General features: G+C 37.3%; 61 protein-coding genes (1 of these 61 running past the window's edge). 27 read left to right on the top strand and 34 right to left on the bottom strand.

Going from position 1 to position 57,107, the window contains the following annotated elements; all coding sequences use genetic code 11:
• On the top strand, positions 1–260 hold the 3' portion of the coding sequence (locus FTT84_RS18225) for a cold shock domain-containing protein (protein WP_087554211.1). It extends 238 nt beyond the left edge of the window; only the last 260 of its 498 coding nucleotides appear in the window; the start codon falls outside the window, past its left edge; the stop codon is at positions 258–260.
• Between the two features lie 69 nt (positions 261–329).
• On the opposite strand, the gene FTT84_RS05035 is transcribed toward FTT84_RS18225, so the two are convergent.
• The 9 genes from FTT84_RS05035 to FTT84_RS04995 all read right to left on the bottom strand — a co-directional run bounded on the left by FTT84_RS05035 (position 330) and on the right by FTT84_RS04995 (position 6,390).
• Complete coding sequence (locus tag FTT84_RS05035; RefSeq protein WP_005006049.1) at positions 330–668, bottom strand: hypothetical protein; 339 nt, start codon at positions 666–668, stop codon at positions 330–332.
• 157 nt (positions 669–825) lie between these two features.
• Positions 826–1,923, bottom strand: a complete 1,098-nt coding sequence (locus FTT84_RS05030) for a phosphohydrolase (RefSeq protein WP_005028536.1) — start codon at positions 1,921–1,923, stop codon at positions 826–828.
• A gap of 175 nt (positions 1,924–2,098) precedes the next feature.
• The gene (locus FTT84_RS05025; RefSeq protein WP_005006052.1) at positions 2,099–2,575 is read right to left on the bottom strand and encodes a hypothetical protein; all 477 of its coding nucleotides are present in this window, start codon (positions 2,573–2,575) and stop codon (positions 2,099–2,101) included.
• A gap of 72 nt (positions 2,576–2,647) precedes the next feature.
• Complete coding sequence (locus tag FTT84_RS05020; protein ID WP_024160757.1) at positions 2,648–2,962, bottom strand: hypothetical protein; 315 nt, start codon at positions 2,960–2,962, stop codon at positions 2,648–2,650.
• Between the two features lie 12 nt (positions 2,963–2,974).
• Complete coding sequence (locus FTT84_RS05015) at positions 2,975–3,817, bottom strand: hypothetical protein (RefSeq protein WP_033917490.1); 843 nt, start codon at positions 3,815–3,817, stop codon at positions 2,975–2,977.
• Positions 3,818–4,067: 250 nt separating this feature from the next.
• Entirely contained in the window at positions 4,068–4,598 is a 531-nt protein-coding gene (locus tag FTT84_RS05010; protein ID WP_005006061.1) for a hypothetical protein, read from the bottom strand.
• Positions 4,599–4,641: 43 nt separating this feature from the next.
• Positions 4,642–5,205: a hypothetical protein gene (locus FTT84_RS05005; RefSeq protein ID WP_057694171.1), complete on the bottom strand. Its 564-nt coding sequence runs from the start codon at positions 5,203–5,205 to the stop codon at positions 4,642–4,644.
• 144 nt (positions 5,206–5,349) lie between these two features.
• Positions 5,350–6,108 (bottom strand): Fic family protein, encoded by a 759-nt coding sequence (locus FTT84_RS05000; protein ID WP_005006069.1) that lies wholly within the window; start codon positions 6,106–6,108, stop codon positions 5,350–5,352.
• Between the two features lie 69 nt (positions 6,109–6,177).
• Positions 6,178–6,390 carry a hypothetical protein gene (locus tag FTT84_RS04995; RefSeq protein WP_005006071.1) on the bottom strand — a complete coding sequence of 71 codons (213 nt, stop codon included), beginning with the start codon at positions 6,388–6,390 and terminating at the stop codon, positions 6,178–6,180.
• 197 nt (positions 6,391–6,587) lie between these two features.
• Here FTT84_RS04995 and FTT84_RS04990 point away from each other — a divergent pair, with 197 nt between their 5' ends.
• Positions 6,588–7,043, top strand: a complete 456-nt coding sequence (locus FTT84_RS04990; protein WP_005028529.1) for a hypothetical protein — start codon at positions 6,588–6,590, stop codon at positions 7,041–7,043.
• Positions 7,044–7,147: 104 nt separating this feature from the next.
• On the opposite strand, the gene FTT84_RS04985 is transcribed toward FTT84_RS04990, so the two are convergent.
• On the bottom strand, positions 7,148–7,684 hold the full coding sequence (locus FTT84_RS04985; protein WP_038350032.1) for a hypothetical protein: 537 nt from the start codon (positions 7,682–7,684) through the stop codon (positions 7,148–7,150).
• Positions 7,685–8,042: 358 nt separating this feature from the next.
• Between FTT84_RS04985 and FTT84_RS04980 the strand changes: the two genes are divergently transcribed.
• A complete protein-coding gene (locus tag FTT84_RS04980; RefSeq protein ID WP_024160750.1) occupies positions 8,043–8,303 on the top strand; it encodes a hypothetical protein in 261 nt (86 codons plus the stop codon).
• Here FTT84_RS04980 and FTT84_RS04975 read toward each other — a convergent pair.
• The 5 genes from FTT84_RS04975 to FTT84_RS04955 form a co-directional block, all read right to left on the bottom strand.
• Entirely contained in the window at positions 8,295–8,789 is a 495-nt protein-coding gene (locus FTT84_RS04975; RefSeq protein WP_024160749.1) for a hypothetical protein, read from the bottom strand. The genes FTT84_RS04980 and FTT84_RS04975 overlap by 9 nt on opposite strands.
• Before the next feature lie 93 nt (positions 8,790–8,882).
• Positions 8,883–9,308, bottom strand: coding sequence for a hypothetical protein (locus FTT84_RS04970; protein WP_038350033.1), 426 nt, complete (start codon positions 9,306–9,308; stop codon positions 8,883–8,885).
• 41 nt (positions 9,309–9,349) lie between these two features.
• On the bottom strand, positions 9,350–10,243 hold the full coding sequence (locus FTT84_RS04965; RefSeq protein WP_038350034.1) for a hypothetical protein: 894 nt from the start codon (positions 10,241–10,243) through the stop codon (positions 9,350–9,352).
• Positions 10,243–10,671, bottom strand: a complete 429-nt coding sequence (locus tag FTT84_RS04960; RefSeq protein WP_024160746.1) for a hypothetical protein — start codon at positions 10,669–10,671, stop codon at positions 10,243–10,245. The genes FTT84_RS04965 and FTT84_RS04960 overlap by 1 nt, the downstream gene beginning before the upstream one ends.
• 227 nt (positions 10,672–10,898) lie before the next feature.
• Positions 10,899–11,723, bottom strand: coding sequence for a hypothetical protein (locus FTT84_RS04955; RefSeq protein WP_038350035.1), 825 nt, complete (start codon positions 11,721–11,723; stop codon positions 10,899–10,901).
• Positions 11,724–11,909: 186 nt separating this feature from the next.
• Here FTT84_RS04955 and FTT84_RS04950 point away from each other — a divergent pair, with 186 nt between their 5' ends.
• A complete protein-coding gene (locus tag FTT84_RS04950) occupies positions 11,910–12,236 on the top strand; it encodes an H-NS family nucleoid-associated regulatory protein (protein ID WP_024160744.1) in 327 nt (108 codons plus the stop codon).
• Positions 12,237–12,315: 79 nt separating this feature from the next.
• Here the strand turns inward: FTT84_RS04950 and FTT84_RS04945 are convergent, their stop codons facing one another.
• Together FTT84_RS04945 and FTT84_RS04940 are read right to left on the bottom strand one after the other, a co-directional pair.
• A complete protein-coding gene (locus FTT84_RS04945; RefSeq protein ID WP_038350036.1) occupies positions 12,316–12,585 on the bottom strand; it encodes a hypothetical protein in 270 nt (89 codons plus the stop codon).
• A complete protein-coding gene (locus FTT84_RS04940) occupies positions 12,585–12,929 on the bottom strand; it encodes a hypothetical protein (protein WP_038350037.1) in 345 nt (114 codons plus the stop codon). The genes FTT84_RS04945 and FTT84_RS04940 overlap by 1 nt, the downstream gene beginning before the upstream one ends.
• Positions 12,930–13,089: 160 nt before the next feature.
• Here FTT84_RS04940 and FTT84_RS04935 point away from each other — a divergent pair, with 160 nt between their 5' ends.
• Positions 13,090–13,278: a hypothetical protein gene (locus FTT84_RS04935; RefSeq protein WP_024160741.1), complete on the top strand. Its 189-nt coding sequence runs from the start codon at positions 13,090–13,092 to the stop codon at positions 13,276–13,278.
• 142 nt (positions 13,279–13,420) lie between these two features.
• Here the strand turns inward: FTT84_RS04935 and FTT84_RS04930 are convergent, their stop codons facing one another.
• Together FTT84_RS04930 and FTT84_RS04925 are read right to left on the bottom strand one after the other, a co-directional pair.
• Positions 13,421–14,503: a hypothetical protein gene (locus tag FTT84_RS04930; RefSeq protein ID WP_098733232.1), complete on the bottom strand. Its 1,083-nt coding sequence runs from the start codon at positions 14,501–14,503 to the stop codon at positions 13,421–13,423.
• 77 nt (positions 14,504–14,580) lie between these two features.
• Positions 14,581–15,225 carry a type I-E CRISPR-associated protein Cas6/Cse3/CasE gene (locus FTT84_RS04925; protein ID WP_227504916.1) on the bottom strand — a complete coding sequence of 215 codons (645 nt, stop codon included), beginning with the start codon at positions 15,223–15,225 and terminating at the stop codon, positions 14,581–14,583.
• 403 nt (positions 15,226–15,628) lie between these two features.
• Here FTT84_RS04925 and FTT84_RS04920 point away from each other — a divergent pair, with 403 nt between their 5' ends.
• From FTT84_RS04920 to FTT84_RS04910, 3 genes are read left to right on the top strand one after another with little or no spacing between them, the layout of a single operon-like run.
• Complete coding sequence (locus FTT84_RS04920) at positions 15,629–16,813, top strand: SprT-like domain-containing protein (RefSeq protein ID WP_134253125.1); 1,185 nt, start codon at positions 15,629–15,631, stop codon at positions 16,811–16,813.
• Positions 16,810–17,178 carry a hypothetical protein gene (locus FTT84_RS04915; protein WP_005006108.1) on the top strand — a complete coding sequence of 123 codons (369 nt, stop codon included), beginning with the start codon at positions 16,810–16,812 and terminating at the stop codon, positions 17,176–17,178. Before FTT84_RS04920 ends, FTT84_RS04915 begins: the two co-directional genes overlap by 4 nt.
• Complete coding sequence (locus tag FTT84_RS04910) at positions 17,178–18,845, top strand: DEAD/DEAH box helicase (protein WP_024160737.1); 1,668 nt, start codon at positions 17,178–17,180, stop codon at positions 18,843–18,845. Before FTT84_RS04915 ends, FTT84_RS04910 begins: the two co-directional genes overlap by 1 nt.
• Before the next feature lie 145 nt (positions 18,846–18,990).
• Here the strand turns inward: FTT84_RS04910 and FTT84_RS04905 are convergent, their stop codons facing one another.
• A complete protein-coding gene (locus FTT84_RS04905) occupies positions 18,991–19,830 on the bottom strand; it encodes a hypothetical protein (RefSeq protein ID WP_227553478.1) in 840 nt (279 codons plus the stop codon).
• Positions 19,831–20,031: 201 nt separating this feature from the next.
• On the opposite strand from FTT84_RS04905, the gene FTT84_RS04900 reads away from it, so the two are divergent.
• Both FTT84_RS04900 and FTT84_RS04895 read left to right on the top strand, forming a co-directional pair.
• Positions 20,032–20,682, top strand: a complete 651-nt coding sequence (locus FTT84_RS04900; RefSeq protein WP_024160879.1) for a hypothetical protein — start codon at positions 20,032–20,034, stop codon at positions 20,680–20,682.
• The gene (locus tag FTT84_RS04895; RefSeq protein ID WP_043041422.1) at positions 20,658–21,449 is read left to right on the top strand and encodes a TraX family protein; all 792 of its coding nucleotides are present in this window, start codon (positions 20,658–20,660) and stop codon (positions 21,447–21,449) included. The genes FTT84_RS04900 and FTT84_RS04895 overlap by 25 nt, the downstream gene beginning before the upstream one ends.
• A gap of 68 nt (positions 21,450–21,517) precedes the next feature.
• Here FTT84_RS04895 and FTT84_RS04890 read toward each other — a convergent pair whose 3' ends face one another.
• The 4 genes from FTT84_RS04890 to FTT84_RS04875 all read right to left on the bottom strand — a co-directional run bounded on the left by FTT84_RS04890 (position 21,518) and on the right by FTT84_RS04875 (position 24,199).
• The gene (locus FTT84_RS04890; protein ID WP_024160733.1) at positions 21,518–22,264 is read right to left on the bottom strand and encodes a hypothetical protein; all 747 of its coding nucleotides are present in this window, start codon (positions 22,262–22,264) and stop codon (positions 21,518–21,520) included.
• A 117-nt stretch (positions 22,265–22,381) separates the two neighbouring features.
• Complete coding sequence (locus FTT84_RS04885) at positions 22,382–23,122, bottom strand: hypothetical protein (RefSeq protein WP_044111932.1); 741 nt, start codon at positions 23,120–23,122, stop codon at positions 22,382–22,384.
• A gap of 34 nt (positions 23,123–23,156) precedes the next feature.
• Positions 23,157–23,696 (bottom strand): hypothetical protein, encoded by a 540-nt coding sequence (locus FTT84_RS04880; RefSeq protein ID WP_024160732.1) that lies wholly within the window; start codon positions 23,694–23,696, stop codon positions 23,157–23,159.
• Positions 23,697–23,776: 80 nt separating this feature from the next.
• Complete coding sequence (locus tag FTT84_RS04875) at positions 23,777–24,199, bottom strand: hypothetical protein (protein ID WP_024160731.1); 423 nt, start codon at positions 24,197–24,199, stop codon at positions 23,777–23,779.
• A gap of 59 nt (positions 24,200–24,258) precedes the next feature.
• Here FTT84_RS04875 and FTT84_RS04870 point away from each other — a divergent pair, with 59 nt between their 5' ends.
• The 6 genes from FTT84_RS04870 (at position 24,259) to FTT84_RS04845 (ending at position 31,238) form a co-directional block, all read left to right on the top strand.
• On the top strand, positions 24,259–25,065 hold the full coding sequence (locus FTT84_RS04870) for a hypothetical protein (RefSeq protein ID WP_024160730.1): 807 nt from the start codon (positions 24,259–24,261) through the stop codon (positions 25,063–25,065).
• A gap of 1 nt (position 25,066) precedes the next feature.
• On the top strand, positions 25,067–25,921 hold the full coding sequence (locus FTT84_RS04865; protein WP_024160883.1) for a transglycosylase SLT domain-containing protein: 855 nt from the start codon (positions 25,067–25,069) through the stop codon (positions 25,919–25,921).
• Between the two features lie 85 nt (positions 25,922–26,006).
• Positions 26,007–26,513, top strand: coding sequence for a thermonuclease family protein (locus FTT84_RS04860; RefSeq protein WP_005006141.1), 507 nt, complete (start codon positions 26,007–26,009; stop codon positions 26,511–26,513).
• Between the two features lie 5 nt (positions 26,514–26,518).
• Positions 26,519–26,827, top strand: coding sequence for a hypothetical protein (locus FTT84_RS04855; RefSeq protein ID WP_024160884.1), 309 nt, complete (start codon positions 26,519–26,521; stop codon positions 26,825–26,827).
• A 172-nt stretch (positions 26,828–26,999) separates the two neighbouring features.
• Positions 27,000–28,535, top strand: coding sequence for a site-specific DNA-methyltransferase (locus tag FTT84_RS04850; protein WP_024160885.1), 1,536 nt, complete (start codon positions 27,000–27,002; stop codon positions 28,533–28,535).
• A 15-nt stretch (positions 28,536–28,550) separates the two neighbouring features.
• On the top strand, positions 28,551–31,238 hold the full coding sequence (locus FTT84_RS04845; RefSeq protein ID WP_024160886.1) for a DEAD/DEAH box helicase: 2,688 nt from the start codon (positions 28,551–28,553) through the stop codon (positions 31,236–31,238).
• A 52-nt stretch (positions 31,239–31,290) separates the two neighbouring features.
• On the opposite strand, the gene FTT84_RS04840 is transcribed toward FTT84_RS04845, so the two are convergent.
• Positions 31,291–34,134: a hypothetical protein gene (locus FTT84_RS04840; protein ID WP_005028493.1), complete on the bottom strand. Its 2,844-nt coding sequence runs from the start codon at positions 34,132–34,134 to the stop codon at positions 31,291–31,293.
• 297 nt (positions 34,135–34,431) lie between these two features.
• Here FTT84_RS04840 and FTT84_RS04835 point away from each other — a divergent pair, with 297 nt between their 5' ends.
• Positions 34,432–35,094 carry a head GIN domain-containing protein gene (locus tag FTT84_RS04835; RefSeq protein ID WP_044112290.1) on the top strand — a complete coding sequence of 221 codons (663 nt, stop codon included), beginning with the start codon at positions 34,432–34,434 and terminating at the stop codon, positions 35,092–35,094.
• A 144-nt stretch (positions 35,095–35,238) separates the two neighbouring features.
• Here FTT84_RS04835 and FTT84_RS04830 read toward each other — a convergent pair whose 3' ends face one another.
• The 4 genes from FTT84_RS04830 to FTT84_RS04815 all read right to left on the bottom strand — a co-directional run bounded on the left by FTT84_RS04830 (position 35,239) and on the right by FTT84_RS04815 (position 40,696).
• Positions 35,239–36,906 (bottom strand): virulence-associated e family protein, encoded by a 1,668-nt coding sequence (locus FTT84_RS04830; protein WP_227518626.1) that lies wholly within the window; start codon positions 36,904–36,906, stop codon positions 35,239–35,241.
• A 28-nt stretch (positions 36,907–36,934) separates the two neighbouring features.
• Complete coding sequence (locus FTT84_RS04825; protein ID WP_077170259.1) at positions 36,935–37,843, bottom strand: hypothetical protein; 909 nt, start codon at positions 37,841–37,843, stop codon at positions 36,935–36,937.
• Between the two features lie 68 nt (positions 37,844–37,911).
• Positions 37,912–39,111 (bottom strand): hypothetical protein, encoded by a 1,200-nt coding sequence (locus FTT84_RS04820; RefSeq protein ID WP_005028487.1) that lies wholly within the window; start codon positions 39,109–39,111, stop codon positions 37,912–37,914.
• 1,096 nt (positions 39,112–40,207) lie between these two features.
• Positions 40,208–40,696, bottom strand: coding sequence for a hypothetical protein (locus FTT84_RS04815; protein ID WP_228719347.1), 489 nt, complete (start codon positions 40,694–40,696; stop codon positions 40,208–40,210).
• Positions 40,697–41,084: 388 nt separating this feature from the next.
• On the opposite strand from FTT84_RS04815, the gene FTT84_RS04810 reads away from it, so the two are divergent.
• The 3 genes from FTT84_RS04810 (at position 41,085) to FTT84_RS04800 (ending at position 45,192) form a co-directional block, all read left to right on the top strand.
• Complete coding sequence (locus tag FTT84_RS04810; RefSeq protein WP_148728177.1) at positions 41,085–43,748, top strand: type IA DNA topoisomerase; 2,664 nt, start codon at positions 41,085–41,087, stop codon at positions 43,746–43,748.
• A 16-nt stretch (positions 43,749–43,764) separates the two neighbouring features.
• Positions 43,765–44,763, top strand: coding sequence for a hypothetical protein (locus FTT84_RS04805; RefSeq protein WP_148728178.1), 999 nt, complete (start codon positions 43,765–43,767; stop codon positions 44,761–44,763).
• A 195-nt stretch (positions 44,764–44,958) separates the two neighbouring features.
• A complete protein-coding gene (locus FTT84_RS04800; RefSeq protein WP_005028471.1) occupies positions 44,959–45,192 on the top strand; it encodes a hypothetical protein in 234 nt (77 codons plus the stop codon).
• A 79-nt stretch (positions 45,193–45,271) separates the two neighbouring features.
• On the opposite strand, the gene FTT84_RS04795 is transcribed toward FTT84_RS04800, so the two are convergent.
• The 4 genes from FTT84_RS04795 to FTT84_RS04780 form a co-directional block, all read right to left on the bottom strand.
• Entirely contained in the window at positions 45,272–47,080 is a 1,809-nt protein-coding gene (locus FTT84_RS04795; RefSeq protein WP_148728179.1) for a zinc ribbon domain-containing protein, read from the bottom strand.
• 201 nt (positions 47,081–47,281) lie between these two features.
• Positions 47,282–47,611 (bottom strand): hypothetical protein, encoded by a 330-nt coding sequence (locus FTT84_RS04790; protein ID WP_005006208.1) that lies wholly within the window; start codon positions 47,609–47,611, stop codon positions 47,282–47,284.
• 242 nt (positions 47,612–47,853) lie between these two features.
• Positions 47,854–48,315, bottom strand: a complete 462-nt coding sequence (locus FTT84_RS04785) for an H-NS histone family protein (RefSeq protein ID WP_038350047.1) — start codon at positions 48,313–48,315, stop codon at positions 47,854–47,856.
• 111 nt (positions 48,316–48,426) lie between these two features.
• On the bottom strand, positions 48,427–48,945 hold the full coding sequence (locus FTT84_RS04780; protein WP_125274761.1) for a DUF2726 domain-containing protein: 519 nt from the start codon (positions 48,943–48,945) through the stop codon (positions 48,427–48,429).
• 218 nt (positions 48,946–49,163) lie between these two features.
• Between FTT84_RS04780 and FTT84_RS04775 the strand changes: the two genes are divergently transcribed.
• Positions 49,164–49,853: a hypothetical protein gene (locus FTT84_RS04775; protein ID WP_148728180.1), complete on the top strand. Its 690-nt coding sequence runs from the start codon at positions 49,164–49,166 to the stop codon at positions 49,851–49,853.
• Positions 49,854–50,116: 263 nt separating this feature from the next.
• On the opposite strand, the gene FTT84_RS04770 is transcribed toward FTT84_RS04775, so the two are convergent.
• On the bottom strand, positions 50,117–51,154 hold the full coding sequence (locus tag FTT84_RS04770) for a hypothetical protein (RefSeq protein ID WP_038350020.1): 1,038 nt from the start codon (positions 51,152–51,154) through the stop codon (positions 50,117–50,119).
• Between the two features lie 111 nt (positions 51,155–51,265).
• On the opposite strand from FTT84_RS04770, the gene FTT84_RS18015 reads away from it, so the two are divergent.
• The 6 genes from FTT84_RS18015 (at position 51,266) to FTT84_RS18010 (ending at position 56,929) form a co-directional block, all read left to right on the top strand.
• Positions 51,266–53,182, top strand: a complete 1,917-nt coding sequence (locus tag FTT84_RS18015; protein WP_257221219.1) for a hypothetical protein — start codon at positions 51,266–51,268, stop codon at positions 53,180–53,182.
• Between the two features lie 119 nt (positions 53,183–53,301).
• On the top strand, positions 53,302–54,147 hold the full coding sequence (locus FTT84_RS04760; protein ID WP_042893442.1) for a hypothetical protein: 846 nt from the start codon (positions 53,302–53,304) through the stop codon (positions 54,145–54,147).
• 183 nt (positions 54,148–54,330) lie between these two features.
• Entirely contained in the window at positions 54,331–54,834 is a 504-nt protein-coding gene (locus tag FTT84_RS04755) for a hypothetical protein (RefSeq protein ID WP_228160833.1), read from the top strand.
• Positions 54,835–54,860: 26 nt separating this feature from the next.
• On the top strand, positions 54,861–55,793 hold the full coding sequence (locus FTT84_RS04750) for a tyrosine-type recombinase/integrase (RefSeq protein WP_114190198.1): 933 nt from the start codon (positions 54,861–54,863) through the stop codon (positions 55,791–55,793).
• A gap of 75 nt (positions 55,794–55,868) precedes the next feature.
• Positions 55,869–56,246 carry a hypothetical protein gene (locus tag FTT84_RS04745; RefSeq protein WP_005006227.1) on the top strand — a complete coding sequence of 126 codons (378 nt, stop codon included), beginning with the start codon at positions 55,869–55,871 and terminating at the stop codon, positions 56,244–56,246.
• A gap of 20 nt (positions 56,247–56,266) precedes the next feature.
• Complete coding sequence (locus FTT84_RS18010) at positions 56,267–56,929, top strand: hypothetical protein (protein WP_227553516.1); 663 nt, start codon at positions 56,267–56,269, stop codon at positions 56,927–56,929.
• The last annotated feature ends 178 nt before the right edge of the window (positions 56,930–57,107 follow it).

The following is a 57,107-nucleotide window of genomic DNA, read 5'->3' as shown; positions in this document are numbered from 1 at the left end:
ATCTATGGATAATTTTTATTAGCATAGCTATTGGGGTGGCATATCCAGGTAGCATTCAATTAAAGAAATATCTATATAAAGATAATCAAACTACAAATGCTATATATCAAAAGCCAGTAGCCTATAAATGCGATGGTCGTAAGCATTGCTCTCAAATGCGATCTAAAGAAGAAGCTGATTGGTTTGTGAAAAACTGCCCAGATACCATGATGGATGGTGACGGCGATGGCGATGCCTGTGAAAATGATTCAAGGTGGTAGTTGTATAGTTTCAGACAATAAAAAATGAGCTATTAATACTTAATTAATAACTCATTCCTTAGGTTGATTTTAGATTTCTGCCAGTGTTTTACCGTCTTGTAATTCATTAATCTGCGCCAGTGTGACAGCTTGAGCGTCATATTCTTCTGTCACATACGATACAATTTCTTCTATTGAGCATTCACCAACTACACCCCAAAGCGTAAAATTGGTATGGGTTTTTTCATTCCAGATCTGCTCAACTTGTTCTAGATCCAGATGTCCAATACTCACCAAAAGGTCATAAGCCAATGCCCAATTTTCGTAACGGCTGACAGATTCATCAATGATAGGATCATCAGACATTAAATAGGTCATCATTGCCTTAGCTTTACAGAACTTTTGCATTGTTTCGTTTAAAGTTGTCATAAACATCATCTCATATTGATTGGTTTAAAATCATTTTATGCTGACAGGTGGTGTCAAAAACTTATTCAAAAACAAAATTATTCCAAACCATTTTTAATCAATTAAAAAACATCGCTTGCGGTTTTCATCCTAAAAAGGTGCCAAATGGCACCCTAATTTACAGCGATCCACAACCCTCCTTGTTGAATGCGCCTGGTGGAACCGTCCAGTTATCCGTGAACACTGGTAGGTAATAACTTTCAATTTTGGACTGTACCAGTGCTTCCATATCCTGAATGTCGAATGGCTCAATGCGATTGCTCAGACTGACGACATCGATCTTTGAGCGACTGATCGTACAGTCAAACTTTTGTTCATAACCAGCGATCAGCTGAGCGCGTTCAGGGTAGTAGGTGCTGATGGTTGACCAGATTTTAGGACTGTTGAAGATACAGGTCATGCATGAGCTACGGCCCCAACCTAAGCGATATGGCACTGGTGGCGTAACCTTGTACTTCTCCAGTAACGCCCATACTTGCTCTTCAGTGAAGTGAAGCACGTTCTTCCACCAGTCAACGCGTCTTGCTTTCTTACCGCTTCTACGGTCGCATGGGTGCGGTTCTAGCTGGTTGTACTTACTGCGGTTTGGTGACTCTTCACGGCGTTCACCAGTGATAAAACAAATGTTCTTGCCGTCAAAACGTTCTTGGTTGTTCAATGCTCTGCGTCCGACATCGATCTTTAACGCTGAAGAACACCAGCGCGTCATGAGGCTGGCTGCTTGTTGTGGGAACTTCAAGCGTGTGCCTGGTTTACTGCGGTTGTTATCGCGTTCAAGCTTAATTAAGCCCTCTGGTGTTTCTACGAAGTGGGGTTTTGAGTAGCTGTTTTCTTTGAGCATTTCGCCAAGGAAACCGCCCTCGAGCCAACTGAAGTACAATGGTGTGTCGAATGCCTGAGCGAATGCTTTGGTATAGTTTTCCATGAACACCCAATCCATGAACGGCTGGTTTTCTTCATCAATTTTGTGGTGCCAAAGCTCAATTTTGCTTTTATCTACTCCAGCATCCAGTAAGCGTAAATACGCTGCAATCGAATCCTTACCGCCACTTAAGCAGACAATAAAAATGTCATAGATACTTAGATCGATGTCTGGTGCTTCATGAAAAACATGCTCAGCCAGTTCTTTGTTTAGATCGGTACCAGACAGCAACTCCAGTTGCCCGGCTATTGTGGGGATGATGACTTGATCATCGTACTTATGCGCTGTATTCATTCGACTTACTCCAGATTTAAGGCTTTGTGCCTTGCTTGCTATGGATTAAGTATAGAGGGGTGTACCAGGGGAAAACTTTTCTCAAAATTTAAAAATATCGAGATATTTTAATCAAATAAAATCCATCGTAAGCGGTTATAACGCCTAGCAAAACGGCATTGCGCCGTTTCGGTGGTTACTTATATTTTTGGATGATGCGTTCAATAAATCGAATCATTGTGTCCTTATCAATTTTGGCCTGGTCGTAATTGTCATAGCTAAACATCACCAAAGCATCTTCCTGAGTGATGCCAAAAAACTCACGTACTGCTTTCCACTGGTAAACGACTGGTACAGTGACAACAGGCGCATCTTTTAGCTCTTCATTGCTGAGTATTTTTTCATACATGAAGATTGGCCCAACAGAACCATGAAAATTGAAACCTAGATTTTGGAAATACTCGACAGACGTAGCCCAACCAATCAGGCATCCTACAATATTTTTATCTAACAATTCTTCAGTGGTGAAACCTGAAAAGAAATCGGTGTGTTGTTCTGTATGGCTTGCGTCATAATCACGCCAAATGTCGAAATCAAAGCTTTCATCAGGAATGACCTCGATCACTAGCTCAATCAGCTTTTCTAAACGCTCAACGGTCGTTGCTTTGTTCATATCTGCTCCAAGTTTTAGGCGGTGTGCCAAAAGGGGTAGCGGTACATACTGGCGCACGTACCGCTGTTGGACTTACAAATCCAGTTGAATTAAGAACAGTGGTAAAGGTGCATCACTGTCTTGTGTAATGAGCATAGGCAAGAAGAAACTAAATCCCTCAAAAAACACGCCCATGTCGTAATCATCTTGAAAAGAAAAGGGCTGTGAAGTGATACTGACATTCTCAATAGCACTAATTAGTGCCTCGATGTTGGTATGTTTTGCTGTATCGATCACATACACACGAAAACCGGCTTCTGTGGTGTTCGGTATCTGTTGTACTTGCTGTGGCAAGTAAAAGCCAAGTTCGTTGATGGCACTGACGAGTTGCGGATTTTCAATTGTCATGGGTAGGTTTCCTTATTGAACTACTTTTGCGCTATTTAAATTTTGCAATGCGATATGCGTTAAACGTTGATTAATGATTTCGTCATACGGCGAAATGAAATCCTCTTGCCAGTTATGCATGAGATGTTCGATCGGGTATGTTTCCAGATATTCTTCTAATGCTTCATTCGGCTTAGGAACGAAAGCTAATGGCTCTTTAATGTTGTAATTGCTGGCGATGTATTCCAGTGGATCACAATCACCTGGTACGTTGACCGTAGCAACAAACTCAAGATAAGCACCATCGGGGAAAAACTTATTGAAGCAATCAACCACAACAGATATTTCACGGACTTCATCATCATTTAAAGTGAACTCACGGACTTCTTTATCCAGTGCAACAATTGAGCTAGATAACAAATGGTCAAGGTCTTGTGGACGGATGTTTACACGATCAATAACATGGTTGATATGATCAATAATCTCGTCTTTGATTGGGTCTTCAAAAGCGTAATTGCTCTCAAAAATAATATGATCGACATCTTCATAATTGAGTCCAAAAAACTCACGTACTGCTTCAGAACCGCGATAAACAACATTTGTTTTGAGTTCTTCATAAGTGAATGGCTCACCAGTATTCGCACGGAATGGTGCATAAAGGGGAACGCCGTCTAACATCATGAAGTTAAGTCTTTTAAATGTTTCATCAGCTGTCGCCCAACCTATAACGCAACAATTAGCATCACTATTTATAAGTTGAGCAAAAGTCATATTGTCGGTACCAGGTATCGTGCGCCATAAATCCAGATCAAAACGTTCATGTGGTACTTGCTTGATGATATTTTTTAAATGATTTAGCTTATCTAGTTGATGCATTAGAGGACTCCAAGTTTTAAGCAATTGCTTTCGATAGAGTCATTTTATTTAAAAAATACTAATGAATAACTTTATTGGAATTAATTAACCGACCTAAAACACGTAAAGGATATTTAAAATATTTTAATCAATTAAAATCATCGTATACGTTTTAAGCCATGCTTAGACAGCGTATATACCGGTCTATTTTTCTAATGCAAAAAAAAGAGTACTTAAGTTCGGACTTAAATACTCTTAATGAGTTGGGGCATTATTCCCGATTGGCTAAGTTGAAAAATAGTGAATACATTGCATTCTTAAATAACCAAAAGGTGAGGGGATTATCCGCTTCATCTTTAGACTGGTGGCGAATGATATTCCAGTTGAAATACTTTTCTGAATAGCCCATGTGAGTGACATAAGCAAAATTACGAACGTCATTTTCTGAAACGTATTGGAATGCTTGTTTAAGCTCATTTTGGGTGTTTTGTTCGCCGTCATGGTCAAAAGCATCAGCTTCTAAGATAAGTTCGCGCATGCCGACCATAGCAAGGTATATGACTGCTTCAAAGTCATAGTTCATCATGCGTAGGAAGTGTTTTTTCAAAAAGGCTTCGTCAATGTGTTCAACTTCTTTGTAATTTTTAAGTGCGCTTAGACCATGCACACCAAAGATATATTTAAGTACACGAAATTGAGCGCATAACGGCAAGTTTTCACCCTCCACATGTGAGCAAAGGGCGGTGTAGCGGTTCATGTCGATGACTGAGCTTAGAGATTGTTTTAAAGCGCCTAATAGCATTGTTATATCCTTTTTCGGGTTTTGTTTATTGTATGGTGTACGTTTAAGCAAGAAATGTGTTAACTAAATGAGTTGTGTCATGGTGTTGAGATAACTTTTCGGCATCCATGTCGTTATGTTCTTCATAGATAGTTTTTAAGGTTTTGATGGTTTCATGCATCAAGGTTTCATGATGCTCAGTATTGAATTTGAACTTGTGGCACTCTTTAGCAAGGGATACACGAACTTTGAATTTTTCTAAAAATTCGATGGTTTTATTGGTGGTGTCACTTTCACATCCAAAGTAACAAACATTATCAATATGCAATGCGGTTGTTTTCAGCATTAATGGATTTTTATCAAACACAAAATAAGCAAAAATGCAGCTTTCTCGACTGTTGTAAGTAATGTAAGACTTCTCAACATTAATTGCGTCCACTGATTTAAACCAAACAACGCCATCGTCATAGGTTTCAGCATGGCTTGAGAAAAGCATATAAATTAAGGTGTCGATAATTTCTGCGGTGCTGTTGCCGATAATTAAATGATTCAGACTTGAATCACTTCCGTTTGTAAATTGGTATTGAGCGACCACTTTATTTGCAAATTGATGTGCTGCGTTATTCATTATTCATCTCCAAGTTTCGGACAATATTTTCCTAAGGTTTTATTTTAATCTGAGTCACTTCATTATAAATTTTTCTCAAAAAAAAGATTCTTTTTTCAAGAATCTTTTAATCAATTAAAAGCTATCGTATACAGATTAATCTAATTATCCGTAACTCGGTGAATCATCATCATTTGATTTATCCTGGTCATTTTCCTGTTCTTGCTCTTGTTCTTCAGTATTTTCAAGCTTCAGGACTAGATCGTATGGTTCAATGATATTGTCCATGACTTTTAAAAGGTAAGAGAGGTCTTGTTCCATCGGTTCTAGGTTTTCATAGTTTTCACCGACATAAAGCTCTTGATCTGTCAGTGAACGTTTAAACGCATAGTTCCAATCTGATACGGCGACCTTGCTATATACCATGGTGTAACCAGCATCATTCGCCAGCTGGTTCATCATCAGTTTAGCAGCGCGACCGTTACCCTCTTCAAAAGGGTGAGCTTCATTTAACTTGGCATAAAGCTGAGTGAACTCTTGCACAAACTGGTCTTTGTCCAAACCTTTCAGGTGGTCTTTTTCTTTAACCGCCTGTGAGAACTTATTCAGTTCATCAGGGATCAGGTTTTTATCTAGGAAATGACCGATTTCATAATTACCGTTCGGGTCGATCGCACGTTTAGAAATGTCGTCCAGACGCACTTCTCCAGCCCAATCGTAAATATGCTCAAAGATTTTTTCATGGATTTTAGAGAGGTGGTCGAGATCGTAATTGCCACGTAACGGCGAAATTTCCATTTTCGCTATTCGATGTTCCGTGATTTCTTTTTCCAGTGCCTTTTTATAGTCGCCTTGCGCTTGGCAACTGGTAGGTTGAGATAAGATGTCTTTCGCATCTAAATAAAACTCAAGTTTATCGTCCATATTGTTCTACTTATGAGTGATTGGGTTTGGTAATCCGCTGTAAGCTAGATTAGGTTGTATTCGCGATCATTAGGCTTTGTTTTTAAGTGCATTCCATTTCTTCATCAATGCAGCTTCTTCCTCGTCAAATGTTGTTTGACCAGTTGCTAAGCGCTCCATACGTGCGTTTGATGATGCTTCACATGCTTTAACAATGTGAGGGGAGAACTCTTGAGCTACATTGCCTTGAGCAGAACGGTATGCAGCACGTACACGGTCTTCGTATTTTACTTCTTCAGACATATCGGTTTCCTGTATCAACAATCTGTAAATTACAATAATTGTAACCCCAAACAAGGGGGCGATTCTTGCTAAATTGCGTATAAACAATCTTATTGGTATATACCGATTAACAAAATCAAATAAGATTAAAATTCCAAAAAAATCAAATATCGTATATTAAGTATATAATTTAAGTATATACAGGAAAGTCGTTAAACATGAACGTATTCAAAACACTAAAACTATTTGCAGTTGCAATAATCTCAGTGTCTATGTCGTGCGCTGTTTTAGCTAATAGTTCTTTAAATAACCTGAATACAAACAGCTTAAAATCTGCTGTTGCGCTTTCTCCTACTGCTGAAAACAAACGTAAAGTTGAGCGTTTACTTAACACTAAAACACCGTACCAGATTGAAACTGGTGCGGTACTTAAAAAAGTGAAGTATTCAAAACACTTTAATATGAACGTTCAGATGTCTAGCAAAACTGCAGATAAATACTCTTCTGATGAAACTGACTCTTTAAACCGCTTTGTGAATGAAAAGATTCATCCGTTTTATTGCTCTGTATTCGCCAATGCTCCAGTTAAACCAGATCTGTATGTAGACATCGTGGACAATCAGGGTAAATCATTCTTTGGAAGTGCTGAGCGTTATTCAGATACTTGCCAATAGTTTTAAGGGCTAAATATTACATAGATCTGTTAACGCCGTTTTAGGCAAAAACAAATAGACCGCTTAATTGCGGTCTATTTGTTTTTATACTGACACCTAAAACCTTATGGAAAGGTCTTAGGTAGCACCGCTGTATAGCCTACGATCTTGCGTATTTTGATCTGCATATCAAGATGCAACGGCTGTACTGTCAAACGATTGAAGTAAGACTTAATCTCGCGCATCCACGCATGGAAACGATCATCGCAATGACGCATAAGCTTCTTAAGGTGATTGCGGTCAGCTTCTTGTAAGAAACTGAGTTCGCTGTCGATTGACCAAAGATCAATATCCTGATCATTTATACATAACAAGTACTGCGTATCAACGACCAATGAAGATACCAACTTGCCTTGGTCTTGCTTGTAGATCAGCTCAAAATCAACTAGTGCATCTAAAGCGCCGTTGATATTTTCGATTTGAATGTCACGGCGTAAACGTACTGGTAGCTCCAGCAGTACAGTATTCTTATTTGACTGGTAATAATCAGCACGGACTTGGCTATCCCATGCAATATTTTCAAACATAAAATTTTGAAAAGAGGTGAGAGAATCTTCTTGTAGACCAACAACTTTTGTTTTAGATAAGATTTTAAAGTTCATATAATTTCTCCAAATGGTGAGCATTGAGCCCATACATTCATTATATTTCACTGTACCTTTTCAAAACTTTTTTCAAAAAATATAGATTGTTTTAATGCTGTCCACGTTTACATTACATAGACAATGGCAAGAAATCTAATTAAACTGACCTTGAATAAGAAATGCGTTCAAGTGATTTGTGTTTTTTTATTCACCTTTCAATTTTAAAGAGCCAGGCGTTTTGCGTCTGGTTCTTTGCTTTCTGGTATATACCAAGCACATTTTTTTAATGTGCATTGACCAATCTCAATAATAAAGTTTCAGTTTTAAAGCTTATTTATCGCTACGATTAAGCTAGTTGCTAGATGGGCTTTAAGATATGAATGCATCAAGTACAATAGCTTTAATGGCGGTATCTATTGGTTTTCCAGTGGTATTAAACTTTGACTTTGCTTTTACTTATTTAATTGTTTTTGCCTTATTCCTCTGCACGATCGCTTTAATGTTTATGATAGTTTTTATTGTTCATAACGGTACTGTGACGGAAAAGATTAGCGCAATAATTAAAAGGATGTTCTTTTTTGCTGGTTATTGCGCTTGTGTATTAGGTGCGGTTTTGTTTACAAGATGCCTAGTCTAGTACGTTAATATTTAATGCATATTTGCTAAATAAGTAATACCCAATCATACAGATCGCTAAAGTAACTACCGTCACTTTACGCGTTGAGTTCACAACTTCAGCACTATCTTTCTTGCTATTAAAAATACCAACTTTGACTAACTTAAACACTGAGTCAAAAAGGGTGATGGCAAACCACGTTCCTAAAAAGTAAATCGCCATGGTCAAATATTCCTGTTTGTGCAACACATACTTATATAAATAGACCAGTGTAGTGACCACAATTAATGAAAATGAAGCGCCATAGTGCAAGGTTTTGACGGCATTGCGATGTTGTTTTTCATTGTTGATGTTAATCGCTGCGTTGATAAAACAAAAAATTGCCAATTGTCCAATGATGACGACAATCCCCATTGCAAATAATTGGATGTTAAGACCATAAGCCTCTTCCACTAAAATTACGGCGCTTGCAAACGCAAGGAACATTAAATATATGAGATATGGCATGATTCTCTTGGTATGAAGCGATGATATTGGATGATTCTAGGCTAAGGTTCAAAAAAAAAGAAGTATGCTGGTCGCAACATACTTCCGATCTGATCAGGCTTCTACGTTCTGATTGATATAGTTTTTGTAGGCTAATTTCACTTCACTTAAAAGGGCTTCTTTCAAAACACCTTTGTCTTTTATCGTTGGATTGTGCAAACCAAGTGACGCACGGCGCTGTTTAGTGGTGTTTTTATTGGCATCTGTTACCCAAACTGAGTCGATATAATCATCAACTAAAGCATGCAATTCGTTTGGTTTTACTGCATTATCTAAATTGGAAAGTATAGCCTTATTGTTTACGATCGCTAAACTTTCATCATATTCTCGATAGCTTGTACGTAAAGTATTCTTAAAATGAAGCAATTGATCTTCAATTTTTAATTTACCGCCATCAAGCTCGATGTCGATTACAAATGTCGTGATTTTAGATGATAGACCTAAAACACCAACTGATTTAACGCGAACAATAGTATCCATAACAACTCCAAGGTTTTGAGCAATTAGCTCAGGTAAAACGGTTAAACTTTTGTGAGATCTGCTTCAATATCTATCAGCAATTCTTTTACTGCTTTCATGTGTGGCAATAAAGTATAGGTGTTTATTTCGCTATTAAATGCACCAGCTTCAAGTTGTACACCAGCAATAAACGGCTCATTGATTAAGTTGTTGCCAATGAGATGACTTAAGCAAGCCTGTACCAGTTCGTTATTTTCTTCAGACTTAACCAGTAGGGGATACAAAACCACGAGTATTGGTAAATCACAAAACTCCATGTTGTTTGCATCAAGTAGCTGTTTAAGTGCATCCTTAATATCTTCGTTGAGAACCAACAGTTCTAAACCTTTTTTCATGTCTTTATAGGCGTTATCAATGGCCACTTCGGAAAAGTAAAACCAATCGCGCTGGTCATCGAGCATGAAGCTATCTAATGCAGCGATTTTCTGTAAGATCTGCAATTGTTCAGGGTTGAACGTGCGAATCGCTGTTCCATTGATTTTATGCTGTAACAACAGCTTTAACGCCTTTTGCGCTTGATCGTTTAACTGCTGTACTTCTTGATTGAAGAAACTGCATAACTGATTCGACAGATCTACAAAGATAGAATTGTCATAGCAATCAGGTACCACGTTTTGAGTGGATAGCAACATAAAGCCATTTTCTGACAGCTCAGGATTCATATAGATACAAAGATTATGATCTTCGGTCAGCTCTGCAAAACCTTTTAAAGTGGTATATGCAATTTCATGATTAGGCAATTCAATGCCAGCATGGATATTAATGTGAAAGCTTGGGCTTTGGTCGCCGTGGTCTTGATCTGCAGTACTGATCATAGATAACAGGGTTTCCAAAAGCGCCGTATTCTTACGAATAGGCGCCATAGCTTCATTAATTAAGATAAAGCTACTATTCATTAAAGTGCCTCCAAGAATAGTGAGCCCACAATATCAGTATTGAGTGGGTTAATTTCAATGAATTCGACTAGCTCCAGCGCTTTATCAAGTGTGAGTTCCTTAGCGCGGAAATCAAAAAGTGTATCCACGCCAACGCCATCAATCACACCATATGAAGACATCAACTCTTCCAATTCAGGGATATTTTGATAATTTTCTTCAGCCAAGTTTTCCAAGGTCAAAAGGGCATTATCTACATGTGATTTGAACATGTGAGCAAGGAAGAAAGCTAAACGGTGCTCATGAGGTGCTCGAATGAAGAAATACTCACTATGCTCGTCATCGTTAGAATCCTGGCGTGACGCTTTAACCAAGAACAAAGGTAAATTGTCAGTACTGCCGTAAACTTCGTTAAAATCGATCGGGCAAAAATTAGGGTTTAAATTCATGAGCTTTCTCCAAGTTTTAAGCTATTTGCTTGATTTGGTTTCATTATATTAAGAATATGAACGGATAAAGTTTTTTTAAAAAATACTTATTTAAGCATCCAGAAAGAATTAATAATGACGAGCGCCATTGCAGCGCTAAAAATTCAAAACCTTTTTTAATCAATTAAAAAAACATCGTTTACGTTTTTAAGCGCAACTTTAAGAGATTTCTCTCTTAAAGGCTTGGTTTATTCAAAAGTGTTGGTGTATAAGTCGGTCTTAATAAGATTAAACACATACTCGCATTCAACAACGAGATTTGCATATTCATCATCAAAACATTGTTCATCTTCAAGCATAATTTCAAGATTTAAAGGCTCAATCACTGAATAAGGGTTTTTGACGCCAGTTTCTTTGTAATTTGAAATAATGACCTGAATAGCTCCAGATGCGAAGTCACCCTCAAGCGTATGGCTAAAGTAGAAACGGTTTCTTGTATCGCTGTGAGTGCTGTCGATAGGTTCTAAAGCTGTACCAAACTTGTAGGTAGTCAGCAACTCTATAACGTCTTGAGCAAATGTCGAGTTTAAAGGGGCATCACTTTTTAGGTTGAATGCAATGTCTTTAAACTGCTTCAAGATTTCTTGCTCTTTAGACTCGTTAAAGTTTTTGAAATATTCGTCAAACTTATGCTCACCATGATTCGACAAAAGTTTATGGTGGTAGTTGTATTCGTCTACCACAGTCAACAGGTCAAGTTTTTGCAATAATTCAAACTCGTCTTTTGTAATTTCTTTAAAACCTAAAACGTAAAAAGAATCACCGCTGATTTCCCAAGAGTCATAGCGAGTTTTAAAATCATGTTCTTCTAATAAGGTTTCAATGTCTTCAAGTTCTTCACTCTCATAGCTTGAATACTTAAACAGGGTGTAATTAACCAATGCCATTAAAGCTGGCACTTCTGAAATTTTCTTAGAGGCATATAAGCCGATATTAAAATCACAAATACGGATACCAATTGGTAGTGCTGATGTTTCGTTAATCGCAAGATTCATCATGAGATACTTGTGCATATTAATTTACCTAACAGGTTGAATGTATTTTTAGATTAATGGATTTAAAGTGGGAATAACTTATGCTTAAAAATTAGAATAGCCATGGAATAAGTCGAATATTTTAATCAATTAAAAGTACCGTATGCGGTTGTAAACAAAACGCACTGGTGTATATTTGATATATCCAAATTTTCGAGATTAGTTATGGAAGTTGAAAACCTAAGTAAAGACCAGTTAGAAGACCTAATTAAAAAGGCACAAAACCAAATTGTTGTAGTAGAGAATAAGAAACTTGATGACGGTTATCTCAAAATGTTTGAGATCGCAAAAGAATTAGGCTTAACTATTCTTGAATTAAATGAGCACGGCGAAAATCGTAAATTAAATAAAAAGCCAGTGGTTAAAGCAGATCCTAAATATCGCAACCCGAATAACCACAAAGAAGTGTGGGCCGGTCGTGGTAAACGTCCATCCTGGTTAAATCGTGAGATTGAATCTGGTAAAACATTAGAAAGTTTTCTTATCGTATAAATATTAAAAGGGCTTAAATGATTTAAGCCCTTTTTTTAAATGCCATTGTCAGTGTTGTTTAGAGCAGGTGCGCGATTACTTAACAAAGTTCAGCTTTGATGTGTTCTAACACATCATCTTCAACACCCTCATTAGAAAATGCTTCAATGAATTCATTCAGGTTTTCATTGCTTAATGGCAAACTTCCGTATTGATCTACTGCAATCATTTGTGAGTTATGCACCAGATATTCAATACTGCAGTCAACAGAACAAAAGGTTTCTTGAATTACATCATTCACCTGATGGCCAGACTTTTTATCGTTAGTATCAATATCACTATTACAGTGAGGGCAAGTAAATAATCCCATTACGCAACTCCTTTCTCAATTAAGCTAATTACACCGTGTTCTAATTGATCATCAAACCAGTGCCAGATAATGAAGCGGTCTGTACCTTTGCCCCATAGATGAAAGTCTTCTTCGATTTCATCATCATTGTTTATCGGGGTGTTGCCAAACTCTTCCCATAATGTTTTATGGGTTTTGCCTTGCAAGCTTAATACGCCATTTTCAGAATTTGCTTCAAACCAATCTAGGATCTGATAGCGATATGTACCTTTATTCCAGATATGGAATTCGCATGGTAAGGAATTAGATTCATCAAATTGAATCTGCTGTAATTCACTCCATAACTGGTCTATTGATTTAGCCATGCTTTATAACTCCTTGCTTAATAATTCAATTTTAATAAATAAAAGCGCTCAAAAACTTTTCTTAAAAAACATATAAAATCTGCTAATAATTCCTTTTGGAAAAATACTATCTAAGCAAAACTATTGTTATTATCGAGTGAGCTTATTAAGAGGTTTAAGCATGAATCTAGATAAATACGTTAAAACAGATATAGACGATGGCAATGGTCACATTTGGCTTAAATTTACGAATGATTCAGGTAATGATACTTTTGCTTGTAGTCAATGTGGCTATTTGAGACGGGTAGATAGTAATAATCGCCCACTAAACAAAAAGTGTGTTGGTAAAGTGAAAATCACGCTGCGTTAAAATTGAGATTTACAAAAACAAAATAAGAGCCAACATAGGGCTCTTTCTTATTTCATGGGGCTTTTACTGGCTTTACGGAATCAGTGTTGGAATCCAATATTTTTTAGACTACCCAACCATTGCGTAATTAATAACTTATTCCTTAGAGCCCTTTTTCTTTAGGCACACCGCCAACAATCTGAAATGGTATCCAATGGTTAACCCATTTTTCTTTGGTACCACGTTTGCCCAACCAGTAAAAGTTCCAGTGAGGAACCCGTGGATGTGGTTTTTTGGTACCTTTGTAGTTGCCAGACTTTAGATCTTCATCGCGCTTTAGGATCGCTTCATTGATCTTTTTATTTGTTTCGGTACCAACAATAGTCGGCTTGTACTTATTGGCCTCAAATAAACGCAATTCACGCTTAATCAGCTCTAATTTAGGCCTGGCTTGTGTTGTTTCTGGTGTTAATGGTCTGAGATCTGGTTCTTTTTGGCTGAACCATAGAATCAAATTGATTAGCTTCTTCTGCAGTTCCATGAACGTGTTAATTTCTTGTTCATCTGGCAAGTTCTTTTCATCAAAAAACGTATCAATGAAATCGGTCATGCAGTCCTCAACAGTTGATTCAAAATCATCATCATCAGGGAAGTGCATGGTAATGGTTTTTGCTAAGCCAGTATCGGTATATACCGTGGTAAATAGCACCTTGCGATCGTTCAACGTGTTTTTCGCAAAAATAACACCGACCACTTGTTCATTTTGCACGTAGAGATTGGCATTGTCGGTTTGAACGTAGATCGCAATATCAGGTAGGTTTAATAGGAAACCGGGGATACTGCGGTTGTACTCGGTCTTTACAAGCATTTGAATGACTTGATCTTCAAACCGATAAATATTTTTGGTTAGGCTCCATGAGCCAAGAGTAATGATTTCACCAATGTTGCAAGGTAGCTGATTGATAAATGAGAGTGGAATTTCTTGGCCAGTGGCTTGAACACCCATAATGGTACTGGTGCGTTTCATTCGTTCACGCCAGATAGGATCTCGACAATCTAGTGCAGCATATGTCCATTCATCACCACTGATTAGGCATTCGTGCGGATCTTTACTGTTTTGTCGTGCGATCGCATAAGCTTCTACACATTTCATTAAGCCATTGAGGTTAAACTTCACATGTTCTAATCGCGCTGTGATGACTTTAAGTGGTATTCCTATCTTTGGATCTAAATCTTTATTTCTCATGTTGAGCAACCAGGATCTATATCAGATCAATATCTGAAAAAATTTCGTTTAAAAAAGGACTTTAAAAGTCCTTTCGATTAGGCGTGAGCACTATTATTACAAGGCGGTGTAAACAAAGTACCATCTAAGCGGATCATTCCAAAGCCGTAGGTTTTATCACGACCAATACCATTGAGCCATGCTGTTTTAAATAGCTCTAAATCACCAACAGTCGCACTAAATGAAATATCTATGGTCTGGACTGGAATATTCAAAATGCTGAGCTGTGGTCCACATTGTTGCTCAATTATAGTGACATCCAATAGACCTTTGCTACTAAGAGCGTTTTTGGTGAATTCGGCTGCTTCATCTCCAGTTAGATTTTTACGCTTCTTACCTGAATTGCCTTTGGGTTTTTCGCCGTGGACCGAAATGTATTCTTCAATTTCTTGGCGGTTAAAGCTACATTCACGGTTAAGAGGAACCATGATTTTTCCAGTGATTTGCTGACCGTGCGAAATTTCAATGTATTCTTTGGCCATTGGGATTTTGACGTCCGATACGCACGTTCTTAAATAGATGTGCTTGCCATCTGTAAAAAATATGACTTTTGCGGAACAGAATGTCTCGACCTTATTTCGTTTAAACATTTCTCTAAAAATGTACTTGAACAAGTTCTTTTCATTTTCAGGATGTGTAAGGGCAAAACAATTGGCTGTTAGTTTTATGTTATTCAGACTCATTTCGATATCCAGTTTTCTATAAACAGCATTATTAAGAACCATTGCCTTTAAATAGCGCCTTATTGACAATAAGGGTATTATTCAGCATTTATAAACGCTAAAAGTAACTTCTATGTGCATTTAACAAAAGTGGCTTATAATATACTTAAAACCCTCAAAATTGATATAGGAACACCAGTTTTGTGTGGAAGTAAAGCGTAACACTCATATTATGAAAACCAACCACAATTTATTAAACCTACACTTTAATGATACTTATTTTTTGTGTTGTAATTTTTTTTTAAAAAAATATATGCTTTGCTGATTATTTTAAACTATTGACTGTATTTTAAGCTGTGCGTAAACTTTAAACGTTGTTTTGTACAATCCACACCTAGTTTGATCCTGTTTGGACGACTGAAAAATGAACATAAAGAATAGAACTACGTTGCAGTTTTATGAAGAACTGCAGTTGGTGTATGACCGTTTCAATGAAAGGCTATTCAAAAATGAATTACCAGATTGTTTGATTACGCTTCAACGTATCAACAAAAATACCGGTTATTGGTCTGAGAATAGATTTGCTTCGACAGAAGATGATACGGCGTATACGCACGAACTGGCCCTTAACCCTGATTACTTTGGCACCCAACCATTGCTTAACATTTTTAAATGCTATGCACATGAGATGTGTCATATGAAACAAAGCATTTTTGGTGAGCCATCTAAACGCTCATATCACAATGCTGAGTTTGCGGCATTTATGCTTGAGATCGGTTTGATTATGACTGATGACGGCACAAAAGAAGGTCGCACGACAGGCGAGAAGATGACCGAAATCGTTGCACCTGATGGCTTGTTTATTCAAGTGTGCAATGAGCTTGTCGATGAAGGGCGTATCATCAAATGGTATGACAAGTACGCACCCAAAACGATTTCAAGTCTTGAAATGATTCAAGAGCAAGTGCAGTTGTTGGAGTCCATTCCGACTGCTTCTCCAAAGCTATTTCATATTGCCTTACTTGGCAATGAAATCAATTCAGCTTTGAAATCACCTAAAAAAGAGAAGCCAGTTGCCGAACCGGCAAAAGCACCAGATTCCCTCACTGGATATGCCATCCCAACAAGTGATGAAGAAGAGGAACCGACTCCCACTACAATGAATCCCTTTGATGTAGCGATCGGACTAATCGACATATCAAATACCGGTGCAAACCTTGGCGGTTATTATCCAACGGCTTTTGATGAAGATCCGTTAGATGATGACGACAAACCAATACCAGAACCTAAGGTTGTTAAACTTTATAAGGGTGAACAACCAAACGGCGATGATAACGAGCTTATTGTACTCAAAGAAACTATGATCGGTGGAACACTCTATCAAGAGCTTGGTTTAGCCAATTTTGAAGAGCCTGAGCCTGAGCCTAAGAAACAGACTAGGGCATCTTTTGCGTGTCCTGAGTGTGGCCGTGGTGCAACGTGTAGTCCTACTTTTAGATTATCGTGTACTGAATGTGAAGTTGAACTGGTACCATCAAAATCCATTGATAAAAGCCAGGTGAAGAAAAACAAAAAGGCTGCTAAAGCTGACCAAGGGGATGCAGAATGAAAACGATTGAAGAGCTTGGAATTCTGTTTTCTTCACACAAATACCGTTTTTATAACGAAAAAGACTTACAACTCGCGATTGAGCAAATGTTTATTGCCAATGAGATTCCGTATGAACGTGAGGTTCGTCTATCAAATAAAGACATCATTGATTTTACTGTTGAGCTTGATGTCGGCAAGGTGGGTGTTGAATTAAAAATAGATGGTGCACGTAACGCATTATTGCGTCAGATCAATCGCTATTTAAGCCATGACAGCATAAAAGCGCTCTATGTGGTTGGTACACCGTATTGGGTGAATAACATTCCAATCCAACTGAACAATAAATTTATTTACCGCCATCGTATTTTAGTGGGGGTCTTCTAATGTCTAAATCTTACGGCACCATTTCTCGTCAAGAAAAAAACTGGCACATTGAATGTGAACCACATGTTAAAACACGACTTAAGCGTGTATTCCCACAAGTCAGCCAACATGCATCAAAATTTATTGAGTTAAGCGATACGCCGTCTAATTGTCACGACCTACTTTGGTTTATTGAACGTTATCCAATGCATGTTGATGATCTTAAATACATGAAAGCGCAATCTAAGGCTTATGTGTCGCTAAAAGAAGATATTTTGGATGTGATGGACTATAAACGTCCGATCAAAACATTTGATCTTGCCGTGCCTCCATATGAGTATCAAAGAGCAGCTGCAGATCTACTACTTAATGTTAAAGGTTTGCTCTTGGGGGATGATTTGGGCCTTGGCAAAACAGCGAGTGGAATATGTCCGATGATTCTACCTGAATCGCTCCCGGCGCTTTTTGTGACAATGACACATCTTCCAATGCAAATTAAGAATGAAATTGAACGCTTTGCTCCGCACCTAAAATGTCACATCCTAAAGAAAGCATCGCCTTATCCATTGCACAAAGAGGGTGAAGCAGCACCCGATGTCATTATCACCAGTTATTCAAAGTTGAACGGTTGGGCTGAATATCTTGCCGGAAAGATTAAGTACGTAGTGTTTGACGAGATCCAAGAGTTACGGACTGGCTATACATCGCAAAAGTATTCCGCTGCTAAACTCATTAGTGACCAAGCTGAATTACGCCTCGGTCTATCAGCTACACCGATTTATAACTACGGTGATGAATTCTACAACATCATTGAAATATTGCGTCCAGATAGCTTAGGTACCGCTACCGAATTCGCTCGTGAGTGGTGTTCACACGAAAAACGTATTAATGATCCTAAAGCGTTCGGGATGTTTTTACGTGATGAAGGTCTAATGTTGCGCCGTACTCGAGCAGATGTAAATCGAGAGTTACCGCCAGTACAAATCATCCCTCAATATGTCGAAAGCGATCCTAAAGTACTGGATCAAATTAAGGGCAAGGCAATGGAACTGGCAAAAGTAATTTTAAGCTCTACTCAAGAATTCCAAGGGCAAAAGCTTCGTGCGACAGAAGAATTCAATATTATGATGCGCCAAGCAACAGGTATCGCCAAAGCGCCGTATGTCGCTGAGTTCGTGCGTATGCTTGTTGAGTCTGGTGAATCAGTCATGCTTTATGGTTGGCATCGAGATGTGTACAACATTTGGCTAGAACGCTTGGCTGAATTCAATCCTGTTATGTATACAGGTACGGAAGGACCTGCAGCTAAGGAACGATCTAAACAAGCATTCTTGAATGATGAAAGTAAAGTCTTCATTAGTTCATTACGTTCATCTGCCGGGCTTGATGGCTTGCAGTACCACTCAAAATGCAAAACATTTGTGTTTGGTGAGTTGGATTGGTCGCCTGGTGTTCATGATCAATGTATTGGTCGCTTAGACCGTGACGGTCAAATCAAACAGATCTCGGCATATTACTTGTTGGCTGATTCGGGTTCAGATCCAATTATTTCTGATGTCTTAGGCATCAAAAAAGGCCAGTTGGAAGGAGTTAAAAACCCGAATGGCGAATTATTTGAACATTTAATTACGGACGGTGGCGGTATCAAGCGCTTAGCCGAACACATACTGAATAAGAAGGTAGCTTAAGAGAAACTTTATGACTGAACTTTACCTAGCTTGTTTTAGAGATTCTGCTACAAAACTTCGGTATGACCAGGCCCTTTCGTTAAAAGATCGCTATATTCTTCTTCCTTTTGATATAGCCGATGCACATAAACTACCATGGTGCTATTTATGAATATTGAAATGCTTTTGTGTATGTCCAACTTAAATTGACCAACAAATTAGGTTCTTTATCCAAAGCGAATAGATCTGAATAAACATTAAAGTTTTTACCCAAAAATGCATTGTGTAAGAAGTGAATAAGGTCTAGATCCACGTAGTTAACCGTAGACACAATCTTTAAGTATTCAGACAAAGCTTTAAACATCGGTGTTAGCTCTGCGATGGCACGGCTATACCGCTGTTCTGATTTATGCTCTCTATATTTTTCAAAGCCATTTTTCAAAATCCTTTTGAGCTCTGCATCATCAAATGGAATATTTGAATAAAACTCACCAGTACTAAGATCTCCAAAATTAGACATAAAGTTATCAATCACGGGTAATTTACGTTCTAGAGATAAGCGCTGCGTTGATCTGATTAATTTAATGAATGAATAGAAAAACGGTAAGAAGCGTCTGTAGTAATCATAAATGACCTCTGCAAGCTTACGATCGCGAACATCAGCATTGATGGGTACACATTTAGGATATTGCGTAACAAAATTGGGTTTCTGCAGATAAATGGTTAGGTCCTTAAACACCTCAGCACCATTTAGGCGATTAGATTTAAGAAATGACCAATCTACCAAGTCATAATCTACTGCACGAATCTCTCTTAGATTTAATTCATCAAACTTAAAGTTGAGTAGGCGTAGGTAATCTACAAAATTAGCCAAGTACCATGGCTGAGTTTTATCGATGTTGTATTCAGGATGACTATCAATGTCCAAGTGATTTAATAAATTGGTCCACGACTGGTCAATTCCAGCCAAATTAACTTGTTTGTCTATTCGATCAGGGGTAAGCATAGTAATCCCAATTGTATATACTAATTCGTAAGAAATTAGATACATTGTATCAATAATTCCTAGAATAAATATTCTTTTAAATTTTTTATCAATTCTAATTCGCCACACAACAAAAATGCTTATTTACTGAGCTAAAAACTTATATCCAATTAATTAAAACCCTATATAATTATTTTAATACTCTAATTCGAGTGAGTTGTTATGATTAGTGATCCAATCGAAATCGCAAAATTAAAACAAAGCATCTTAGATTTAAGAAACAATATTTTTCCTCCACAAAACCTTTTAACGGTTGATGGATTACCAATTTATTATGGTGAGAAAAAGTTTGTTGATGAATATCTTGCACAATGGATGGACTTTTATCAAAAAGCATTAGAACTTTCTAATCCTTTTGGTGATCCTATTGATTTGTCCGAAATAAATGAAATTCATTTGCCTGTGCATTTTAATTTGCCCGTGTTTGCTCGTAATGTCACTCGCATGATTTTAAATAAAACACTGGCCAAGGAATCTATTACTTTTCGTTCAAGTGCAGATCTGTTTGAGAAGTGCGGATACTTCAATCGTGAATATACGGATTTAATTTATGAGTACTTTGATCGTGATGAAGATAACGTATTGGTCGGGCATCGACCGTATAACGATATTCGTGCGTACTTGTTTTATGCCGGCGATGAAGAGCGTCATCGCACGAGATTTTATAACTCTGGCCTGGTGCTCGGTTATCCCGAAGGTTGGAATAGCATTGAGATCTTAGATAATCGTAACAACACCCGAAAACAGCGTAGTGATGCTTATACAAACCCTTTAGCGAAAAATAACACATGGTTCATCTACAAGAAGCTGTAATTAGCCAAAGCGCCGTGCGAGATCGCAATAGAGCCTTGGATCTATTGAAGTGGATTGCGATTGTGACCATGGTTATTGACCACGCATCAATATTATTTCCTCAATATAATCTGTTGTTGAGGACGATTGGCCGTTGGGCTTTTCCTATTTTTTGTATCATGCTTGCATTCAATTTGAACCAAGCTATTTCTAAAAAGAAAACCCATACATTAAAAAACTATTTTAAAAATTTGGCGTTGTTTTGTGTGCTATCAGAAGTACCGTATCAACTATTCAACCAAGAGCCATTTACAACTCTGAACGTCATGCCTACGTTGCTTTTAGGATTTTTGCTTGTTGTATTAGGGGAATCTAAACATAAATATGCAACGCTGCAGTTTGTCTCTCTGTTAGTCGTGATCACATTGCTATCTAATTTTATTATGTATAGCGTGTGGGGCGTTTTATTAATTGTATTCCTGTATTTATTCTTTAAAACAACCAACGTTCATTCTAAGAAATACTTTTTAATGATCAGCGTCTTGCTCACTTCATTGGCCAACATTTTCAACTGGTTGATTGGTGGCTACTATACGGATATGACTACATATTCTTTGGCATTCTCATTTGCTGTCAGTAGCGCCATTGCAACGTGTATTGGTGCACAATTCCTACTGAAAGGACAGCACATGAATATACCTTTTGAATTACCGCCAGTGGGGAAGTGGGCGTACTGGTTCTATCCAGTACATCTCGTCATCATTTGGATTCTTTTTAAATTTGCATAATAAATTTAGGCATAAAAAAAGCACCAAAGTATTTATGACTAAGGTGCTTTTTTATTGCTTAATCAGCGTTATTCGCTAGATCCAGCATCTAAACCGAATGAGCTAATTTCTTGCTGTCTTTCTTGCTCAGCTGCTTGTTCTGGTGATGCTTGTGGAGTAGGTGCACCAGATTGGTTATTTTGTTGATCATATTGATTCAGCAATTGCTTTAATGCTTCAGGATCTTGAGCAATTTGATTCGCAATTTCTAATGTTGGGTCCTGTTGTTTTTTACCAGCAGCATAACCAAAAATAGCCAAACCAATGAAAGCAGCAAAGAAAGTGGCAAGTACGATCAGTACAAATTTACCAATAATGCTACCTTTGAAGCGTTCAAACCAAGTTTCATCTTCATAGTGGTAAGGTTGGTTAATGTTTTGGCAACCATAGCTAAATGCATCCATCCACGCATTACGAACCAATTGTTTAATTTGTTCTGTTTGCGGTAAATGACCTTTTTTAGCCACGTTTACTTTGATTTTTGGCTCTGCTAATACAAAACGTTTTTCTTCACCATTACCTAGTGTATTAACGAGCTCTACGGTACCAGAACAAGTGAAATAACGACCAACATCATTGTTTTCTAAAGTATCAAAACCACTGATTTGTATTGTTAACTCTTTAAGATCGGCATTCGGGATTTTTATATTTTTAGGTTGACGATTCAAATCTTCAGAATCCGTATCAACTGAGATTGTTAAAAGGTCATTGTTACTAAAAATTGAAACAAGAGGGTCGTGAGATAGAATGTCTTTTTGCTTCTTAATTAAACTCACAATGTATCACCAGTTAAAATAGAAATTAAAAGTATTATATTTTAAAAAAGGGTTTTAGTGATAGTTTATTTTATGTTTAACGTAAAAAAGCCACTTTTAAGAAAGTGGCTTTTAGGTTTAAGGGAGGTAGTTATTATTTATAAAATATTCCTTTTTAATTCTCTTAATCTCCATGCCTTTGTCTAAAAGCAATTTAAACTCATTAAAATCATCACGCATAAGCTTATGAACCTTTAATGATTTTTGACTCTTAGCTTTGATAGCACTGTTGTATTGTACTGCAGCAACCAGATCGTAATGCTTATTTAGATCCAAACCATAAAGTGATGTTAATTTTTCAGAAATATAATCAAATATAACGGTCAAACAGATGACCTTATTGTTAGTGTTAGTCAGTATCTCTTCTGGAAATTCATTATTTCCCGAAGCTGCACTGGCTAAACGTGCCCATTCTGTCATGGGTAGGGAACCATCTTCACCAATCACGTTGATTAAGTTGTTTAAAAAGATAAAGCGGTGATTAAAAAACTTCACTTTGCTTTTTTGCAAAATTCTAAATGTATAAACGTTTGCCCAATACACAACATAGTTTTTAATCTTTAGACCATTGATTGAGTCTTGCGTTAATAAATCTTCATTGGTGATGCCATGATATTGAGTTGCTTCTTCAGTGACTTGTTTTTTTGGCTTCCAGTAGCTCTCTTCAGCATTATAAAGATACTGAGCCTGTTCTATTGATGATGTGCGGCACTTTTTAATACGCGTCAAAATAGACGACTTAATAATGTCAGGCACATCAACTGGATTCTTGACTTTGGCGGTAAATTCCAGTGTGAGGAAACATAATGGTGCTGGCATAGCTTGGCCTTTCTAATATCCCTTAATTTATAACTTAAAACGTTCTATTTTCTGAATTGATATTCGCGAAATAAGGAACTAATTGCTTTTCTCGGTCATGAATGTATGCAGTTGATGACATATCCAATACCGCACCTGGTACATAAGTTAGGTTTAGATTGATATTTTCACCGTTACCATCGATCAAGACGCCATTAAACCGCGCTTTGTCTGGATCTCCTTTTACAAATAGCTGTTGGCCAACATAACCGGACAAGCTATTGATATAGAGGTTTTTCATTTTTTCCGAAGATTGCAAAGCATTTATATAGAGAAGATCCATAATTTTTTCTTCTCCATTTTGATTTCTAATTTTTACTGTTTTTGGACCAACAACATCCACAATTGTAGCAATCCATAAGTCATGATGTTCAACTTCCCAACCATTGTAGCGACTTTCAATCCAATCGGGGCTTAAGAGTCTTGGCTTAAAGGGGTAGGAGTAGATTTTGAATATTAAGATCGAAACCACAATTATGATTGGCAAGCCAAAACATATTTTTATTTTATGTTTCTTAAAAGCACTGTTAAACATAACCGTATATACCAAAAAATTTAAAATCATTTTAACTTAAAATAATAAGTTTGTATTGGTTAAAACCATTGATATATCAATTATTCATCACTGTTATAGGTATAACCATCATCACTACTGCGATCTTTACCTACTAATAATTCTTCAATACGCTTAGCTTCAGCTATTGTTCTGAGTGCATTTTCCTTTTTTTCTTGTCGTTCTGTATTTTCACGAATCGCTTCAAGAATCTCAGGAGATAAGGCCTTTTCAGGTTGTTGTTCTTGGGCTTCAGGCTCGGAAGCACTTGCTTCTTCAGCCTTTATAGGTTGGTCTTTTTTCTTAGGATCTACCAAGTCATAAAACACAAGTTCTTTTGATTCACTCGTTGCGGATTCGTCTAAAAACTTCTTTTCTTGACCTTTTAATGGATCTTGTTCATTTGGAGTATTAGAGTTATTACAGGCACTTAAAAGGGTGGAAATTAAAATAACCGTTGCGAAGTTAAAAAGGGTTTTAGACACGTTGAAAATCCTTTAATATAATAACGTATTCTACATAATAAAAGTCCGTAGGTAAAAGTATGTCTTCAGATAAAAATAGTTCTGATAGTGCTACACAAAAGGTAAATATTACCAATGAGGTTTTAGATGAAGCTGCCATTAAACAGGCAATTGAAGCTAATCAACCCCGTAAATCAGGTATTTTAAAGCGAGTCTTTTTTGATTTCGGGCGTAAAAGCCACTGGAGTTCAGCTAGAAAAGGGTTTTTACCGCATTTATCTAATATTAGATCAATGCTGTCGCCAACATGCCCCGAATGCGGTAAATCGATTTTAATGCATGACAACAGGATTCCACGTTCTTATAAAGGCAACGTGAATTGGGTATGTGCACACCCTTTATGTGAATATGAAATTGTCGCACCTAACAATTTTAAACAACTGAAAAAACTCATTGCTAATACTCACTACCCAAGAGGGCAAGAACGTTTAGCTTCAATGAGTAATGATGAAATAGACAAGCTTATTAAAAACCATCAGTTTTCTTCTTATTTGTATTTAGCATTATCTATGTTTACAGGCTTGTACGTAGTTTATATGTTCTTTAAAGCGCTATATCCAATGCTTGTTGTACCAGGTGTATTATTGGTGTTTTATCTATACATGGTTAGCATCAATTCAGCTTATCGTGCATGGCAAGTCCGTACTGGTCTTTTATTCTTACCGAATTCGCCATTCTTGGCATGGTTCCGCTATGCGCCAAAAAAATATAGCTTATCGTGGTATGACGGCAAAAACCCATTGCCAGTTGAAACACTGAATAAGTTAGCTGACCGTAAACAGCACCTAATCGACAATTTCAACAACAACGATAAAGGTGCTGATTAATATGCTGTTAAAACCAACGCTATTTGCGACTCTATTAGGATCAAGCGTTGCTTATGCTCAATTGCCTCAAAGTTCTGAGGCTCTAGGTTCATATGCAAACCATGTCAATTCTAATGGATCAAGTACACCATATCGACCATTTCAGGTCATGACCAACACTCAGCAAGAAACGGCGCCAGCAAAGCAAAGAGGCTTTACGAGTCGTTACTTGGGCGTGAAGTACACACCGAAAAAAACTGAAGAAACTTCGACTAGCACTGAGCGCACGGCAGTTGCACAAAATGGACCACAACCTAGTGGCCAGCAAGCACCAGCACCACAACAACAACCCGTTCGCCAGAATATCCGTCCTGTTACTTATACCTATCCAACTACGCAATACAATCAAGCGAGTGCATCTTACGATCAAACCGTACCGGGTAGAGTCGCTACTTTGAGTTGTGTTATTCATGCTGCGCGGTCAGAAGGTGTTCCGCTGTATGTTTTATTGGGTATACATAGCAAAGAGCGTGGTACCAATGGACAAACAGTGCAAAACAAAAACCTTTCATTGGATATGGGGCAATTCCAAATCAATACCATACACTTTAAACGTGGCGGTATGTTTGAAAGTTATAACAGCCATTATGTGCGTACTGATGGATGTCTGAATGCGCGACTTGCAGCCAAGATCTTGCGAAATCGATTAGCCACAAAACCGTCAACCGATTTTTGGGTTAGAGCAGCTGCTTACCATTCATGGACGCCATCTTTTAATGCGATATATCGCAATGGCACGGCGAAACAACCTGGTTTAGTTGCGTATGCACTTCAATGGAAAAACTGGCTTGAGAGAAAGGGGATAAATCCTAACTAATCAGCTAAATATATTTTTTAAGAAAAAAATTCCAGTTATGTAATGCGATATAATTTACCTATTCTTTACCCACTAAGGATTCAAAATGAACCTTAATACAACTTTAAAAAGTTTAGCTTTAACCTTATCCATGTCTGTTGTTGCTACTGCAGCTCAAGCCGATTTTGTTGGCAAAGTTGTACGTATTTCTGACGGCGACACTATCACCGTTTTAAACAACAACAATGAGCAGATCCGTGTTCGCTTCAACCAGATTGATGCACCAGAAAAGAGTCAAGCTTTTGGTCAGAAATCGCGTCAGAACATCAGTTTCTTGCATGAAACGATTGTGTATGTGCAAGAAAATAGTAAGGACCGCTACGGTCGTACTCTTGGTACCATTTTTCAGATGCGTACAAACCAAGTGCCTAACTTAAACATCGTGAATAGTGTTAACTATAAGCAAGTTAAAGATGGCTATGCATGGGCTTATCGTGAATATCTCAAAGATAAAATTATTTTGAGTGCTGAAAGCAACGCACGTTCTCAACGCCTTGGTTTATGGGCTGATCCAAACCCTGTTTATCCAAGCCAGTACCGTCACAATAAGTAATATTGATGAACGGTGAATTAAATACCGCTAAAGCCGTAGCGGTATTAAATAAATATGTACTGCAACAACAATGTGGTAATCGTATGGAACTGCAGTTTTTCAGTGAAGAACTGCAAGCTCAGATTGAAGCTCTCAGCTTGGCTTCTGTACGAAATGAGTTGGTTACTCAGTTGGCAAATTTGGGAAAATGTCTTTGTGATGAAAAGTTGGTGAATTGTTCAGCCAACGCAAATTACTCAGAAGTGGCAATAGATTTCCTTGAAATGCACTTAGAGTCGCTGGAAGGGCGACAGTTCAAAGAAGGTTTTATATGACATCTATTGTCATATCCACGGAATCCAATTAATCACCAAAACAGAACAAGCCACTAAGCTATTTAGTGGTTTTTTAATGGGTTAAATTAAATATTTTCATCATTCTTATAGATATAAAATAAATAAATAGTTGATAATAGGTTATTAATTTAAACCTATAATTGTGATTTTTATGCCTTTACTCGATTGGGTTAATCGTAACCAAGCCGAAGAAACAGCAAGCCAAGTTCCATTCCATCTTTTAAAATTCCAGAAATCATTTGGTGATACCGATACAGCCAAAGAAAACCTTATTATTCAGGGTGATAATCTACAAATCTTAAAATCTTTACTACCTTTATATGGCGGTAAGGTTAAATGTGTTTTTATTGATCCACCGTATAACAGTCAATCAGCTTTTGAGCACTATGATGATAAATTAGAACACGCTCAATGGCTTACAATGATGTATCCACGTTTGCAATTACTAAAGGAGCTTTTAACTGAAGATGGTTCTATTTGGATTACTCTTGATGATAACGAATCACATTATTTAAAGGTCATGTGTGACGAAATCTTTGGAAGAAAAAACTTTGTAGCAAACATCGTATGGCAAAAAAGATATTCGAGAGAAAACCGTGAAGCTATTGGAGATGCTCACGACCACTTGCTTGTATATGCTAAAAACTCAATGGAGTTTAAAAAAGTTCGTAATCTAGTTCCTATGAATGAAACGCAAGCAAAAGTATATAAAAACCCAAATAATGATCCTAAAGGCAGATGGCGTGGTATTCCTATGACAGCGCAAGCTGGACATGCTACACCAGAGCAATTTTATGAAATTGTGAGCCCATCAGGTAAATCTTTCAGACCTCCAGAGGGAAGGTGTTGGGGTGTTTCAAGAGCAACATATGATAGATTGTTAGAAGAAGGGCGAATATATTTTGGTAAAAATGGTGATTCACAACCTAATATTATTAGATACTTATCTGAAGTTAAAGGTGTAGTGCCTTGGACTTGGTGGAACCATGAAGATCATGGACATACCGATGAGGCAAAAAAAGAAAGTCAACTTTTGTATGGAAAAGATGAAACATTCTCTAGCCCAAAACCTGAAAGATTGATGGAAAAAATACTCTATATTGCGACAAATAAAGGGGATATGGTTCTTGATTCATTTTTAGGTTCAGCGACTACCGCCGCTGTAGCTCACAAAATGGAAAGACACTACATTGGTATCGAAATGGGTGATCATGCTCAAACTCACGTTATCCCGCGTTTAGAAAAAGTCATTGAAGGTGAGCAAGGTGGCATATCTAAATCCGTGGAGTGGCAAGGTGGTGGAGGTTTTAGTTTTTATAAACTAGGCAACGCCGTTTTTGATGATCAGGGATTTTTAAATTCTGATGTTAAGTTTATGGACCTAGCTAGTTATATTTGGTGGCTCGAAACTAAATCAGCATTCAATAGTGCTGTAAGCCTTGAGAGTCCATTCTTAGGTGTTCATGACGGCGTATCTTATTTCTTACTATATAACGGCATTTTAGGTGATAGACGGCCTAATAGTGGGAATGTACTCACACATTCTATATTAAACTTCCTCAATGATTGCCATACCAGTGAAGGTAAGCGTGTGATTATTGGTGAAGCATCACGACTAGGTAAAACCAAATTAGATGAATTAAATATTGAGTTTAAACAGATTCCATATTCGTTATATGGCAATTAATACGTAAGGTTCCTCATGACTTTTCAATTAAAAAACTATCAAAGCCAGTCTTTACAATCTTTAGAGAACTACCTAACTTTAGCTGCCTCATTAGGTGCTGAAAAAGCTTTTAATAAGTGTGTCGGTGAAGACATTAAATATAATGATCGCTTAGATGGAATTCCTAGTGTATGTCTACGCGTACCAACTGGAGGGGGTAAAACCGTACTTGCTTCACATAGTATTGCGATTGCTGCGCGTAACTACGTAAATACAGATTCTCCAATTGTACTATGGCTTGTACCAACAGATATGATTCGCCAACAAACACTTTTGGCGTTATCTGATGCTACACATCCATATAGAAAAGCATTACAAGGGTATTACGGCGATCGCATCAAAGTATGTGACATTGAAAGTCTACAAACTTTGAACAAGCATGATGTGAATCAATCATGCATTGTGATTGTGACAACGATTCAAGCGTTCAATATCGACAAGGAAAAGACTTATCAACGCAATGCTTATGCATTTGATGAATCATTAAGTGAACATTTTACGAGCCTTACTGACTTCCAAACTGAAGGCATGGATCGAGTATCAGAAGATACTTTGAAATATCAAACATTTCTAACGCAACGTGATATAGGCCGTGTAAAGCATTCCTTGGTTAACTTTTTTCATTTACATAGACCGATCATCATTGTCGATGAAGCTCATAAGAACCGGGGTGGTAAAACGTTTTTTACTACATTAAAAACGTTGAATCCAAGTTGTTTGATTGAGCTTACAGCTACTCCAAAAGACAATAATGTGCTTTATTCAGTATCGGCAGCAGAATTAAAATCAGAAGAGATGATTAAACTTCCTGTAGTTCTGACTGAACATACTGGTAGTTGGCAAGATTGTATTCGCGATGCGCTAATACAACGCCAGAAACTAGAAGTACTGGCACAAAATGAAAGGGAATATATCCGACCAATATTGCTAATACAAGCTCAGGATAAAAATGGTGATGCTAATGTAAATGTTGTTAAAGAACATTTATTAAGTGAATATGAAAATATTACTAACGACTGGATTGCTATTTCTACTGGTGGTACCAAAGAGCTTGAAGATGAAAATCTATTTAGCCCTAAAAGCAAAGTCAAGATTGTAATCACTGTAGAGGCATTAAAGGAAGGTTGGGATTGTTCTTTTGCATACGTGTTAGCAAGTTTGCAAAACATAAATTCTGCAACTGATGTTGAGCAATTATTAGGCCGTGTTTTACGGATGCCATACGCTAAACTGCGTCAAAATGACGAGTTAAATAAAGCGTATGCTCATGTCATTTCGAGTTCTATTGCACAAGCTACGATGTTACTTAAAGATCGCATGATTCAAAATATGGGGTTTGAGAAGTGGGAGGCTGATGCAACAATTGTCGCTAAACCTCAGTACAATCTTGGGCTTGGAGGCGATGGTACAGCAACGAAACAAAAGATCCCTGAAACTATGATCTCTGTCCCGTTTGAAGTAAAGCCAGAAACCCTATCCGAAGAACTTAAGCAAGCAATTCAGACAAGAGAAAATAGCCAAGGTACCTCTTTGATTATCAATAAAGGTACGACTAATGAAACTTTTGATAAGATTGAAAAGGCCGTAATTGATCAGACTCCGCCTAAACAACTTGAAAAGGTTCAGGAAGTCTTTAATGAAGCTCGTGCTGAACGCCAGGCATATCAAGCACCTGAAAACTGGAATGCTTCTTTCGCATCAATTCCACAACTAGGTTTGTTCGTGGATGGTATGTGGCAAATTGCAGATAAGGAAACAATAGAAGACTCTATAGAATGGAATCTATTAGATTTCCCTATACAACTTGAAGGTTTTTCTATCAAAGAAACCGTCAATAGTTTTGAGATTGATCTTAATATAGATGAACAAAAACTCAATTATGCGTTACTTCAGAATCAACAAGCTCAATTTTCTAATATGCCGACTCTGGTTACTGAAACCGATCTTATTAATTGGCTTGATCGCAAAGTAAGTAGACAAGGGGTAACGCAAGTTCAGCTAAGAGCATATTTAACAAAACTGTTAAGTTATTTGCTTCACGTAAAAAACTTTACTCTTACACAATTACATCGTGCTCAGTTCCAACTATCCCTAGCCATCACAAAAGAATTGGATCGGTTATTTGAGTTGGCGCGTCAACAGGCTTTCCAAGGCGATTTGTTTAGTCAATTCCAAGTGGCCAATCAGCCTCAACCTGAAAATACATTTAAGTTTGAACCAGGCAAGTATCCTGTAAAGAAACCTTATCGTGGTGGATGCAAGTTTGAAAAACACTTCTATGCTCAAATTGACGACCTAAGAGAAAAAACTGAAGGTGGTAGCCTTTCGGAAGAGTTTCGATGTGCTCAACTACTTGAATGGCACTCTCGAGTAAAATATTGGGTCCGAAATATACCGAAACAGCCACAAACATCATTTTGGTTGCCTACTGGTAAGGACTATTTTTATCCAGACTTTGTTGCTGAGTTGGATGATGGATCTATATTCGTTCTTGAGTATAAAGGTAGTCACTTAGATAGTGCCGATGATGCGAGAGTTAAAGATGCTATTGGTAGACAGTGGGCTAAAGATAGCCAGGGTAAGCGTATTTTTCTTATGGCGACAAAACTAGATAAAAACGGACGTAGTTTGGAAGATCAAATTAACCATGCTTTAGCAAAATAGATATATACCCACTAAAAAAGCCCCGATATTCGGGGCTTTTTCATATCTGCTTTTACATATCGAACGACTGTCCACGTTCGTTAGTTTTGTTTAAATTTTGCGGTTCTATACCATACAGCTTTAGACCATCACCTAGAACGAGATCATCTACACGCTTTTCAAAACGAGTAAAGAAATCGTTCAGTCTTTGGAAGACTGGTGGTTCATCTAACAGTTTGGCCATGTTGTTTAATGTTTTACTTAGACCGTTCACAAGATTGAACTTTTGTTGACGGTCCAAAGACAAGCTGTTCGATGTATCTAAAAGGGTGGTGAGGCTTTCTTGAACCTTTTGATAGTTTTGATCATTGGTCACATTACTGACAATCAAATGCACTACTTTGTTTTTGATCTTCAATGTATCCAGATTCAATTGATCAAATGCAATGGTCCTATCAGTAAGATTTTCTCTAAATGTTTTGAGATTCTGCCACTCTGGATGTGCAGCCTCTAAATCAGATAAAACTTTCATGATTGACGCACGGTATTCGCTATCAGACGCACTAATCACAAAAAGTTCAGGATACGACCGCTTCTTAGAAACTTCTTCCTGAGCTTTATTGAGCTTATCTTCAGCGACAGCAATTGAACCCTCAACATCGGCATTACTAATACCAGCTTCATGAATTAACTTTCTAGCTTTATACATTTCTGCTGAATGAAGCCAAAAAGCGGTAAAGATAGCTGACTTAGCGTAGCTATGATGATCGATACCTTGCTGAAGGTTTTGTTCGGGAATGGTCGAACGATCCACACTCTGCAATTTAACTGTATCTTTGTTGATGTCCTTGGATACATCAATATGTACTTTGGTATTTTGCATGCTATCCATACTTGGGTTTGTGCTAGTGGTTGGTTCTTTGGCACCCATTTTCTCGAATTCAATATCACCGGCTTTAATCTTTTGATGGCCATCTGCAGTAGCTACAACTTTCAAAACATCATTTTGAACTTTGGTGACATCAATTTCAGAAAGGATCTCCATATAAGACTTAATGCCCTCAAGAGTCATGACGGGCGAAGATACAGGTGCCGTAGCGGTTGGAGTTGATTTATCATCAAATGCTTTATCAAATGACGGCGGTTGGTACTTTGGTTTTGCATAGGATTTCGTGCTACCTGTACCAGCTGGTCCATCATAGTTAGCTTTTGATAGATCTTGTTTACGCTTTTCAATATTTGCGTTGTAATTTTCAATATTTGCTTGGTTTTTAGCTCGTATGTTCTGCAATTCCAGATATTTTTCATCTGATTGTGCAATCACAATGCCGTAATTCGGTTGGTATTCTTTATTAGGGAACTTGGCTGCATAAGCTTCGCGTTGACGGTTGTAGCGGTTAATTGCATACGCAACTTCAGGGATCTTGTTGTCTATACGTTTGACGGCGTTATTTAGTTCTTTTGCCAACTCTGCAGCTAAACGTTCAACACCTAAATATTGACGAGCATCATCCCAATCAGAAACAGATAATTTATTTTGGAAAACTGGGGGTAGGGTGATACGTGTATTTTCATGTTTGCTCACATCACCTAACACACCACTTAATGAAAAGTTGTGACAAGCTTCTTGTAAGCCAGGATTCAAACCAGACTCAAGCGTTTGGCCAGCATCGTTATCATAACCAACAAATATATTGGCTTCAGGATTGATGCTGCGGATAAGCTCAGCAACACTTGAGATATTGGATTTACTGTATGACGCTAAAACTTGTGTGTTTTCTGCAGTAAAACCCTCACCCAATAAACCAAGCTCTAAACCAGCATCCAACGCCTTACGTGCGCTGATCGCTGTTGCCCAACCCTCCTTGATCAAATAGTTCTTTGCATTTGGGTTAAAGACTTCATAGCCAACATCAGGATTTTTGCTAACAGGCAAGAATGCATCTTTCGTTTTGGCTTTATCAAAAAAGTACTTGCCCTTATGCAGTACTTCTTCAAGCTTGTTGGTTTCTTTGTTGCGCTTTTTTTGGCGATGGTGGGTGATACGCTGTAAATTGACGACTTTGTTATTGGTGTCAATTAACGGTGCAAGAATGACAGCTCTGCTTTTACGTAAATCAAAGCCTTTTTTCTTTTCGCCCTCAAGCTCAGGTTCAAAGTTGATAAAATGCTTTTGATACGCTAATACATTCTCTACTGTTTCAACGAGAAGCTGTTGATTGGTGGCTGATTCAGGAAGTTCACGCTTTACTGCTTCAATGGCTTCATCACGGGTAAAGTTATCTTTACGCATGATTTTAGCGCCGTATGGCTCTAGGTTCTTTTCAACCATATACGGCATTTGTCGAATGTCGCGTTTAAAGGTCTGAATGCTTCCAGTTTTATTATTAAAAAATGAATCGTCAATAACTTTACCAGCACGTTGCCACTCAATACGGATAGCGATTTGTGCAGCTAAGAGCTCTTTTTCTTGTTGAAGTAGATGCTTCTTTTGAGCTTCTTCAAACTCACGTACACGGCGATCAACATCTTCTTTGCTTGGTGGTTTGTAGTTAGGGTTTGAATCTCGTTGAGGCTTGATTACGTTCTTATAGTGGTCAGCAAAAGCAATTGAGATTTCAATGTCAGTTACACCAAAGCGGTGTCCTTTGAGCACTGGCCAGTATTCACCAGTATCACGGTTCATGTTTGGATAGATCCAATACATCCCTCGTGGTTTGACATTGTTGCTACTTGATTTACTAGGGTTATCTGATTCGGTGAGGCAAGGCACTTTTTCATCAAATACGGTCACGAATTGATATTTACCAGATGACTTGAATACGAATCCGTAGTTTCGCTCCAGTTCTTCTTGGAAAAACTGAAACATCGTATTTAAATCACAATTATGTCGGGCGCTCGGTACTTTCTCAGCCATAACAATTCCAATTTCTAATATATATTCAGGTGCAATGTGCTACCCAGGTTGCATAGGACTATTAATCATATGCTTAAGAAAATTTATACTTTTAGTATATACCGATTCTAAAAACATTTCTGTTTAATCTTTAATATAAGCTATGTCTAATAAAGGTTTAAAGAAAAATTAAAAGTTTTAATTTATTATTTTAATAAAAAAGATTTAAGCCCTCAATGTTATAATTTACAGACAATAAATAGGTTATGAGTGACCACTTATTTAGGGTTAAATTACTTTTATTAATTTGAGGTTTATATGTCAAAACAGTTTTTTTCGGGTTCTGTTGTAATCAATGGCAACGCCAATGTATACAGTTCAGGTTCAAACCATCAAATCGTTGGAAGTGGAAAACGAGTGACTAAGCAAGTACCTGTAAGCCCATTTAACGAAATCTGTATGAAAGGTCCAATGAGTCTGAAGTTTTTTGCTTCAAGTGATTCTAAAATGGAAATTACTGCAGACGATAATATTGTGGATCTTATTAGTGCTACTTTTCAGGGTGGTGTATTGGTTTTAGCTATTCAGGACAATGTGAGTTTTAGTACTCGTTCACCGTTAGAAGTATCGATCACTTACCCAACTTTAAAAGCTATTGATTTAAAAGGTTCAGGCAATATCCAGATCTTAAATCTAAATGAAGATAAATTTACCGCAAGTATTAGTGGATCTGGAAATATGGATTTAGACGGTACCATTGAACACTGTGTCTTATCTTTGAAAGGATCAGGCAATTTTGATGCGTTACCACTGAAAAGCACCAATTTAGAAGTGGCGCTATCTGGTTCAGGCAATATCTTTTGTACAGCTATCAATTCAGCTCAAGTACAGCTTTCAGGCTCAGGCAACGTTAAAGTTTATGGAAACCCAATCCATAAGACACAAAACCGAACTGGTTCAGGACAAATTAGTTTTAAATAGGTCGATAAACCTAGTTGTAAGACACTAAACCGAACTAGATCAGGAAACATTTGTCTTAAGTAGATCGATAAACCTAGTTCAATGAAAGTTTAGAGAAAAATAAACCCCAAAAGTTTGCTACCTTTGGGGGTCTATGTTTGACATTCAAATTATCGAAATAAAAATATTATTAATGAAGTTTTCGGACCATTCAGGATCGTTCGATTTACTCAAAATATCTTTGAGCCAAACCTTTAATGTTTCAATTGGATAATCTGCATTTTTGTATAAGTTAATCACGGTGATAATCTGTTGATTCAGTGCTGTTGTTGAATCATTACGTGCGATCATTTCTACAAGTTTTGTGTAGGCCTGAAGGAGTTCTGGTTCTTCAGCTCCAGTGACTTTACGGGGTTGCTTGCTAATCTGGCCAAGAATCTCAATAAATTGTTCTTTGACCAGCTCAATCGGGTGGATCTGACTAAATCCCTGTTGAGTCAGTAAGGCGTATGCGCGTAAAACCAAGCTAAACCAATTCTTTTTGGTCATGCTATCAGGATAGAGGCCTATATCATCCAACTGTTGTTTGATGCCAAAGAATAGGGCACTGATAGAGTAGTTCGGGTTAACCGTGCTTTGAATTGCAGTCGTCCACACGGCATTTTGCATTTTATGACGTATAACATCACGCGTGTAATCAACGCCGTATAAACATTTAAAATCGTTCCAGTCACTTAGATCTAGCTGTTCTTCAGTAAATTCAGGTCCAATCATGGCTGCGTTTACAGCTCGGCATGCTTCTGTTGCGTAATAGATACCGGGATTGCGCTTTATTTTGCTTTCTAATGCTGTTTTATGGTCATTATCATTGAAAATATAGAAGCGTGAAAACGGGAATTCGGCACGGAAATCACGTACTACATTCATGATGTTGCCAGCCACGTACACGACAATGACTGGAATAGAGTATTGAATTGATTCTGCAATTGCTTCACCAGTGGCGTAGCCCTCACAAAAGATTATCCGATCTTGGTTCCATGCATCCAATGGATCTTTATATAAGATTTTGAAAGCGCCGTTTGCAAGTACACCACGTAATGTAAACTTATCTTCACCACGCTTGTTTTTGTGTTCAGCGATGGTCTGAAGGAAAATGATTTGATTTTTGAGGTTTTGCCCCTCAACTAAAAGCTTGTTCTGACGTAGCGACTGTTGATCTAGATCTGGTTGCAGATCAATAATACGGTTCAGAATAATGGTGTTGTTCTTGTGTTGAGGGTAGTACTGGCTGACATAATCAATCAGCTCATTTTTAGTGAAGTTGCTTGGATTGTACAATCTAGCATGACTGAAGCTAATCTGCTTTTTCACATTGTAGTTGTGTGGACGGTTTGGCAAGGGTAGGCTTCTGGCCCATTCAAAACCCGTATAGATTTGAGCCAATATCTCTTGGTCTTTTTTGTTCTTCTCAGCACTTTTGCATGAGTTTAAGAAGCGTTTAAGATCTTCTTCTTGCTGTTCCTTGGTATATACGGTGTCACCAGGTTGCAGATCCATTTCTTGAATGTATTCATACAAGCTGTAAGTGAAGTTTGCACCGCCAGCATGAAACCAACCATAAGACATACGTGCGTTATCTAGATCTACGAGATACCAGGCCGTTTTTTTCTTATTTTTTGTGGCGTCATTGTGGTGATTGGTTCTGAGGTAAATACGTTTAGAGCTTCGTTCAAGCTGAAAGTCACTCTCACGATCAAATACAATGCCCTCATTTTCAAGATGCGATCTAAATATTTTAGATAGCGTACCAATATCGATACCATACTTGATCATGAGGGGGTTCATAAATAAAGAAACTCACTTATAAATATTTTATAACCAGCGGTTGAGCGACTACATATTTTGATGGGTTGTTAGTTTGCAACGTGATTTCATGAGCGTAATGCCATGCCTTAGTGATACGGTTTAGGATGACACTTTCAAGGTCGTCTTCTAAGAATTCGTAAAGATTAAATCGCACGTTGTTTAAGATCAGTTTTTTATAACCTTTCACAAGGGTATTTAAAAAATTCTGGGATTGGTCCATAAAGGCGTTAACGTCAGCATCATAACTTATTGTTTTATTCACGACTGCATTATAAAAGTACTGCTCAGAATCAATTTTAATAATATGCATCTGCTCTAAGAATGACTCTAAATAAGCTGGATGCATATTTTTACTTAAAAACTTACAGATCCGCTTATTCTTGTTGTCGTTAAAATAGATGTATTTAGAGGTTAGCTCAGCATTAATCACTGTGACATATTCGCCGTCCACACGAAACTTCACGGTATTATTGTTGGTGAACTGCAGCATTAATTCTGTGAAGATATAGCTATCTAACGTTTTTTCATGCTTAAACGTCTGCTTGTCCAAGAAATAACTGTTGTACTGAAGATCTGCAACATTGGCATAGCTTTGAACGAATTGAGCGATGTCATTGTGCATGTTTTGGGTGTCGAGATCCGATACTTCAGTTGAAACCGATTGAAAGGCACTATTTTTATAAAGATGCCCCAATAATTCTGTTTGATTGTAGTTTTTAGGTTTAACTTTCAAGCCAACAGTAAACTCGTCTTGCTCATAATTCCCTTTAATTAGATTGCTTAAATAACTTTCAGCTTCTTGAAAAGATACGTTTCCAAGGTTGTCTAAAAATGATTTTAAGGAAGTGCCATCTAATCGTACTGCAACATGAGATATAAATGATGGATCGAACTCGAAACGCATAATACTTCATTGATTGAAATGGGTATTAAAATTATATAACAGGTTTAAGGAAAAAAGAATGAAAACCTTTAAGTATTATTACCATAAAAGTAATTTTGAATTGATTTAATAAGTTTAGTTTCGGTTTCTTGAGTATATAAACTACCTGAAATTAGTTTTAAGCCAGTATCAGTTTTAAGCCAATGTAGTGTATTAAAATGGTCATTAGCGATATGGCTACTCTTGTGCATGCGCGACACAAAACCAGTGTTCAGACCAGTATCAAACAGGCGTGGACAACTTGGTGCGTGGACATGATAGAGGACTTCACGGCGTTGATTGCTAGAGGGTGATTTACCTACGCCACGGCGTACTGGCATACCTTTGTGCTTTCTATAACTATTGAGAAATGAATCAATCGTATCGTTATACGTGGGTTGCATCAGGTAGCCACGGTGATTGTAGATGTCAGTTTTAGGATGAATAGAGAAATTAAATAAGCTAAGCATTTTACCAAGTAAGATTAATAGCTCAGGACTACCTTTAAGGTTGGTACCAATCAAACTATCTTTAATGGTTTTAATAGTATCCGTGCGATACTCTAAAACCACATAGTCTCCCCAATTAGAGGTTAAGCTTAAAGGATCTTCATCAGATATGTTGGCTTCAGTATCTTCATAGCAAAACACGATGATCAGTACTTTAACGTTGTTTCCGTTAAACAAAACTTCGTTTTGATGCGCGAAAAAACCATATAAAGGTTTGTCGTTGTGTCCTAGACCTGGTGTATGAATAAAGTTGGTCCACTGAAAGTAGTAATTCAGCAAATGACCATCGACATAGCGACCGTTTTCATCATTCAATAGGGTGCGATATACATCATTTTCAAGCTTTAGCACGGGTTGGCTGTACCGCCAAGCGCTCAACGCTGCAGTCGTAAATGCAAAGTCATAAAAGTTAAACTCAGGGTTCATATTTTTATAGAACAATGCATAAGGCTGTAACACACTTTCCCATACCTGTAATGGGATAAAGATGTTGGAACCCCACTTAGGAATCTCCGCAAAATAACCAGTGCCATAGGTATGATTTACGTTATCCCAAAACAGGCGTTCTAGCTGTTTATAGTCTGGAATGTCTTCGCTTTTAACCAATGATGCTGTACATAATGCTAACTTTTTCTCCAGTGCCAATAATTGACTGACAGGAGGGTATAAGCGACCAGCTTTTTGCGTAAAAACTTCCGCATTCAACTTTGATATAACATCAGCAAAGATTGAATCTTTCACTATACTGGTCTTCCATAAAAGGTGTGTGAGGGTGGCTAATTAGTATAAGGCATTCTAACAAGTTGTATGTATTCTATAAGGCGTAAAACTCTAAAAAGTTGATAATATATATCAGTTTTTAAAGCATTCACATTTCATACATAATTCTAACCTTGCTCAAATATAACATCATATTGTTTGCGATTTCTAAACAACAGTTTAACTAATCTGCAATATATCAGGGTAGAGCTGAGTATAGGGCTTAATCATTACTTTTGTTCAGCATGAGATAATAGTTTGTGGAATTTCCGTGAATATGATTAAAAAAGCTTTAAAACTTATTAGAGATCGGTTATATTACGAATCAAGGGATATTACCCTATTTAATAAACTATTAGACTGAGATTGTTCTAATAGTTTTTTTTTGCCCTTTTTTTGACATTTCCTGTTTTTTCTTCTATAGCTTCTGCTATATTTCTCCATATTTTACTCTATTTTTCGTTATTTTGATTAATTTTTGATCAATGTTAAAAGCTTAAATAATCAACAACTTAGCCATTTATACCCACTACTATCCACAAAAACCTGTGCATAAAAAAACCAAATATTAAATCCCAAAATGGAATTTCTTCAATTTTAAGCTATAATTATGCTCATAGTTTTAATCATTGTAGTGGACTTAGTTATGAGCCATGTAGACCAAATAGAAACGATTAAAATTACTAACCGCGAAATCGGAATATTGCCTAACAATGTGCCAGTAGTAGATCAGTTTTTGAATAACTACCGCACACATAAAGCATCAACGACTCATTCAGTGGCTAGTAATTCACCTTTAATGAACATTACCAATTCAATGCATGTGCATCGAGTAGAAGATTCCCCCTATACTCAACCTATTCGTAAACTTCATTAGAAATAAAAAAAGCAGCGATTTCGCTGCTTTTTTATTGCCTATTGCATTTCTTTAGTGCTGATCCATATAGCTTTGAGTGAGCTTCTTACGCTCGTAATTCTCTTTGAGCTGTATGCCAATACCAATAATTATTATAGGTAAAATGGCTAGGGCAAAAAGAATGCAGATCGAATCAAAAATTGGCCTGGGCATATGAGCGCATTATTGCGGATTCGCATTGGTTAATTCCTCCAGTGTTGGTGGTTTTGTGGCGACTGGTTCATTTGCTGGTGCTTCAGGTGACACTTCTGGTACTTCAGGTGATACTTCTGGTGTTGAACTTGGTTCTTGTTGTGGATCTAACTTGTCTTCATAAGACTCTTGTGGAAGGCTATTGCTTGCAACAAAGTTATCTAGAATATCCTGAGCCTTATATGCCTTATTGCATTCGTCATTTGAGGCGTACATTTCTTTTTGTACGCTATCGTCTAAATACTTTTCTCGGCCATCACTAACATCATCGCTGTAATAACCAGCTTTCTTAGCAGAATCTATATAAATGGAATAACAAATATTTAAAACATTACTACGCTCGTAATCATGTTTGTAATACCAGTCAATACTACGTTCCTTTGCATCAGTTTTCGTATCTTCAAGGTATTGATCTAAGCGTTTCTCTTGTGGCGTAGACGAACACCCGATGATTAACAATGAGGTGCTTAAAACTATAAGTTTTTTAATCATGGTTTTAGCTTAAAACAAACGATACCTTTATAGTACAACATTAATTCGTTAAATAATATTTTTGGAATTTTAATTTGTGACGGTTAAACAGTGCATTTTCAAACAATTAAGCCATTTTTTCCCATAATTTTAGATAAATATTGTTGTCTTTTTTCGCGTAGATTATTGAAAACAGGAAGTAATTTAACCACTTGAAATGTTCATCCAACTAAAGATTAAGAAATAAGCCCTTAAAAGTGTTTGTTTATCAACCCTTAAACCTATTTAAACATTTTAAAATTGTATATACTTAAACCATTACTAGATTAACTTCAGTAATTATTACTAAAGAAAGTTAAAAATTGGATGAATTTTAATGAGTAGTTTGTTCATAGTAGAGTCACCCGGAAAGGTCGAAAAAATTCAACATATCTTGGATGACCTGTATCCGCACGAATTCGTTGTACGCGCTTCAGTTGGCCATGTATGTGATTTACCTAATCATGAGATCGGTTTCTCATATCCAGCCTTTGTTCCTAAATACGAAATATCTCAAAATAAAACACGCGTTGTTCAAGAATTAAGACAGGCTGCTAAAAATGCAGATACGGTTTTCCTCGCAACTGACTTGGACCGTGAAGGTGAAGCCATTGCATATCACTTAAAACGTATCCTGAACTTATCTGACGATCAGTATATTCGCGTCAAATATAACGCTATTGATAAAACTACGATCGCTAATGCACTTCAAAATGGTGAAGAGCTGGATCAAGGTATGGTGGCATCTCAAGAAACACGCCGTTTCCTTGACCGTATGATCGGTTTTTACTTGTATGAGCCAATTTCAAATATTTTAAAAGGCAAATTTCCTGTTGGCCGTGTTCAATCTGCCGTACTCGTTGTGCTTGGTGATTTAGAAGATCTACTGAAAAACTTCAAATCACATGAACATTACAACCTTGAAGTAACTCTAAAACAAGGTTGGGCTGCGAAATGGGATTTTTCTAAGTGGCTTAATCCTGAAATGAAGGATGTGCACAATAACCAGTGGTTAGATAAAGCTTCAATTACCCGTCTACAAAGCGAAATTGATAAAAAAGACTTAACCATTACCAGTGTTGAAACTAAGCCATCTTTCCGTAGTGCTCCAGCGCCGTTTATTACTGTTGATCTGCAAGCTGCAGCTGCAGCGCGTCTTGGTTTGGATCTAAAACAAACTATGGATGCAGCGCAAAAGTTATATGAAGGTGGTTATATCACTTACCATCGTACTGATGCTGCCGTAATTTCGCCTGAGGGCATGCAAGCTCTAGAAGCTTTTGGTGAGAGAGAGGGCATTGCGATTATCGGCAATAAAGCCAAATCTCGCGATGGTGCTCAAGAAGCACATGAATGTATTCGTCCTAGTGACTTCTTTACCTTTGAAGCTGGTGAGGACAAAGTTCAAAAGGATCTATACCGTCTAATCTGGTTGCGTACTGTTGCATCGCAAATGGCTCCAGCTGAATACGAAGTTAAATCCGTTGTAGGTGTCTATAAAGATGTCACGCTCAATGTAGATGGTGAAAGCATTACTAAAGATGCTGAATTCAAAGCTTCTAGCCGTATCTTAAAGGAAGATGGTTGGTTGGGTTTATTAAAGACCTACAGTATTGATGAAAATGCACTTGAATACGTGGACGGTGAAGAAGATTCAGAAAAAGAACCTGAACATACGCTACCTATGGATATTGAGGTCGGTCAAAACCACAATGTTATTGCTGGTAAAGTTATCGCGACCAAAACCAAACCACGTTCACGCTACACCGTACCATCATTGGTCAAATTACTTGAGAAAAAAGGAATTGGTCGTCCTAGTACTTATCAATCAATCTTTGAACGTTTAATCAAGCACGGCTATATCAAGCTTGTTAAAAAGAAAATTGAAGTTACACCGCATGGATTGACCTTGATTCAAAACATTAGAGGTAAGTTTAGTTTTGCAGATCCGCTTTACACCAAAGAAATTGAAGAAACACTGGATCTAATCGCTACTGGTGATGCCGATTACAAACAAGAACTCCAAAAGTTCCATTTAGGGATTGAAAGTGAATTAGGACAGTTCTCAAAACATTGGCTTGATTCATTCCCTATCTACAAATGTAATAACTGTGATGACGGACGCATGTTGCCGAAAATCGGTACCAATCGCGACAAAACAACATCGGTCTACTGGTCATGTAATTCATGCAAAAGTTCAGCGCCAAACAGAAATGTTGATGGTAAAGATGAACCGGGTAAGCCAACTGTACGTGAGCCAACTGCTCATTTATGTTTATGTGGCAAATCACTGACTCAGGTTACAACTGATAAATCTGTATTTTTTGAGTGCTCTCAACGTGCGTTCGTAGATGGCACCTGTAAAGAAACATACCGTTCTACAAATGACGAAAGCGGTAACTTGGTTCCTGATTTTGACGAATATCGCCGTAACCATACATACAAATGTCAGCTTGAAGGGTGTGGCGGTTGGTTGCGTGAGTTAAAAGGTATTTCAACTTCTTCAGGTAAGCCGTATCACTTCTTTTCTTGTGAAAAATCCAATCCAAACCTGAAAGGCAAAAAATGTAAGTCGGGTCCATTAGAGGTGTTCCCTGATGGTAGTCCTAACTACGAGCCAAGATTCCAAGTGACCAAAACAGAGTATCCATGTATCTGTAAAAAGCCTCTTGTACATACCAAGTACCGCAAAGAACCTGGTGTTTACGAAGAGCGATACAGTTGTGAAGCTGCATCATGTAAACGTTATTTCGACATATTGCCAGATGGATCACCAGATACCCAACTTACAAAATCTCGCACTGGCAACGAAGCCAAGTGTTTTGAGTGTGGCCAGACCATGATTCAGTCTGCATTTAATTTACGTGGTGAACGTAAGTATAAATGGGATTGCTTTAGCTGTGGTGCAAGTGGATACGACAACAACGGTGAGCCAGTTCAACGTGGCAAAAAGAAAGCCAAGTCTAAATCGACCTCTACAAAAGCTAAATCAAGTAAATAATTGAATAGGTGAATAAATGAGTAATCACGAACCAGATGATATGGACAACATCGGGAAGGAAGCTGAAGAAGCGATCAAAATCCAACCCGATGATGAACATGTAAGTGAGCCTGAACAGCCAGCCAAGACAGCAAAGAAGGGCAAAAAAGTAAACATTGATGAAAACTTTTTTGCTAAGCATAAAAAGCTAATCTTGATTGGCGGTGGTGTTCTTTTCTTTTTGTTATTTGCTGTGGTTATTTTTGGCAATCAAAACATCGAAGTTGAACGTCCACAACAAAGCGATGTTGAACTTGAAGCTCGACTGCAGAGTGAAGTTGCAAGACGAGTAAAAGAAGAAAGTATGAAATTGGCTGCTCAGCGCAATAAAATTATCGACCGTATTAGTCGTAACTTTGACTGTAACGCACCACAAGTATTCTGTCATGCACAAGATACGTCAGAACCGTATTCAACTGTCGTTTCTAGTTTGCAGAACTTCCAATTTCAGCCAGATACGCCGTATGAAGTTTACATTGAAGTCTACCCCTTGAAAGTGGATGCCCAAAACCCACAAACAAGTCAGCGTAAAGGAAGTGTTTGTAGCGCGAACAACGTGCACCTTTTCTTATGCCAAAAAATCGTAATGAAAAATCCTGCGCTTATGGCCAATCAGATCCGCGAACTATATGCGCTACTAACGCCGTCTATGACTTATCGCTTGCAGATCAGCAGTCGTCCAATTACGCCAAGTGACATCGATCTGACATTGATTACTACCGAACTGGACAAAATGAATGCCGATTCTGCAACTGCTAGTGAACCTGAATTGGAGTGTGTACCGCCAGATCCTAAAAAAGATCCTGTTGCGTACAACTTATACGAAACAGGGGGCATGTCTTGTCAAGACATCATGAAGGACTTAGCTGCACGTAAGACAACTGCTCCAGCTGGTCAACCTGGTCAAGCTCAACAAAGTGGTGGTGAACAACCACAACATCCTGATGCATTTGGTACGCCAGTAGCAACACATTAAACATACTAATAAGAAACGGATTGATTTTGGTTAATCCGCTATTAATTGGCTTTTGGTTGAGAATACTAATTTAAGCATCTGTTTATCAAATAGATCTTAAAAAAATGAAACAATAAAATGCAGATTTATTCTGCATTTTTTAATTTTCACATTACAATAGTTTAAATTCGCAACTTTTAAGCAACCGGGTACGCTATGAACAACCCAACCAAAATTCAAGATCTGCAAGTGGCAGATTTGCCGTCCACGTTTAAGCTGAAGAAAAAACATAAAGAAGAAGTTTTTCTGAAGTACAAAGAGTTGAATGAGGCACTATTCAAAGTAGGGTACATTCCAGTGACGTTCTCAGACTTTGTGCATGCACTTATAGAAACTGGCGTAAAGGGATTTTCTGTCGAAGAATATGTCAACGCTCAATTAAACTCTTAATTTTAGAACTCTAATTATTTTTTTGATGTCAAAAAAAATGGACCACATTCGTAATCCATTCCTTTATTTTCTTTAACGATTAACTTTCTATTTTGGTACCACACTGAGGGCAAAACAGCATATTGTCCTGAAGTGGTTCACCACATTTCACACAAAACATATTCTTTTTCGGTTTGATGATCACTGGTACTTGATCTGATAGATCCTGACTGTGTGTTTCAGGGTTATTCATCAATCCAAGATGTGTACCATGTGTTCTTGGTGAGTTTTTATTGATTGCGCTATTCATCTGGTTCATAGATGACATGCGGTTAATATCTACTTCAGACGTTGGGGCAACCACAATGCTTTGGCTTTTGGCAAAGTCGGCTAAATGCTCTTTCAGTACAACAGCATCATCAGTACAAGCAGTCATGCTCAAGATCGCACGGTTTTGATATTTACCGAAGGTCGTTGTGCTAATTTCAGCGTACCAGACACGTAACGTCATGGTTTCAACATTGATGACTTCTTTTTGTGATTTCACGCTGTCGTCAAGGTAACGGCCAAAGTTCATTTGAGACAATTGATAGCTACCTTTAGCCTCAACCCATATTAGTTTTGATACAAAGTCAAAACGGCTCCATAGGTAATTACCGTGCTCAAAACAAAACTTCCCTAAGATCCACATCGATACACCAAAGAAACCATAAGTGAAGTCGCTAAAATCCAGATAGCTTCCGTTATATAGACCTTTGGCAAAAATAGTCATTAATACGACTGAAGCAATAAAACTTAACAATCCAAAACTATTGAGGATGGCTAACCAGCGATACTTTTCTTCTTTGAAGCATGAGCTCAATGTCATATCACGAAGGGTATTGATTGGCACTGGTTGAGTTTCTTCTAAGATCTCACCCTCAAAAGCACCGTTTTTACTGCGAGAGTTGATAACTGGCAACTGGCGTGAATAGATTCTGTTAGGAATAGCACTTTCCCAATTCTTTTGTAGATGGCGTTCAAGTTCATCAAACAATTGCATTGGTTGGCAATTCATACTCAAACTATCCTGAACGACTCCAGCACTGGCTTGTGGTGGCTGTTTTACCATTTGAGCAATCACGGCCAAGAAGAATATCGCAATCGCAATCAGCGCTGCAATTAACGTAAAAATTGCTTTATCCATGCTTGGCAACCAAATAGGTGCAACTGCATGTTGGGTAAGGATAGGAACCAATACAGGTCCAAGAATGGCGACTAAAACCAAACCAATGACTTTAGATAAACCAATTTCTTGTGCACCTGAGTTCGGATTAGCCATAGGACGCAATAAAACAATCAAAATAATGGCGTTGTAAACAATCCCAAGCCAAGCACCTGTATTGGGTGATGCACCCACATACGCGATTAGAGCACTCACTAAGGTAATCAGAAAAACAATCGCATTTTGAAATTGAGCTTCTGCAGCGTTACGGATGAATAATGGCGAAAAAATAAGATTAGGGAACAGTGAATATAGAATCCCGTTCACTGAGCCTTTTGGTTCTTCATAAATCAAAGCGCTTTGGCGTAGGATCTCTTTAATATCGGTTGCACCAGGATAAGCACCAGTTTCTTGAATGGATAACTCCTGTGCAAGTCCGGCTGGTTGATCACGACCAAAGTAGAACTTTAGGTTTGATAAGCCTGTGGTCAGCAGTAGAGCGCCATAACTGAACATTGCTAGACCAACTATAAGCGGTGGTAGTGCAACAAATACACCGTTACTGAATAGACCTTTTGCACTGAAAATTAAGCTTAGGCCAGCCAGCATAAAAACGATGGCACCGATCACTTTAAAAATGTTTTCTATTCGGTAGGGATTAGGGAATTCAAACCGCTTATCTTGCGAGTTATATTCATATGCCATTTTTAATACTCCTTAACGCATTTATCTAATTACGTTTTAACTGGTTAATTATAACTAAGTCGTGGGGTATAAAGTTTTTTTAGTTAAAATGAATCACTGTTTTAGTTAAGTTTTAATAAGGGAATTTAAAAAGTATTTTAAAGGCGCATTAAAAAAGGGGATAACGAATCCCCTTTAAAGATGTACCAAGCTTATGTGCTGTTATTTGTTTTGATCTGCTTGTTTTTGAGCATCTGCAGCTGCAGCGTTCAGCATAGAAGACATATCATTTTGCTCGTCCTCTTTTGGTGGATTTTGTTCTGCAGTTTTTTGATGTGCATCAAAATCGTGGCCCTCAACTTTTGAAGGTTTTTCATTATCGACATAAGCTTCACGCGCTGCTTGTAGGTCTGCAGATGGATCTACTTTGTCAATTTGTTCATCTGGTTGAATAGGTTTTGATTGAGATGTTGATTCTTCTTTTTTACTACAACCAACTAAAACCAAACCTACAGATAATAAGCCAGTTAATAATAGAGTTTTGAATGACATTTAATCGCCTCCAGCGAAACATAAGCAAAGGTATAGTCACATATACTTATAATGTATATACCAAAATTTAACTAAAACTAGTCCGTTGTATAACGTGACCTTTATAAAAACGGTTTAAGTATATACCAATTGCAAATTTTCTTGTTATCGGCTGAAAGCTAATAGAATAGGGTATCGCTTAACGACACTATATAATGGCAAAAAAAAACCACCTTTTACGGTGGTTTCACTAGTTTTAAAGATTAAATCTCTTTAAGGTCTAGATTTTGTTCGCAATAACTACGTACAGCTTCTTTATCTGAAGGATCTAAACCCTTTTCAATCATTTCTTCACGTAACCATTTAATTACTTGACCGCGACCAGCCCAACGTAAGCTGTTGTTTTCACGGTGAACCCATTCATGCGTAAGCTTACGTTTTTGACGTCTTACAGGCTCAACTTTTGTGGTATCAATGTGGTTGTTTTTTAGATATTCACTAAGTGTATGGATGTCCACAACACCATCGGCAGTAATTTTTTCTGAAATGATTGCATTAATGGCACTAACAGCATCGTGAAAAGCTTTATTTTCTTTAACGACTAGTTGTTGTTGAAGTTCTTCAATATAATTCTGAAGTTCAACAGGTGACATTTGAGCAACATTTTCTGGTTTTGATACATTTAACATGTCATTAGTTCCAGTATTGCGAGTTAAGTTGTTCATGATTAAACCTTTAGAAATATATTTGAAAATTAATTCAAAATATCTCTTACGACAAAACCATTTTTACACATTTACATTATTAAAATCAATTAGAGTTAATCGTATTTATACCTAAATATACCTTGAAATGGTTTTTCTTATAACTTTTATGTCTGGAATTTCCTTAAACCTAATGACAGGAATGCCAGCACTCTTCAAAAGCTCGTCACGCCTTTTATCTTTATCCTGGGTATATTTATGATAATGCCCATCAAGCTCAATAGATAATATAGGATTGTAGTCTTCATCAACAATCAAATAGTCCACGTAAAGCCTAGAAAACTGATTTCGGGTACTTATGTTTTGCGTGGTCATAAAAGCACTCATGCTTACTTGCACCAAAATGTTGCGTGATGGAATGACCTGTTCTAGTGCATCAAGCATTGTAATCTCGTCTTTTGTAAGGACTTTTTTAGATACAAGCTCCTGATTCTTTTGAGGCTTACGATAGCCTTTTTTTGAATTCTTTTTGGCTTTAGTTTTAGGTTTGCGAAATACGCCACATAAAGCAAAAACGAACTTATACACTATATAAAACAATAATGAATAAATTATAGACTTTAACAAAAAGGAATTTAAAATCGTTTCCATAAACCTAATACACAACAAATTTTAAAGGGTGCTTAAACTTCTTAAACATATTAGATAGTTTTAACGGTGATTGATACGAATTAACTAAAAATGTTTAAGGACTATTAGTGATGCAATGTTAAAAATAGTATAATCTTGTAAAGACAGCTTAGAAGCAGTTTTAAAAGTAAAACTGGTTCTCACAAATAACACCGACTATTTCACTGGAAAAGTTTAAAATGGTATTTAATAAACGTACTTTAGCTTTACTGATTGGTACAATCTCGCTATCAGCACACCTCTATGCCAACAACACAACCGTTAAAGTCTCACAAACTCCAATTGTATCATCTTCACCAATTCCCTTAGTTAAAGCGAATGCAATTGAACAATATTATATCAATGTTAAACATCGCTTTAATGGTGCGGAATTTGAACAACCGCCTCGTAAAATTAAGAGCATTAAACTTAACTTGAATGTTATTAATAACGGGGAAGTGGTTTTAACGGCGCACGAAGCTGATAAATCCAAGCTGGAAGACTATTTACAGCAAAACCCTAAAAACTCGGAACTATTGGCCAGTTACGTTGCTCGTATGATCAATTACAACCACGGCTATACGGTTCCTGAAAACAAGGGTAAATACAGCAAGTATGCAAGTACGACTGTATATGAAGCTCTTCTTGATGAATTGAACTATAACTTCGCAACTACGCCAGTAGGATCAGTAGATAGCTATGCAAGCCAACAACAGCTTGAATCTGCTTATCTATACATCCTTTCTCGTTTAGATCCACAAGAAAAAGCGGTGTTTTGGCAATTTGTGAACACATACAAAGTAGGGGATAAGATTGAGATCCCTGAAGGTACTGTTATAGCAGATGTCTTGAACACTTATAAAATCCAATTGAATTTTAAAGCGCCTTAATCACTAAACAAGTAAGGAATATTTTCGAGTAGCTGAAAAGGAAAGTCATTTCAAATATCAGGTTATGTAGGGAAAAAAATTACTGTTTGTGGTACTGGTGTTTTATCCAATCATAAAGGAAAGTTTCAAATTAAAATTGCCGACCTACGTTCTTTGACTTTTAGATAGATGTTATTCAGGTTGGGATTCCGTAATTATTAAGCCTTTTCCTTTTTGCATTAAAAAAGCCTACATTGTAGGCTTTTAGCTTTTTTAGATCTGTATTACTGAATTAAGTCGTCAACGGCTTCACCAAGGTAGGTTGGATCGTATTGCTTATACAAATAGTTTTCCAGAATTGGTAAATCTGGTGCTAAAACCATTCGCGTAATTTTAGGACGATCTTCTTCAAGGTTAAGCTTCACATGTACGGCGAAGAAATCAATGTTGTTCGTGATGAAGTCATATTCTTTACGACCAGCACTTTTGAGTTGATCAACCATACGCGAAAAGAAGCGGTTATTCGTAATAGAGCAATTCAAGAACTCTAACGCATCTTTTTCAGTAACATTAATTTCAATAATGTTATTGAGGAAGGCTAGCTCTGGTTTAATTAAGTTGCCGTTACGGTCTGCAGTTAGACATTTTGTAGAAAAGGTACCAATACCAGCCATACGACCATCATATTTCACAAAACCGTGCTCTTCAGATGCAACTAAGTTTGACGCATGAACGTATAGAGTAGGGTGGTGCTTTGTATTCCACTCTAAATCAATAACGTCAGTTTCATTTTCTACATAGAGAGTTTGTAAAAGGGATCTATTGAGGTTGGTATAGAGGACTTGATCAAGCTCTAATACTTTGCGGCGATATAGCTCAGCGAAGGCAATACCGTACTGAGATAAGATATTACATGTTGTATTGAAGCTATTGCAGTAAATCGCACGGTTATCGTTACCGCCGTCTCGATCCTCACTGACCACAATTACATGGTTCCCTAAAACACCATTGATTTTATAAACCACAATTGAGCCTAATGCGAAGTTTTGGGTAAGTAGTTCTTCACCCTCAAATCGTACTGCCGTGCAGTTTTTAATATTTTCTGCGCTTAAAGGATAATTACCCGGTGTGATGGACCACAATGTTGAGACTGGTACAAATAGAGGCTCAATAGAACTACTTAAGTCAACTCGACCAATCGTGATGATGCTTGTGCCGTTAAAACTATCGCCCTTGTGTTCTGCAACGGCTGATGTTCCGATCGTACCTGGTATTTGTGCGTTCTCTGAAGCGCTATTATTTGGTACAACTGATTCTGTCATGAAACAACTCACTAAAAGTTTTATCTTTGTTTAAAAATACCACATGATAAATAGTATTAAAACTTATACCACTATTATAAGATGATCTTTAAGATTCATAAAGGTATATTTATGCTAAACCATAAAACCCAAGTTTGTTTTTTTAATAACCTGATTGGACGTTTTTATAAAAACCATTTGATCATAGATGTTAAACCTTTAAACCTAGATTTTATTTTAGATGTTATTGAATTCCCGACATCAATTGAAGGTTTCAAAAAAGCACCTAAAGTATCAAAAATTAAAATACCTTTTACGCAACTTGCTCAGGATCTTCAGCCACAAAATTACCTAGATTTAGTCCAATCTGATGCCAAAAATCTGTATCTGCAGATTGGGCAAGAAAGACGTTATATTCACGGCGAACAAACTAATTTTTCATATGCTACATCGGTGTTTCAGCAGATCGGTGATGATGAAGTGCTCCAGCTTGAGGCTTTGAACTATGCACTGAAGCTCCAAAGCATTACTAATGGTATTCAGCAACATACAACAGCGATTGAGACATATATCGAGCTAAAGCCTTTACGATATGCGTTTAGCTTAGATACGTTCATAAGTGCAACTGCAGATCTAGATCAACCTTTCGATACTCGTGAAGCGCTTTCTGGCCATATCGTTAACCATTGGGAAAAATGGGTTAAAGCAAACAATATCACCAGTGAAAGTTCTTATGATGCGGTGCTAATAAATACCGATAAATTAATACTGGTTCGAGTCGGTATTCACTCATTCTCAGTGAAGATTACAGACCTTGAAGTGGCTGACGGCGTTATCTATGCTTCTCTTTGTGATTTAGAGCTCTTACAGGTGCTTCTACCAACGTTCTTTGATGGTATACCTTGCCGTATTACTGCATATGCCGATATGAACATTCAATATGCTGTATCGCAATATAAGACTTGGCTATCAAGTCAAAACCTGAAGAAGATCCAGTACGTTCGCAAACAAGGTATTGAGAAGTACTTGCGTAAAAAATTAGAAGATGAAAGTGACTTAATCGGTAACGCGCAACTTGCCAAAACCTTAATGAATACCAGCTATACAGAACAAACAGTCTCGTTTTTTTCTGACGCTTGGGGATTATCGTACGCAAACCATTTTGAGAAGAAAATTCGTCATGCTTTTGATCTGGTCATACAGGCTTTGGATCATGAAGGGATCTCATTAGAGCAGCTGCAGTTCATCAATAGCCTAACAAAAGGGGCAATTGAGAATGCTATTAACGAGATGCTGAACAAGACTGGTTCACCGTTAAACGTGGTACCAACACTCACTCAAGAATTACTGTTAATTTGCGATGAATTCAATGCCAAAAAACTCAACATATCAAGTGAGCTCTTAGATGCAATCACTCAGTTTGCAGAACAATATGCAGTATCACCACTGTTGGCCATTAAGCGTGATAGCGCCGTGTATTTGCTGTATGAACCATTAGATGCCGATAATCAGTTAATTGATTATGAATGGTTTTCTACTGCGGTATATACCAAAAATCAGTTTGTGCCTGAAGCAGATGAACAACATAAAACAAATGTAGCGGATCTTCTTAAATCGGTTGAAGTACTGCATGTATTCAAGCCGAATATCCTGTCGTGGACCAATGGCAAGGTATTTGAAACGCCAGAAGAAAAGAAAAATGCTTTTATGTTATGTCTCACACCTGAAGCATTTGAAAATCAAATAGAATTCTTAAGCACGAAGAACGCAATACCAGGATATTTTAAAAACCTGATTACATCCTTAGGTGGTTTAAATTCAGTGGCCACGGAACAAGATAAATACGGTGTATTTTTGATTGAGTCGATCGCTAAAAATTTGACTGGTTTTGCATATCAAGGACAACTCTTTCCTATCGATCAAAATGCCCAAATTGACTTAGATCAATGCTCAAATTTAACGCTTAATTCTAAACTACTACCAAAAAACTACCTGACCTTTAAAAGACTAATGAGATTAAGCGATAGTTTAACGAATGGCGTTAAATAGGTTTAAGGAATATTATTATTTTTACTTTAAGTTTAAATAGTGGTTTTTTAAATGCACAAAAATAAAGTATTATAGTTTCAAACTTAAAACCCTTTTTAAAGTTATATAGAGAATACTGAATGAAACTATTAAAAACTGCGATGGTGGGTATCCTTGGTACTGTATTAGCGCATACAGCTTTCGCATTTGAGGATGAAACTATCCCAACACCGAACTTTAAGGAAGCGTATGTAGGACTTTTAACGCCATCTAAAAGCTTTAATGTTGTTGCTGGTGGTCTTAGACCTGAGATTAGCGAATACAAACTGTCTGATAGCTATTTTGAAAACAATTCAAATCAGCGTTATAAAGCGACAGCTCACCTTTACCAGCAAATGAATACTCAGCAACGTGCGATGTATATATTGCTTCAACATACAGCGTACTTAAACGATATTTTCTATCCTCAACGTAATCCGCTGACCAATCCGAACGTATCTGACGAACAATTAAATGTAGAGCCGGTACTTAAAAAGCTCCAGTCATTCCGTACTGATAATGGCCTGGTTGAAAAAGTTGTAGACCGTGAAACGATGCTCCAAGCATTAAAAGCACATTATGACTATTACATGCGTGACCAATTCACCGTGCGTTTTTATGGCAAAAACCAAAATACCTTTACCTATGGCATTGATAACTTTTCAGGTTTAAAAATTCGTTCGGTAGAAGGGAATATTCGCATTGTCGATCGCAAAACAGGTACATTGTTGGGTGATTCAATGATTAAGTTAAACCACTGGATTCCATCTAACCGTGCCAAAGAGCGCCGTACTATTGATTTGCCGTCTACCATGCCTGAGTGGAAGGACGTAGACATTAAAGATCTTGCAATCAAATTCCAACCAACTGCAATCACTACCATGCAGGGTAAACGCATTGATATTAATAAGATCTATGCGTACAACACTGAAAAATTCAATTTTTAATGCATAAAGCGGTCTATCTCGACCGCTATTTTTTTTGCTTATGTACAATTATTAACCGTAGCCTAAGCAAAAGTTATAAGTTACTTTTCCCACGAATCAAACTAAGGTTGAACCTATGAAAAAAGCTCTCCTATCAATTGCCACTGTAATCATGGTCGGGGATGCTCAGAAGTGCCGAATGATATGTCACATATCGATGTTTTTTCTTCCGATCGCTACCTATCAACTGCACATCAATTTAATAAGCTTGTTGATGATACGTTTAAGTATCCGTATTCTAAAATACCGTTTTTTCTAGTGACGAAAGGGTGGAGTGTTAGTGGTCCAAAAGAGCCAGTATCGCAAATTGTGTATAGTTGCTTAACTTCTAATGAAGTGGAATTAGTGACAAAAATTAAGCCACTCATGCCCGAAGTGACCTACATCAAAACACCTGAAAATCAGGTGAAAAATTGCATCATTAAACATTCAAATGACTCAATTAATGCTGATGCATTGAATGACCTTAAAGCTTTCCCTTTATTCCAAAAATATGCAGACAACCCATTTTTACGTAAGACCGTGGATGCTGCGAAAGCAGATGGCAAAATCTCAGTAAAAGAATATATGGATATTGTGCAAATTGTCATAAAATTAATTGGGGCTGACAAACAGGTTCAGCTAGAGAAAACTATCCAAGAGCTTTAAGTATTCATATGTCGGAAAATCTATCCATGCATAGCATGACGAACGAAGAATTGATTCAAGAATGGCTTGATAGCCTGAAGCTTGAAAACAAATCCGACATGACGATTAATGAATACAAAAAGTGCATACTTTTGATGTTGGAAATGCCTTTTTTTAAAGGCAAACATCTCTTGGATCTCAACCGTGAATATATCTCTTTATTTCGCTTACACCGGGCAGATGTGGATGCTGTTTCCGCACGAACACTGAATAAAAACTTATCTGGCATCAAAAATTTTCTGAGCTATTGCTTGCGAAGAAAATACATACTGGAAAACTTCTTTACTGATATTCAGGTGAAGTACAAAAATAATTCCTTACCGCGACCAATCGCCGTGGACACATTGAATGAGATCCTTGATAACAAGGCTCCATTAAATCCTAAATACAACAACCAAAAATTAAGAGATCTAGCAGCTGCAGAAATTGCATATTCTGGCGGTTTACGTATCTCTGAATTACATGCCATCAAACTAAGTGATATCAACCTCAGTGCTATGCAACTAAAGGTATTGGGTAAAGGAAATAATGAACGGATTGTTTTTTTAGGAAAAAAATCACTAGAGGCTATTTCTACTTGGCTTTTAGTTCGTAATCGTTGGATTTCAAAAGCTGGAGTAGAAGACTGCGGATATTTATTCATTGCACCATCTGGCAAACATATTGCGAAAAACCATTTAGGTGCATGCATTACAGCTCTGTTAAAGGCGCATGGTTCTGGAAATATTGGTAGTACTCATGCTTTGAGACATAGTTTTGCATCGCACTTGTATAACAAAACAAAAAATATTCGCGCCGTTCAGGAAATGCTAGGTCATAAATCACTATCTTCGACACAAGTATATATTCTTGTAGATCACGAAACGTTGATTAGTTCTTATAAAGATGCACATCCACGCGCTAGAGCGAACCAAGATTAATAATTTATTCGCTTCTTGTACTTCTAAAGATATATCGTAAACGATCGAAATAATTAACTTTTGATGGTGCCCGTAATGGCTAAGACTTTTGAACAAGTAAAAAAAGAATTTTTCAATACAAGGGTCATCACAAACAATCGACTACCTAAGCGTGGTGAAAGCCACAAAATTGCTGTGAAACTTGGTTTAATAGACCAAAAACAATCAACATATGTTAAAAAACAGAAACTTTCATATGTTGGCTTATCTGTAATTGAGTGTTTTGAAGAAGCTGGTTTAGATGATGTCTATATCAATGAAAAAATTGAAGAGTTTTCAGAGCTAAAAAACTATACTTCATTACATAAGGCATTAAGAATACTTGATGACGGCCACATGGCCCGTTTAGCAAAAAAATTAGAGGTTTCAGTCGATATGCTCAATGCGACATTGGCTGTGCTGAATAAAATATAAAAAACGGATTGAACCAACCCATGAATGCAAATGAGCTTTATGAAAAGTTACAGCAAATTGGTAAGCCACTGGTCCACGTAGAAAGCCTCGTATCTACAATGCAGTTGGAAATCCCTGTTGAGGAGATTGAAAAACACATTGAACTTTTCGGGGTTAATTTTTTACTGGTAGAAGTTGTTCGATATACCTTTGACGGTTTTCTATCTCCAGAGTACCAACACTATATAGACGAATTCATTGCAGAAAATGAACTGGATGAAGATGTCATTTTGAATATCAGAAATAAAACATCATCAGATATAGGCCTGGTTAATGTTGGCTTTAATCTAAATGGTTGCATCCTTGGCTTAACCCATACGGATGAATGGATGGAACATTTATTCCACTTGGTTAAGTTCATTACTGACAGTGAAAAACGCGAGAAAAGTAGGAACTTTTTGTCTGAACAAGACAAAATCAAGGAACAAAAAGTTTTAGAAAAACAAGCCAAAGAAAAAGAAAGGGAAGTGATGATTCAACAGGTAGAGGATCTCACCAATACCGATGATTTTAAATTATGCAAAACGAAGGGTGAAATATTGTTGTTTTGGGAAAAGAACATTCCTGACCTATACAAAACTCTATCCAGAACTTTTATGGAAACAATGTCTAAGAAATATATCTCTATATTGCGTGGCTCATGAAGTGATACGATATGAGGAAGAACAACGAGTAGTGCATAAATCAGCGTTCTTAGAGATGGATCCGTAAATTTGAACAACTCCTATAAGTGATATTCTGCTCCTCAAATGATGTTATAAACATCAATATATGGAGTATTTTATGGCACGTAGACCAAGAAGAAATCATTCAAATGATTTT

It is taken from the genome of Acinetobacter sp. YH01019 (genome assembly GCF_013420285.1).
GTDB classification, from domain to species: domain Bacteria; phylum Pseudomonadota; class Gammaproteobacteria; order Pseudomonadales; family Moraxellaceae; genus Acinetobacter; species Acinetobacter gandensis.
This window is presented reverse-complemented; position numbering and strand designations above follow the sequence as displayed.

What these genes read in the sequence shown, in the direction of transcription:
- FTT84_RS05035 (WP_005006049.1), bottom strand. Translation starts at nt 668, where the DNA reads ATGACAACTTTAAACGAAACAATGCAAAAGTTCTGTAAAGCTAAGGCA.
- FTT84_RS05030 (WP_005028536.1), bottom strand. Translation starts at nt 1,923, where the DNA reads ATGAATACAGCGCATAAGTACGATGATCAAGTCATCATCCCCACAATA.
- FTT84_RS05025 (WP_005006052.1), bottom strand. Translation starts at nt 2,575, where the DNA reads ATGAACAAAGCAACGACCGTTGAGCGTTTAGAAAAGCTGATTGAGCTA.
- FTT84_RS05020 (WP_024160757.1), bottom strand. Translation starts at nt 2,962, where the DNA reads ATGACAATTGAAAATCCGCAACTCGTCAGTGCCATCAACGAACTTGGC.
- FTT84_RS05015 (WP_033917490.1), bottom strand. Translation starts at nt 3,817, where the DNA reads ATGCATCAACTAGATAAGCTAAATCATTTAAAAAATATCATCAAGCAA.
- FTT84_RS05010 (WP_005006061.1), bottom strand. Translation starts at nt 4,598, where the DNA reads ATGCTATTAGGCGCTTTAAAACAATCTCTAAGCTCAGTCATCGACATG.
- FTT84_RS05005 (WP_057694171.1), bottom strand. Translation starts at nt 5,205, where the DNA reads ATGAATAACGCAGCACATCAATTTGCAAATAAAGTGGTCGCTCAATAC.
- FTT84_RS05000 (WP_005006069.1), bottom strand. Translation starts at nt 6,108, where the DNA reads ATGGACGATAAACTTGAGTTTTATTTAGATGCGAAAGACATCTTATCT.
- FTT84_RS04995 (WP_005006071.1), bottom strand. Translation starts at nt 6,390, where the DNA reads ATGTCTGAAGAAGTAAAATACGAAGACCGTGTACGTGCTGCATACCGT.
- FTT84_RS04990 (WP_005028529.1), top strand. Translation starts at nt 6,588, where the DNA reads ATGAACGTATTCAAAACACTAAAACTATTTGCAGTTGCAATAATCTCA.
- FTT84_RS04985 (WP_038350032.1), bottom strand. Translation starts at nt 7,684, where the DNA reads ATGAACTTTAAAATCTTATCTAAAACAAAAGTTGTTGGTCTACAAGAA.
- FTT84_RS04980 (WP_024160750.1), top strand. Translation starts at nt 8,043, where the DNA reads ATGAATGCATCAAGTACAATAGCTTTAATGGCGGTATCTATTGGTTTT.
- FTT84_RS04975 (WP_024160749.1), bottom strand. Translation starts at nt 8,789, where the DNA reads ATGCCATATCTCATATATTTAATGTTCCTTGCGTTTGCAAGCGCCGTA.
- FTT84_RS04970 (WP_038350033.1), bottom strand. Translation starts at nt 9,308, where the DNA reads ATGGATACTATTGTTCGCGTTAAATCAGTTGGTGTTTTAGGTCTATCA.
- FTT84_RS04965 (WP_038350034.1), bottom strand. Translation starts at nt 10,243, where the DNA reads ATGAATAGTAGCTTTATCTTAATTAATGAAGCTATGGCGCCTATTCGT.
- FTT84_RS04960 (WP_024160746.1), bottom strand. Translation starts at nt 10,671, where the DNA reads ATGAATTTAAACCCTAATTTTTGCCCGATCGATTTTAACGAAGTTTAC.
- FTT84_RS04955 (WP_038350035.1), bottom strand. Translation starts at nt 11,723, where the DNA reads ATGCACAAGTATCTCATGATGAATCTTGCGATTAACGAAACATCAGCA.
- FTT84_RS04950 (WP_024160744.1), top strand. Translation starts at nt 11,910, where the DNA reads ATGGAAGTTGAAAACCTAAGTAAAGACCAGTTAGAAGACCTAATTAAA.
- FTT84_RS04945 (WP_038350036.1), bottom strand. Translation starts at nt 12,585, where the DNA reads ATGGGATTATTTACTTGCCCTCACTGTAATAGTGATATTGATACTAAC.
- FTT84_RS04940 (WP_038350037.1), bottom strand. Translation starts at nt 12,929, where the DNA reads ATGGCTAAATCAATAGACCAGTTATGGAGTGAATTACAGCAGATTCAA.
- FTT84_RS04935 (WP_024160741.1), top strand. Translation starts at nt 13,090, where the DNA reads ATGAATCTAGATAAATACGTTAAAACAGATATAGACGATGGCAATGGT.
- FTT84_RS04930 (WP_098733232.1), bottom strand. Translation starts at nt 14,503, where the DNA reads ATGAGAAATAAAGATTTAGATCCAAAGATAGGAATACCACTTAAAGTC.
- FTT84_RS04925 (WP_227504916.1), bottom strand. Translation starts at nt 15,225, where the DNA reads ATGAGTCTGAATAACATAAAACTAACAGCCAATTGTTTTGCCCTTACA.
- FTT84_RS04920 (WP_134253125.1), top strand. Translation starts at nt 15,629, where the DNA reads ATGAACATAAAGAATAGAACTACGTTGCAGTTTTATGAAGAACTGCAG.
- FTT84_RS04915 (WP_005006108.1), top strand. Translation starts at nt 16,810, where the DNA reads ATGAAAACGATTGAAGAGCTTGGAATTCTGTTTTCTTCACACAAATAC.
- FTT84_RS04910 (WP_024160737.1), top strand. Translation starts at nt 17,178, where the DNA reads ATGTCTAAATCTTACGGCACCATTTCTCGTCAAGAAAAAAACTGGCAC.
- FTT84_RS04905 (WP_227553478.1), bottom strand. Translation starts at nt 19,830, where the DNA reads ATGCTTACCCCTGATCGAATAGACAAACAAGTTAATTTGGCTGGAATT.
- FTT84_RS04900 (WP_024160879.1), top strand. Translation starts at nt 20,032, where the DNA reads ATGATTAGTGATCCAATCGAAATCGCAAAATTAAAACAAAGCATCTTA.
- FTT84_RS04895 (WP_043041422.1), top strand. Translation starts at nt 20,658, where the DNA reads ATGGTTCATCTACAAGAAGCTGTAATTAGCCAAAGCGCCGTGCGAGAT.
- FTT84_RS04885 (WP_044111932.1), bottom strand. Translation starts at nt 23,122, where the DNA reads ATGCCAGCACCATTATGTTTCCTCACACTGGAATTTACCGCCAAAGTC.
- FTT84_RS04880 (WP_024160732.1), bottom strand. Translation starts at nt 23,696, where the DNA reads ATGTTTAACAGTGCTTTTAAGAAACATAAAATAAAAATATGTTTTGGC.
- FTT84_RS04870 (WP_024160730.1), top strand. Translation starts at nt 24,259, where the DNA reads ATGTCTTCAGATAAAAATAGTTCTGATAGTGCTACACAAAAGGTAAAT.
- FTT84_RS04865 (WP_024160883.1), top strand. Translation starts at nt 25,067, where the DNA reads ATGCTGTTAAAACCAACGCTATTTGCGACTCTATTAGGATCAAGCGTT.
- FTT84_RS04860 (WP_005006141.1), top strand. Translation starts at nt 26,007, where the DNA reads ATGAACCTTAATACAACTTTAAAAAGTTTAGCTTTAACCTTATCCATG.
- FTT84_RS04855 (WP_024160884.1), top strand. Translation starts at nt 26,519, where the DNA reads ATGAACGGTGAATTAAATACCGCTAAAGCCGTAGCGGTATTAAATAAA.
- FTT84_RS04850 (WP_024160885.1), top strand. Translation starts at nt 27,000, where the DNA reads ATGCCTTTACTCGATTGGGTTAATCGTAACCAAGCCGAAGAAACAGCA.
- FTT84_RS04845 (WP_024160886.1), top strand. Translation starts at nt 28,551, where the DNA reads ATGACTTTTCAATTAAAAAACTATCAAAGCCAGTCTTTACAATCTTTA.
- FTT84_RS04840 (WP_005028493.1), bottom strand. Translation starts at nt 34,134, where the DNA reads ATGGCTGAGAAAGTACCGAGCGCCCGACATAATTGTGATTTAAATACG.
- FTT84_RS04835 (WP_044112290.1), top strand. Translation starts at nt 34,432, where the DNA reads ATGTCAAAACAGTTTTTTTCGGGTTCTGTTGTAATCAATGGCAACGCC.
- FTT84_RS04830 (WP_227518626.1), bottom strand. Translation starts at nt 36,906, where the DNA reads ATGATCAAGTATGGTATCGATATTGGTACGCTATCTAAAATATTTAGA.
- FTT84_RS04825 (WP_077170259.1), bottom strand. Translation starts at nt 37,843, where the DNA reads ATGCGTTTCGAGTTCGATCCATCATTTATATCTCATGTTGCAGTACGA.
- FTT84_RS04810 (WP_148728177.1), top strand. Translation starts at nt 41,085, where the DNA reads ATGAGTAGTTTGTTCATAGTAGAGTCACCCGGAAAGGTCGAAAAAATT.
- FTT84_RS04805 (WP_148728178.1), top strand. Translation starts at nt 43,765, where the DNA reads ATGAGTAATCACGAACCAGATGATATGGACAACATCGGGAAGGAAGCT.
- FTT84_RS04800 (WP_005028471.1), top strand. Translation starts at nt 44,959, where the DNA reads ATGAACAACCCAACCAAAATTCAAGATCTGCAAGTGGCAGATTTGCCG.
- FTT84_RS04795 (WP_148728179.1), bottom strand. Translation starts at nt 47,080, where the DNA reads ATGGCATATGAATATAACTCGCAAGATAAGCGGTTTGAATTCCCTAAT.
- FTT84_RS04790 (WP_005006208.1), bottom strand. Translation starts at nt 47,611, where the DNA reads ATGTCATTCAAAACTCTATTATTAACTGGCTTATTATCTGTAGGTTTG.
- FTT84_RS04785 (WP_038350047.1), bottom strand. Translation starts at nt 48,315, where the DNA reads ATGAACAACTTAACTCGCAATACTGGAACTAATGACATGTTAAATGTA.
- FTT84_RS04780 (WP_125274761.1), bottom strand. Translation starts at nt 48,945, where the DNA reads ATGGAAACGATTTTAAATTCCTTTTTGTTAAAGTCTATAATTTATTCA.
- FTT84_RS04775 (WP_148728180.1), top strand. Translation starts at nt 49,164, where the DNA reads ATGGTATTTAATAAACGTACTTTAGCTTTACTGATTGGTACAATCTCG.
- FTT84_RS04770 (WP_038350020.1), bottom strand. Translation starts at nt 51,154, where the DNA reads ATGACAGAATCAGTTGTACCAAATAATAGCGCTTCAGAGAACGCACAA.
- FTT84_RS18015 (WP_257221219.1), top strand. Translation starts at nt 51,266, where the DNA reads ATGCTAAACCATAAAACCCAAGTTTGTTTTTTTAATAACCTGATTGGA.
- FTT84_RS04760 (WP_042893442.1), top strand. Translation starts at nt 53,302, where the DNA reads ATGAAACTATTAAAAACTGCGATGGTGGGTATCCTTGGTACTGTATTA.
- FTT84_RS04755 (WP_228160833.1), top strand. Translation starts at nt 54,331, where the DNA reads ATGTCACATATCGATGTTTTTTCTTCCGATCGCTACCTATCAACTGCA.
- FTT84_RS04750 (WP_114190198.1), top strand. Translation starts at nt 54,861, where the DNA reads ATGCATAGCATGACGAACGAAGAATTGATTCAAGAATGGCTTGATAGC.
- FTT84_RS04745 (WP_005006227.1), top strand. Translation starts at nt 55,869, where the DNA reads ATGGCTAAGACTTTTGAACAAGTAAAAAAAGAATTTTTCAATACAAGG.
- FTT84_RS18010 (WP_227553516.1), top strand. Translation starts at nt 56,267, where the DNA reads ATGAATGCAAATGAGCTTTATGAAAAGTTACAGCAAATTGGTAAGCCA.